The 57,671-nt window shown below is 43.6% G+C and carries 48 protein-coding genes, 1 tRNA gene and 1 pseudogene (2 of these 50 cut by a window edge); 16 read left to right on the top strand and 34 right to left on the bottom strand.

Annotation, left to right across the window (positions count from 1 at the left end; genetic code table 11):
- On the bottom strand, positions 1–1,186 hold the 5' portion of the coding sequence (locus H8S63_RS02580; protein ID WP_149923465.1) for an MATE family efflux transporter. Its footprint begins 167 nt before the window's first position; 1,186 of the gene's 1,353 nt are visible here — the first part of the coding sequence; its start codon is at positions 1,184–1,186; its stop codon lies beyond the left edge, outside the window.
- Positions 1,187–1,276: 90 nt separating this feature from the next.
- Between H8S63_RS02580 and H8S63_RS02575 the strand changes: the two genes are divergently transcribed.
- From H8S63_RS02575 to istB, 4 genes are all read left to right on the top strand, one after another.
- Positions 1,277–2,662: a GDSL-type esterase/lipase family protein gene (locus H8S63_RS02575; RefSeq protein ID WP_186925644.1), complete on the top strand. Its 1,386-nt coding sequence runs from the start codon at positions 1,277–1,279 to the stop codon at positions 2,660–2,662.
- Positions 2,663–2,861: 199 nt separating this feature from the next.
- On the top strand, positions 2,862–4,736 hold the full coding sequence (locus tag H8S63_RS02570) for a PAS domain-containing sensor histidine kinase (RefSeq protein WP_186925643.1): 1,875 nt from the start codon (positions 2,862–2,864) through the stop codon (positions 4,734–4,736).
- Between the two features lie 557 nt (positions 4,737–5,293).
- The gene (gene istA / locus H8S63_RS02565; RefSeq protein WP_186925642.1) at positions 5,294–6,859 is read left to right on the top strand and encodes an IS21 family transposase; all 1,566 of its coding nucleotides are present in this window, start codon (positions 5,294–5,296) and stop codon (positions 6,857–6,859) included.
- Entirely contained in the window at positions 6,849–7,622 is a 774-nt protein-coding gene (istB, locus tag H8S63_RS02560) for an IS21-like element helper ATPase IstB (protein ID WP_186925641.1), read from the top strand. Before istA ends, istB begins: the two co-directional genes overlap by 11 nt.
- A gap of 338 nt (positions 7,623–7,960) precedes the next feature.
- Here istB and H8S63_RS02555 read toward each other — a convergent pair.
- The 14 genes and pseudogenes from H8S63_RS02555 to H8S63_RS02490 form a co-directional block, all read right to left on the bottom strand.
- Positions 7,961–8,937: pseudogene (locus tag H8S63_RS02555) on the bottom strand (virulence RhuM family protein).
- 5 nt (positions 8,938–8,942) lie between these two features.
- Positions 8,943–11,132 (bottom strand): DUF262 domain-containing protein, encoded by a 2,190-nt coding sequence (locus H8S63_RS02550; RefSeq protein WP_186925640.1) that lies wholly within the window; start codon positions 11,130–11,132, stop codon positions 8,943–8,945.
- 10 nt (positions 11,133–11,142) lie between these two features.
- Positions 11,143–12,927 (bottom strand): DUF262 domain-containing protein, encoded by a 1,785-nt coding sequence (locus H8S63_RS02545; protein ID WP_186925639.1) that lies wholly within the window; start codon positions 12,925–12,927, stop codon positions 11,143–11,145.
- A gap of 17 nt (positions 12,928–12,944) precedes the next feature.
- Entirely contained in the window at positions 12,945–13,466 is a 522-nt protein-coding gene (locus tag H8S63_RS02540) for a 3'-5' exonuclease (RefSeq protein ID WP_186925687.1), read from the bottom strand.
- Positions 13,462–14,181 carry a hypothetical protein gene (locus H8S63_RS02535; RefSeq protein WP_186925638.1) on the bottom strand — a complete coding sequence of 240 codons (720 nt, stop codon included), beginning with the start codon at positions 14,179–14,181 and terminating at the stop codon, positions 13,462–13,464. Before H8S63_RS02535 ends, H8S63_RS02540 begins: the two co-directional genes overlap by 5 nt.
- Positions 14,182–14,185: 4 nt before the next feature.
- Positions 14,186–15,151, bottom strand: a complete 966-nt coding sequence (locus tag H8S63_RS02530; RefSeq protein WP_186925637.1) for a YafY family protein — start codon at positions 15,149–15,151, stop codon at positions 14,186–14,188.
- A gap of 458 nt (positions 15,152–15,609) precedes the next feature.
- A complete protein-coding gene (locus H8S63_RS02525) occupies positions 15,610–16,641 on the bottom strand; it encodes a hypothetical protein (RefSeq protein WP_186925636.1) in 1,032 nt (343 codons plus the stop codon).
- 178 nt (positions 16,642–16,819) lie between these two features.
- Positions 16,820–17,344: a phospholipase D-like domain-containing protein gene (locus H8S63_RS02520; protein ID WP_186925635.1), complete on the bottom strand. Its 525-nt coding sequence runs from the start codon at positions 17,342–17,344 to the stop codon at positions 16,820–16,822.
- A 168-nt stretch (positions 17,345–17,512) separates the two neighbouring features.
- On the bottom strand, positions 17,513–18,367 hold the full coding sequence (locus H8S63_RS02515; RefSeq protein WP_186925634.1) for a hypothetical protein: 855 nt from the start codon (positions 18,365–18,367) through the stop codon (positions 17,513–17,515).
- Between the two features lie 40 nt (positions 18,368–18,407).
- On the bottom strand, positions 18,408–19,244 hold the full coding sequence (locus H8S63_RS02510; RefSeq protein WP_186925633.1) for a hypothetical protein: 837 nt from the start codon (positions 19,242–19,244) through the stop codon (positions 18,408–18,410).
- Between the two features lie 106 nt (positions 19,245–19,350).
- Entirely contained in the window at positions 19,351–19,869 is a 519-nt protein-coding gene (locus H8S63_RS02505; RefSeq protein ID WP_186925632.1) for a hypothetical protein, read from the bottom strand.
- Positions 19,870–19,873: 4 nt separating this feature from the next.
- Positions 19,874–20,323 carry a hypothetical protein gene (locus H8S63_RS02500; RefSeq protein ID WP_186925631.1) on the bottom strand — a complete coding sequence of 150 codons (450 nt, stop codon included), beginning with the start codon at positions 20,321–20,323 and terminating at the stop codon, positions 19,874–19,876.
- Between the two features lie 53 nt (positions 20,324–20,376).
- Positions 20,377–20,613 carry a hypothetical protein gene (locus tag H8S63_RS02495; protein ID WP_186925630.1) on the bottom strand — a complete coding sequence of 79 codons (237 nt, stop codon included), beginning with the start codon at positions 20,611–20,613 and terminating at the stop codon, positions 20,377–20,379.
- A gap of 597 nt (positions 20,614–21,210) precedes the next feature.
- Entirely contained in the window at positions 21,211–21,564 is a 354-nt protein-coding gene (locus tag H8S63_RS02490; protein ID WP_149968164.1) for a helix-turn-helix domain-containing protein, read from the bottom strand.
- A 156-nt stretch (positions 21,565–21,720) separates the two neighbouring features.
- On the opposite strand from H8S63_RS02490, the gene H8S63_RS02485 reads away from it, so the two are divergent.
- Together H8S63_RS02485 and H8S63_RS02480 are read left to right on the top strand one after the other, a co-directional pair.
- Complete coding sequence (locus H8S63_RS02485; protein WP_186925629.1) at positions 21,721–22,608, top strand: radical SAM protein; 888 nt, start codon at positions 21,721–21,723, stop codon at positions 22,606–22,608.
- Between the two features lie 18 nt (positions 22,609–22,626).
- The gene (locus tag H8S63_RS02480; protein ID WP_149967981.1) at positions 22,627–23,469 is read left to right on the top strand and encodes an RteC domain-containing protein; all 843 of its coding nucleotides are present in this window, start codon (positions 22,627–22,629) and stop codon (positions 23,467–23,469) included.
- 276 nt (positions 23,470–23,745) lie between these two features.
- On the opposite strand, the gene H8S63_RS02475 is transcribed toward H8S63_RS02480, so the two are convergent.
- From H8S63_RS02475 to H8S63_RS02465, 3 genes are all read right to left on the bottom strand, one after another.
- Positions 23,746–24,795, bottom strand: coding sequence for a RelA/SpoT domain-containing protein (locus tag H8S63_RS02475; protein WP_149967982.1), 1,050 nt, complete (start codon positions 24,793–24,795; stop codon positions 23,746–23,748).
- A 329-nt stretch (positions 24,796–25,124) separates the two neighbouring features.
- On the bottom strand, positions 25,125–26,351 hold the full coding sequence (locus H8S63_RS02470; protein WP_149967984.1) for a site-specific integrase: 1,227 nt from the start codon (positions 26,349–26,351) through the stop codon (positions 25,125–25,127).
- Between the two features lie 270 nt (positions 26,352–26,621).
- Positions 26,622–26,694 (bottom strand) — tRNA-Lys (locus H8S63_RS02465).
- Positions 26,695–26,815: 121 nt separating this feature from the next.
- On the opposite strand from H8S63_RS02465, the gene ettA reads away from it, so the two are divergent.
- A complete protein-coding gene (gene ettA, locus H8S63_RS02460; RefSeq protein WP_007753297.1) occupies positions 26,816–28,507 on the top strand; it encodes an energy-dependent translational throttle protein EttA in 1,692 nt (563 codons plus the stop codon).
- A gap of 212 nt (positions 28,508–28,719) precedes the next feature.
- Positions 28,720–31,965, top strand: a complete 3,246-nt coding sequence (locus H8S63_RS02455) for a TonB-dependent receptor domain-containing protein (protein ID WP_186925628.1) — start codon at positions 28,720–28,722, stop codon at positions 31,963–31,965.
- Between the two features lie 67 nt (positions 31,966–32,032).
- On the opposite strand, the gene H8S63_RS02450 is transcribed toward H8S63_RS02455, so the two are convergent.
- The 10 genes from H8S63_RS02450 to H8S63_RS02405 form a co-directional block, all read right to left on the bottom strand.
- Positions 32,033–33,169 (bottom strand): endonuclease/exonuclease/phosphatase family protein, encoded by a 1,137-nt coding sequence (locus tag H8S63_RS02450; RefSeq protein ID WP_186925627.1) that lies wholly within the window; start codon positions 33,167–33,169, stop codon positions 32,033–32,035.
- Positions 33,170–33,273: 104 nt separating this feature from the next.
- On the bottom strand, positions 33,274–35,940 hold the full coding sequence (locus tag H8S63_RS02445; protein ID WP_186925626.1) for an ATP-binding protein: 2,667 nt from the start codon (positions 35,938–35,940) through the stop codon (positions 33,274–33,276).
- Positions 35,941–35,984: 44 nt separating this feature from the next.
- On the bottom strand, positions 35,985–37,202 hold the full coding sequence (locus H8S63_RS02440; protein ID WP_186925625.1) for a glycosyltransferase family 2 protein: 1,218 nt from the start codon (positions 37,200–37,202) through the stop codon (positions 35,985–35,987).
- Between the two features lie 9 nt (positions 37,203–37,211).
- Positions 37,212–38,921 carry an LTA synthase family protein gene (locus H8S63_RS02435; protein ID WP_186925624.1) on the bottom strand — a complete coding sequence of 570 codons (1,710 nt, stop codon included), beginning with the start codon at positions 38,919–38,921 and terminating at the stop codon, positions 37,212–37,214.
- A 41-nt stretch (positions 38,922–38,962) separates the two neighbouring features.
- The gene (locus H8S63_RS02430; protein WP_186925623.1) at positions 38,963–39,823 is read right to left on the bottom strand and encodes a glycosyltransferase family A protein; all 861 of its coding nucleotides are present in this window, start codon (positions 39,821–39,823) and stop codon (positions 38,963–38,965) included.
- A gap of 39 nt (positions 39,824–39,862) precedes the next feature.
- Positions 39,863–41,017: a glycosyltransferase family 4 protein gene (locus H8S63_RS02425; RefSeq protein ID WP_186925622.1), complete on the bottom strand. Its 1,155-nt coding sequence runs from the start codon at positions 41,015–41,017 to the stop codon at positions 39,863–39,865.
- Positions 41,010–42,146 (bottom strand): glycosyltransferase family 4 protein, encoded by a 1,137-nt coding sequence (locus H8S63_RS02420; RefSeq protein ID WP_186925621.1) that lies wholly within the window; start codon positions 42,144–42,146, stop codon positions 41,010–41,012. Before H8S63_RS02420 ends, H8S63_RS02425 begins: the two co-directional genes overlap by 8 nt.
- A 41-nt stretch (positions 42,147–42,187) precedes the next feature.
- Positions 42,188–43,642 (bottom strand): lipopolysaccharide biosynthesis protein, encoded by a 1,455-nt coding sequence (locus H8S63_RS02415; protein ID WP_186925620.1) that lies wholly within the window; start codon positions 43,640–43,642, stop codon positions 42,188–42,190.
- On the bottom strand, positions 43,632–44,750 hold the full coding sequence (locus H8S63_RS02410) for a glycosyltransferase family 1 protein (protein ID WP_186925686.1): 1,119 nt from the start codon (positions 44,748–44,750) through the stop codon (positions 43,632–43,634). The genes H8S63_RS02415 and H8S63_RS02410 overlap by 11 nt, the downstream gene beginning before the upstream one ends.
- 43 nt (positions 44,751–44,793) lie before the next feature.
- Positions 44,794–45,393 (bottom strand): hypothetical protein, encoded by a 600-nt coding sequence (locus tag H8S63_RS02405; RefSeq protein WP_229102183.1) that lies wholly within the window; start codon positions 45,391–45,393, stop codon positions 44,794–44,796.
- A gap of 180 nt (positions 45,394–45,573) precedes the next feature.
- On the opposite strand from H8S63_RS02405, the gene H8S63_RS02400 reads away from it, so the two are divergent.
- The gene (locus H8S63_RS02400; RefSeq protein WP_186925619.1) at positions 45,574–46,758 is read left to right on the top strand and encodes a Lin1244/Lin1753 domain-containing protein; all 1,185 of its coding nucleotides are present in this window, start codon (positions 45,574–45,576) and stop codon (positions 46,756–46,758) included.
- A 241-nt stretch (positions 46,759–46,999) separates the two neighbouring features.
- The gene (locus H8S63_RS02395; RefSeq protein WP_055279510.1) at positions 47,000–48,802 is read left to right on the top strand and encodes a bifunctional DNA primase/helicase; all 1,803 of its coding nucleotides are present in this window, start codon (positions 47,000–47,002) and stop codon (positions 48,800–48,802) included.
- Positions 48,803–48,886: 84 nt separating this feature from the next.
- Here the strand turns inward: H8S63_RS02395 and H8S63_RS02390 are convergent, their stop codons facing one another.
- Positions 48,887–49,144, bottom strand: a complete 258-nt coding sequence (locus H8S63_RS02390; protein WP_007753257.1) for a DUF4248 domain-containing protein — start codon at positions 49,142–49,144, stop codon at positions 48,887–48,889.
- A 168-nt stretch (positions 49,145–49,312) separates the two neighbouring features.
- Between H8S63_RS02390 and H8S63_RS02385 the strand changes: the two genes are divergently transcribed.
- The 6 genes from H8S63_RS02385 (at position 49,313) to H8S63_RS02360 (ending at position 52,428) form a co-directional block, all read left to right on the top strand.
- A complete protein-coding gene (locus H8S63_RS02385; protein ID WP_007753256.1) occupies positions 49,313–49,621 on the top strand; it encodes a nucleotidyltransferase domain-containing protein in 309 nt (102 codons plus the stop codon).
- On the top strand, positions 49,618–50,034 hold the full coding sequence (locus H8S63_RS02380) for a HEPN domain-containing protein (protein ID WP_186925618.1): 417 nt from the start codon (positions 49,618–49,620) through the stop codon (positions 50,032–50,034). Before H8S63_RS02385 ends, H8S63_RS02380 begins: the two co-directional genes overlap by 4 nt.
- Positions 50,035–50,195: 161 nt before the next feature.
- Positions 50,196–50,720 carry a DNA-binding protein gene (locus H8S63_RS02375; RefSeq protein WP_186925617.1) on the top strand — a complete coding sequence of 175 codons (525 nt, stop codon included), beginning with the start codon at positions 50,196–50,198 and terminating at the stop codon, positions 50,718–50,720.
- A 203-nt stretch (positions 50,721–50,923) separates the two neighbouring features.
- The gene (locus H8S63_RS02370; protein WP_186925616.1) at positions 50,924–51,382 is read left to right on the top strand and encodes an N-acetylmuramoyl-L-alanine amidase; all 459 of its coding nucleotides are present in this window, start codon (positions 50,924–50,926) and stop codon (positions 51,380–51,382) included.
- Between the two features lie 129 nt (positions 51,383–51,511).
- The gene (locus H8S63_RS02365; protein ID WP_032839590.1) at positions 51,512–51,835 is read left to right on the top strand and encodes a hypothetical protein; all 324 of its coding nucleotides are present in this window, start codon (positions 51,512–51,514) and stop codon (positions 51,833–51,835) included.
- Positions 51,790–52,428, top strand: a complete 639-nt coding sequence (locus H8S63_RS02360; protein ID WP_032839571.1) for a nucleotidyl transferase AbiEii/AbiGii toxin family protein — start codon at positions 51,790–51,792, stop codon at positions 52,426–52,428. Before H8S63_RS02365 ends, H8S63_RS02360 begins: the two co-directional genes overlap by 46 nt.
- A 25-nt stretch (positions 52,429–52,453) precedes the next feature.
- Here H8S63_RS02360 and H8S63_RS02355 read toward each other — a convergent pair whose 3' ends face one another.
- The 5 genes in view from H8S63_RS02355 to H8S63_RS02335 are tightly spaced (at most 24 nt apart) and all read right to left on the bottom strand, a layout consistent with a single transcriptional unit that may run on beyond the window.
- A complete protein-coding gene (locus H8S63_RS02355; protein ID WP_022275102.1) occupies positions 52,454–53,584 on the bottom strand; it encodes a glycosyltransferase family 1 protein in 1,131 nt (376 codons plus the stop codon).
- 24 nt (positions 53,585–53,608) lie between these two features.
- Entirely contained in the window at positions 53,609–54,808 is a 1,200-nt protein-coding gene (locus H8S63_RS02350; RefSeq protein ID WP_022275103.1) for a glycosyltransferase family 2 protein, read from the bottom strand.
- Positions 54,795–55,739, bottom strand: coding sequence for a glycosyltransferase family 2 protein (locus tag H8S63_RS02345; protein ID WP_186925615.1), 945 nt, complete (start codon positions 55,737–55,739; stop codon positions 54,795–54,797). The genes H8S63_RS02350 and H8S63_RS02345 overlap by 14 nt, the downstream gene beginning before the upstream one ends.
- Positions 55,740–55,744: 5 nt before the next feature.
- Positions 55,745–57,079, bottom strand: a complete 1,335-nt coding sequence (locus H8S63_RS02340) for an O-antigen ligase (RefSeq protein ID WP_186925614.1) — start codon at positions 57,077–57,079, stop codon at positions 55,745–55,747.
- On the bottom strand, positions 57,069–57,671 hold the 3' end of the coding sequence (locus tag H8S63_RS02335; RefSeq protein WP_186925613.1) for a hypothetical protein. Its footprint extends 1,623 nt past the window's final position; only the last 603 of its 2,226 coding nucleotides appear in the window; its start codon lies beyond the right edge, outside the window — the gene reads right to left on this strand; its stop codon occupies positions 57,069–57,071. The genes H8S63_RS02340 and H8S63_RS02335 overlap by 11 nt, the downstream gene beginning before the upstream one ends.

Genomic DNA, 57,671 nt, shown 5'->3' with positions numbered 1-57,671 from the left:
AGTTGCAGACAATGCTGATAATGGCAGGAGGTATCGTCCGGCCGATACCGTAGAATACTCCTTGCATGGTGATTTCGAGCATCATGAAGAGCTGTGAATATCCGTCGATGCGAAGGAAAACACCTCCGGCTTCATAAGCAGCCTGTTCGGGGACGAAAATAGAAAACACCTCATTTCCGAAGAAAACAAATAATAATGTGCAGAATGTTCCGAAGATACCAGTCATCCATAGTGTAGTATGCCAGGCCTTGAGTACCCGTTCGATCCGTCCTGCTGCATAGTTTTGGGCGATAAAAGCACTTAGTGCGGTAGAGAATCCCTGTGAGGTATTCCAGGTGATAGCTTCGATTTGTCCTCCGGTCGTAAAAGTCATCAATCCGATGTGCCCTCCTTGTTCGGAAGCGGTGCGGCAAAGGAACATATTGACAAAGGCGAAAAGAGTATTTAATGTTGCTACGGGTAATCCAAGTTTTAAGATTCTCCGTGTGTATTGTCTCTTCAGTCGTGTGAAAAAAGAGAACCCGCCGAGCAATGCATCTCTATGACGCAACTGATAGACGAAAATAAGAAAAACGCTTGCTTCTGCAATCCAGGTAGCGTAGGCTGCGCCGTTAATACCCAGCCCAAGACCAAATATCAGCAAAGGATCGAGAATGATATTCAATATCAATCCGGTGCCACTGATGAAAAAAGGAATCTTGCTACGTCCGGCTGCATTATAGATTCCGGTGAAAGCTGCCGACAGAAAGACGAAAGGCAGTCCGGTAGAGACAATCCGTAAATATTGGATAGCATTGGCGGTAATATGCTCTTCGAGTTCGTAGATGCGTATGATAGGATCGGCAAAAACAAAAAGCAATCCACCCCAGCAAAGAGAAACGATAAGTGCGATTGTGATGTTATGGGATGCAAAGTTCCGGGCGGCCTCCTGGTTCTGTGCACCGATAGATTGACCGACGCTGACTTCCGAGCCTACCTTATTTAATAAAGATATGGACCCCGACATCCATGTCAGAATTCCGACAGAGCCGATGGCGGCTACAGCTTCACTTCCCAGTCGTCCTACCCATGCCATATCCGTGAGGCTATACGCCATCTGTATAAATGACGTTGCCATGATAGGCATTGCCAGATTGAACAATTGGCGGTTGATAGGCCCTTGCGTCAGATTCTTTATTCCTTGCATATCTTTTTATAATCAAAATGAACTGCAAAGATATGGAAAATTACTATCTTCGCACATCTAATTATTCATTAATCAAAGTACATAGATACTATGAAACAGAAATTTTCTACTCTTTTTTTCCTGTTGCTTTTCCTGTTGGCAGGTCAGCAGACGGTAGCCCAGAAGGCTCCCAACCCTTTTGATATTGAACAACCTTCACTTCGTGTATTCCTTCCGGCACCGGAATTAGCTACGGGGCGAGCGGTGGTAGCCTGTCCCGGCGGAGGATATTCCCATCTGGCAGTTGACCACGAAGGTTACGATTGGGCTCCTTACTTTAACAAGCAAGGCATTGCTCTTATTGTGCTGAAATATCGAATGCCGAAAGGCGATCGCACGCTTCCTATTTCGGATGCCGAAGCAGCAATGAAGATTGTGCGTGACAGTGCTGATGTATGGAATCTGAATCCAAATGATATTGGTATTATGGGATCTTCTGCCGGTGGTCATTTGGCGTCGACGATTGCCACCCATGCCAAACCCGAACTTCGTCCTAACTTCCAAATCCTGTTTTATCCGGTGATTACGATGAATCAATCGTATACCCACATGGGTTCTCGCAATAACCTGTTAGGAAAAGAAGCTTCTGCCGAGCTGGAGAAAGAATATTCCAATGAAAAACAGGTGACAAAAGAGACACCGCGTGCCTTCATCGTATATAGTGATGATGATAATGCCGTTCCTCCTGCCAATGGCGTTAACTACTATCTGGCATTGAATAAGAATAAAGTTCCTGCAGTTCTTCATATTTATCCTTCCGGCGGGCATGGATGGGGAATCCGCGAAGGTTTCCTTTATAAAAATGAAATGCTGGATGAACTGACAGCTTGGTTACGTAGCTTCAAGGCTCCCCGTAAAGATGCGGTCCGTGTTGCTTGCATTGGCAACAGCATTACTTATGGAGCCCGGATTAAGAATCGTAATCGCGACAGCTATCCTTCCGTGTTGGGACGTATGTTGGGTGACGGTTATTGGGTTAAGAACTTCGGAGTCAGTGCCCGTACCTTATTAAATAAAGGAGATCATCCGTATATGAAAGAGAAAGCCTATCAGGATGCGTTGGCTTTCAATCCCAATATCGTAGTAATCAAGCTTGGAACAAACGATAGCAAATCATTCAATTGGAAGTATAAGGAGGATTTTACAAAAGATTTGCAAACAATGGTGGATGCATTCAAAGCTCTGCCTGCCCAACCGAAGATTTATCTCTGCTATCCTTCCAAATCCTATCGGACTGGTGACAATATCAATGATGATATAATTTCCAAAGAAATTATTCCGATGATAAAGAAAGTTGCCAAGAAAAATCATTTGCCGGTTATTGATCTTCATGCGGCAATGGATGGAATGCCCGAACTTTTCCCGGATAAAGTTCATCCGAATGAAGAAGGAGCGAAGGTAATGGCAAAAGCCGTTTATCAAGCTTTGAAAGAATGAAATAGAAGAAGTGGCCTTTGATATACATCCGGTTGAATTTACTTCAGAAGAAGATTTATTCAATCGGATGTTTTTAGTCTATCGATAAATAAACTTCTTATAATGTGTTAAAAAATATCTTTTAGAAAGTTATAGATTGCCTGCAATATTTAATTTTGCATCTTTAACTATCTTTAGAAAGGTGAGTTAGCATAGCATTATGAATAAACAGAAAGATTTTATATTTTTTTCAAAATTGATGAACGCTGCTGACATGGGTTGGTGGAAGGCTGATCTGACAACTTTAAATTATGAGTGTTCGGAGTATATCTCGAAATTGTTGGGTTTGGATGATTCGGGTATTATTAGTTTTGAAGATTTTAACAAACGCATATTGAAGGAGGAGCAACGCCCTACAACTGTTCATTCTTTTAGTGAGCAGCAGATGTCGGAAGTAGTGTATTTACTTGATACGGTAAAAGGGGCTGTTTGGGTGCGGAGTAAGGTCTGCTTTCAGGAAACGGATAAAGAAGGGCATACAAATGTCTATGGGATAGCCGAATTGCAGGAGGCTCCTAATATGACATCAGCTTATCAGGCCTTGCAGCACAGCGAACGCATCTTGCATAATATTTATAAGCACCTGCCGGTCGGTATCGAATTATACAATGAGGATGGGATATTGATAGATTTGAATGATAAAGAGCAGGAGATGTTCCATCTCGAGAAAAAGGAGGACCTTTTAGGACTTGATATCTTCAAGAATCCAATGTTCCCGGAAGAAATGAAAGAGCGGTTGAGAAGGAATGAAGATGCAGACTTTACATTTCGTTATGACTTCTCTAAGATCGGTTCATATTATAAAAATTCCAAAAGGGAAGGTACGATTGACCTGGTAACTAAGGTAACGACACTGTATGATGATGAGGGCAATCCGATTAATTACCTGTTGATCAATGCTGATAAGACAGAAACGACCATTGCTTATAATAAAATTCAGGAATTTGAAGAGTTTTTTGAGCTGGTGGGAGATTATGCCAAGGTAGGATATGCCCATCTTAATCTTCTGACCGGAGAAGGTTATGCCCAAAAGAGTTGGTATAGGAACATCGGTGAAGCGGATGGAACGCCGTTGTCCGATATCATTGGTATCTACAGACATCTCCATCCGGACGACCGTAATTGCATGGTTCAATTCTTTGAAGATGTACGAAACGGGTTGACGGCTAAATTAAGTAAGGAAGTGCGTGTCCTTAGAAGCAACGGTGAATATACATGGACGCATGTCAATTTGTTAGTTCGGAAATATATCCCGCAAGATAAAATTATTGAACTGATCAGTATAAATTACGATATAACGGAGTTGAAAAAGACAGAGGAAATGCTTGTCAAGGCGCGTGATAAAGCCGAAGCGTCCGATCGTCTTAAATCAGCTTTTCTGGCTAATATGAGCCATGAGATTCGTACGCCGTTGAATGCGATTGTCGGCTTTTCAGCCCTATTGGCAGCTACGGAGGATATGGCTGAAAAAGAACTCTACAACTCTCTCATCAGTCATAATAATGAGCTTCTGTTGGAGCTGATAAACGATGTTCTTGATTTGTCCAAGTTAGAATCCGGTTATCTGGAGCTGCATCCGAGTTGGTTTAACCTGGCAGAACTTTTAGATGAAAGTGTTGCGGAATATACTCGTCAGCTAGCTGCGGGAGTTGAACTTCGGACCCATTATCTTGATCAGGGTTTTCTAGTAGAATTGGATAGGTTGCGAATCAAGCAGATCTTAAATAATTTTCTTTCCAATGCTCTAAAGAATACGACTAGTGGATATGTGGAGGTTTTTTATGAGATAGATTCGTCCTATGTGCGGATCGGTGTTCGAGATACCGGTCGTGGTATTCCTCAGAATATGTTGGAAAAGATATTTGAAAGATTTGAGAAAGTCGACTCTTTCACTCAGGGAGCCGGGTTAGGTTTGCCTATTTGTAAATCTATTGTTGATAAGATGAACGGACGGATATGGGCTGATTCCCAATTGGGAATAGGTACTACTTTTATGGTTGAGTTGCCTTGTTCTGTCACTCCAATTGATGCATAAGCAAATCCCCCTTGATAATCTCTGGTTATCAAGAGGGATTTTGCTTTCAGTGATCCGCCTGGGATTTATCTTCTGAATTTGTCTGATTTTTACTGATTTTATATAATGCTATAAATCAAAGTGTTATCTCTTTATTCCTATCTTTTAATAGCACATAAAATCATGTATGCTCAAAAAAGGGGGGAGTAGAAATAGACGCTTACTCCCCACGATTTTTCTTTCTATATTTGCTCCAAAATAACAAATAAAGTAGTAAGATATGATGGAAATTAGTCACAGTTGTAGAGCTTTTCTACACAAGAACGGACAGGTTATGATTCGCGTCAGATGGAATAACAGGAAGTGTGAAGTTGGCTTTTCTGTAGGTTGCAATGGAAAATATAAAGTCACTTGACCCACTATTGTAAAAGTGACCTGACCCACCTTTATAACCGAAACTGAGCCACTAAGATTATAATAAAAATTGACCCTATAGAATTACCACATTTCAGTCTTGTTTTTTGTACTTTAAAAAGCATTTTAACCCGGTATTATTAACCGAATAAAAATTTTAAAGAATGAAAATAAGAATCAAACACATACTGCGGTGCTACCAGTCAGGAATGAGTATCCGTAGTATCAGTTCTTCTCTTCAGATTTCACGTAATACAGTAAAACGATATATCCATATATACGAAGATATGGGTATAGAGTTGGAACGCCTGTTGAAAATGGACGAGCATCATCTGCACGAGCTTTTCGGTACGGAGACTGACAACGAATCAACAGGATCTGCAGAGTATAAGTATCTTCAAGAACATATACCTGAGTACATTAAACGACTTAAATCCCGTGGAACAACAAGAAGGTCCTTGTATGAGGAATATCTGAGAAACCGTCCCCAAGGTTACAGCTATTGTTCATTCTGCCTGTATCTCAGACGTGAAAGGGAGGTAAAAGTACCGGTTGGACGCATAGATCATATAGCCGGAGATCAGATGTATGTGGATTTTGCCGGTGACAAACTCTATATTTCAGACAGGAATACAGGTGATAAGGTTCCCGTAGAAGTCTTTGCTGCAATACTTCCTTGCAGCCAGATTACTTATTACGAGGCTGTACCATCACAAAAGAAAGAATATCTTATCCAGGCGTGTGAAAATGCTTTCCATTATTTTGGAGGTGTACCAAATGCCATAGTTCCCGACAACCTCAAATCTGCCGTAACAAAGCCCGGTGGAATAGAGCCTGTAATAAATGATGATTTTGCAGCTTTTGCAGACCATTACGGATGCGTAGTCTTTCCAGCAAGGGTGCGCAAGCCCAAAGACAAGGCTTTGGTTGAAAATGCCGTAAGACTGCTTTACAGGGAGGTCTATTCAAAGATGACAGGATTGAAATTCAATGATCTTGAAGCCTTGAACATAGAAATAATGAAACATACGGATGCATTGAACAGCCGAAAGATGTACAACCGCAGCTACAGCCGTAAGGAGCGTTTCATAGAGGTAGAGAAAGACAGGCTGCATACATTACCGACTACAAGATTTATATCAAAAAGTCGGAAAACGGCAACTGTCATGAGAAACAGTTATGTGTCGCTTAACAATCACTATTACAGTGTCCCTAAAGAGTATATCGGCGATACTGTAGAATTACTGTATGATGGGGATACAGTGGAGATATATCATAAATTCAGGCACATTACGACACATCGCAGGGATGATACACCTTTCACATATTCAGAAAAACCTTCCCATAAACTTCCCGGAGTACTACATGAATACAGAATCAGAATGGATGATGTATACTGCAAGGCACGTAAAATCGATCCGATAGTAGAGGAGTACATAAAGCTTGTGGCCGTAGCCAAAAAATATCCGGCTCAAGCAGTACGTTCAGCTGATGGTATATTAAGTCTTGTGGAACGTTTCGGACACGACAGAATGGTTCTTGCATGCCAGATAGCAATGGAATCCTGCATGTTCGGATTCAACGAGCTTGAAAGTATTCTTGTAAACAGGGAAGATGAAAAGTATCATGTCCAAATGGAAGGACAGGCTCCGGAACTTACCCCTAAACACAGAAATCTCAGAGGTAAGGATTATTTTAACTCTAAAAACATAGATAAAAATGACAAGTAATAATAAAACAAATAGAACAGTCGAAAAAAATATGGACAGAATAATGGAATTACTCTCCAAATTACGTTTTTACGGTATGCTTGAAACATACAGAAATGACTGTAGGACAACATCCTCTGATGGTATGACAAATGATGAATTCCTTAAATGGCTTCTAGAAAGTGAGTATGATTACAGACGCAATGTAAGCATTGAGCGACTGATAAGGTCTGCCAACTTCAGATATAAGGCATATATGGAGAAAATAGACTATACCATAAAACGTAACCTTGATCGTAACCAGCTTGAGAGACTTGCATCTCTTGATTTTATAAAAGACGGACAGAATGTTTTTATCACGGGAAGTTCTGGTACAGGTAAAAGCTATATTGCTTCAGCAATAGGATATGAAGCATGCAAAAATGGAGTCAGAACTTTATACTCCAATGCGTCAAAGCTTATGGGACAGCTTAAAATGGCCAAAAACAAGGGAACTATAGAATCTGAAATGAAAAAAAATGAAAAGTGTTCACTGCTTATTCTAGACGATCTGTTTCTTATAGGACTGGATGCCAGGGAAAGGTCAATCCTTATGGAAATAATAGAAGACAGACACGGATTAAAATCAATCATAATAACATCACAACTTCCTGTCGAAAGTTGGTATGATGCAATTGGTGATCCTACGGTAGCAGATGCAATCCTGGACAGAATTGTACATACTGCACACAAAATTGAACTAACAGGAGATTCTGTAAGAAAGATTAATGCTAAAAAGAAGTAGTATCTGCTATAAAGAATTATAACTGAAACTGATCCGGGTTAAAATGCATTTTTCTCTACTTAAATCTCATATTTTTTTGATGGGTCAATCAGGAGTATAATAGTGGGTCAAGTGACTTTATATTTTCCAGGGGCCATGCTAGCTTTTGTAATGGATTTATCAGAACCTGTTTAGAACTGCATGGGTTTCACACTTGAACCGAAATACGATTTGTATCAACTTGATATACAGCTATTCTGTGCTAATTTTACTTATATTTGATACCGCTAAGTTCCCTTCTATTGTTGATTTTACCAAAAGTAAGCATAGTTGTTCCATAGGAAAATATTTCGTATAGACTAATCTTTATTCCTCAATTTCTTAATCTCTTTGTCAAAATCGCTCTCCAATAGCTCCATTTCACGTTTACGGTAGATTTCAAACTCTTTTTCTGCTTTTTCAATCGCTTGTTTGTGCGAAATGTTTCCCTTGCCAATCAAGACTTTTCGTTTATGGGCAATAATTTGATTATCCAAAGCCTCTATCCAATCTTTCATTGTCATAGGAATCATTTCCAATGCTTGGAACTCCGCAAAATCCAAGAAACCAGAAACAAGCAGATTCAGACGTTGAAGTTCAATCTCAGACAAATAGTTCTTGGCTATTTTAACATCGTCTTTGGTCACATAGTTACCCTAGTCATTCCGACAAAAGGTTTTTCATTATCCACACGATTGTAGATGATTTCAGCAGCCGTATTCTCGTGAATAGCATAATGCAGCTTGTTTTGCACGGTGGCGAAGAATATTTTGGTCATTTCACTGCGAGGGTCATAGTCTGTTGCAGTGGCATAAATATCCGTAACTTGTTGATAGAAGTTACGCTCGCTACTACGAATATCCCTGATGCGCTGCAAAAGCTCACGGAAATACCGGTTCCCACCCTGCTTCAATCGTTCGTCATCCATAGCAAACCCTTTTTGGATATATTCGTGAAGCCGTTGGGTCGCCCACCTACGAAATCGAGTAGCAACTTGCGACTGGACACGGTATCCCAAGGTTATAATCATATCAAGATTGTAGTGATCAATGTTGCGTTTTACCTGCCGATTACCTTCCTGGCGAACTAACAAGAATTTCTTGTTAGTTGCCTCTATGGTCAGTTCTCCATCTTTATATATATTATCCACATGCTGGCTGATATTCTGTTGCGTAGTACAATATATATCTGCCAACTGATTTTGTGTCAGCCACAAATCTTCATCTGCAAAGCGTACCGACACACGGGTTATTTCATTATCGTCTTGATAAAGTATTATGTTGTTTTCTTTGTTCATGTTCGTTAGTTGTCTATGTTTTTTTTCAATAATAAATCTATTTGTTCAACCAAATCTTCTTCTGTTTTTATTCCATCTAAAGGAATATAGAAGCCTTTAGAATCACTTGAATTTGGATATTTCTTTTCCCATTCATCAGTCATCAAGCATATTGTATTATTTCCGAACATTGTCAGGAAATATTGTTGTTTGTATTTAAAATGAAGATACAACCCTTGGATATGCTTTCCTGTCCTTCTGTTTTTCTGTTCTTTATAAATTTCGAATAAATTAGGATCTGATGAATCTATAATATTAGACACACTCGCGTATAATGCATTGTTAATTACATAAGATACCCACTGATAATATCCCCTTCGGGTTTCTCGTTCAGTCCATATAAATTGGCTATCATCCCTCCAATTTGTTTGAATATATCCACTGTTAAAAGTGTCTTCACATAGTTCTATTATGTCTTGATGTAACAAAGACTGATATTTTTTCTCATCTTGCAGCAAGAAATGATGTAGATAAGGAACTGATTTACTATCAAGTAAAATTTTACGTAAATCTTCATCGTTGTTAGACACCCAATTATAATAGATATCGCATAATGCTTTCTCTTTTGTAATATATGGTGTTAATAATTTGATGGTGTGACGTTCGTTTTTATCTATAGGAATAAGCAATTTTACGTTTTCAATTTTTGTTTTAAACGAATCCCAATCTACTTTATTATTAGAATCAGTGAATAAAAATCTGATTGCACCCTTGAAGAAAGCATACCCTTCCATTTCTAATATTTCATTACGAAATTCCGAGAAACGACGTGCTTTGCATTGTTCTTCTAACATCTGAGCCTTGTTCTGCTTGAAGTCAATATCTGTTTCCTGAGACAAATATGCCAATATTTCATGCGAATGGGGCGCAAGTTCATCTATAAGACGCATTGTGGGTAGAATGAGATTATTATCTGCTCTATTCTCACAAATATTCCACAACACACGACACCATTCCGCAAATGAATTCTCATCATACTCACCATGTATCAGATAGCGACAATAACCATAAAACAAGAGTTGTGTTTTGTCTGTCAATGTGGTAATATTCCTCTTATTCCCATTTTTATATTTAGGAACGAAATCAAAACAATCACCCCACAATGCTTTTGCTTTCAGTTTGTTTCCCCTTAGACGGTCCATTATCTTGATAAAGTCCATAACGGATACTTTGTCAAGCACTTGTTTATATGGCTGAAAACTTGTGAATACTGGAGTGAATTGTTCTTTGACGTTAGAATCTTCTCCCATTTTTCTAATACATTCAAGTCTTGCGAATCTTCGGATAAAGGCAAAATAGATTTCATCAATTGTAATGTCATTTGTTAGAGGGTCCTCCCATCTGTTTTCCCAAAATATGTCAGTCCATTCCACATCCAGTTTGGCAGCAAACTCCAAAACTTCGTTTTCGTCAAGTATGTTACCATCACTTACATGTTGAACCAATTCCGCCTTGAAATTTTCAAAGTCAGTCAACTGTCTGCCACGCGCATTCATTTTGACATAAAGCTCATCGCTGTCATTTTCACTGATTTGTAATTTATTAAACTGTATGCATTTAGTATTGATAAGTTTATTCCAAAGTTCGCAGTAGTCACATTCGGTATCAGTAAATATTTCTTCCAATCCGTCAGGTATATCCTCCTCTTTCTTATCATTGGTTTTTGTTCCTGCTATCATATTGAGCATACCCATAATCGTTGGATCTTGCTTGTAGTGATGGTAGAACCATGTCTGTCGTGTAATCCAGTCTCGAAGAGGCTTATTGTCTTTATTTACACTTAAACCGCACAGCGACTTACAAAAGTCTGATGAGGAAGTACGAGTTTCATACGAAAACTTTGCAAGTGTACATTTAATATCATCTTCTTGAAGTTTGCCGGATTTGTATGCCAAAAACCAATGAAGCACCCAAAGAGTGGTAAGACGTTGCTGACCATCCAAAGGGATGAACATCGTTTCGTTGTCAACTCCATATATAAAATCAAGTATAAGTTGCTTGCCAGTGCATAAAGCGTCTTTTAAGGCATTCAGGAAATTATGCCTTATATACACTTTGTTTCTCCTTCCCTGTGCATAATCGCGTTGGATGGTAGGAATACTAATTCTCTTTATCTCAGTCGATGAGATTAAATCCCAAAACGTTATTTCTTGCATATCATCCTTATTAGAACTTTACATTAAATTCTTTGTTCAAACACTCAAATATTTCTTTTTTATAAGCTTTTGCATCTGTTTTTGACCACTCTCTATTAGTGGTACTGTTGGCAGTGTAAGCCTTAACAAATACATCTTTTGTACATAAAGGGACATAAGCCACGACATTGGATTTAATGTCTTCCTCCAAATCATCATTAAGAATATATTCCTTTCCCATTTCTTTCCCCATGATTATTCTTCGCTTAACTGGAAATACTGAATTACCGTAACTTCTGTTGGTATGTTCGTCAAGCAGGCAGAAATTCCATATCTGATTCTTTTCTGCATCATTGAGATGTTCTTCCTTATGCAATACCTGTTGCTGTTCTTCTTCGAGTTTTTGTCTAATATCTTCAAAGTCGCCTGATTCTTCCAGGCCTAAAAAACATTTAATTCTATTTTTATTGTCATCAGAAATAGAGCTGTCCAGCAAAAATGTTTTAAGCCACTCTTTTTGTTCAGAAGGTTGAGTTAAATCATTATCAGTGTTGGACGCAATATGTTCCACATCCCAATTCTCCGATTTATAAAGATAGAATGGAAATTTATTGAAGAGTTGTGTATCTGTTCTTTGATTCATATTCCTATTGATAATAATGATTCGTTGGATATTGAACAATAATAATATTGGCTTGCATTTTGTTTTATCTGAGGCCCGCTCTTCATTATATTTATATTGTTTGGAAAGGTCATTGCATCCACTTTTTTCTATAACCTTATTAATTTCCGATTTCAAATGTTTTTTGAAATCGGGAATAGTCATATCAGACTTCATCCATTCATCAAGTAGATTCAGAATGCAATTACTATTGTCTATGATAAGGAATCCGATATAATGATACATCTCTATCTCATTATACCAATGCATAAAAATGTTATATAGTTGTCTTATCTCATTCCAAATGGAATCAAAGGCCGATGCTTTTTTCTCTTTGAAATAGTCATAGAAATATCTGAATGTCGAGAACCGGTCATTTCCTATTTCGTCCGTAGGAGTAAAATGAAGCATATTCTTGTCCTTGATAATTTCAAACAGAAAATCGATTCTCGTATCCCTGTTATCCTCAATTGGCCTTATGAAACACCAAAAGGCATCATCGTTTAATGTATTTTCTATCTTATTCCATTCTGTTGCAATGTTTTTTTGCATCAATACGCTGTCTTCGGTAAAGTTTCCTCTTTTAAGCAACATGGCTTTGGCAAGTTCGGCATTAGTTAAAGAAATTTTGTCTTTATTCAGTCGGATAAAAGTTGCCACTTCATTATCTGTGGTACAGTACCAGATAAAATTCACCTTTTTGTCCAACTTATCTTTTAATAGCTTGACAAATAAGTCTTTCTCTTCTGAACGTTGTTCGAACCAAGTTTGAATTGTTAGATATGCCTGATTAACAAGATGTTGATCAATATTGATATTCCCTTCTACATAGCGGTTTTGCTGTTCTTTTCGTGATTCATATTTGATATCTATTTGTTTTTCACCTAAATAACCCAATAAAATTGATATAGTAGTGAGCCGCTGTTGACCATCTACCACATGATATGTGTTATCTTTTTCTGAATGATATACTACAAGAGGCTGAAGTGAATAGGATTTTTTGTCGCTGTGAATAAAATCACTTATATCGTATAACAAGTCAAGCACATTTGCACGCTGCCAACGATAACCTCGCTGGTAATGCGGAACAAGAAAACACATTCCTTCTTCGTTTTGTTCATTAAGCAATTCTTGTACAGTTTTTTCGTTTTGCATGATATTACAGTGATTATTTACTGGTGGATACTAATATCTTCCATTTCTCTCAAATATAGTCTCGCACACATTTCGGCGTCGTCACCAGCGCGGTGATGTGTGCCTTCGGGTATTCCGAGCTGTTCGCAAAGATAACCAAGCGTATTACAGCCAAAGTCATACATCTGCCGTGCAATCTTCAATGTACATTGCCATTTCAGTTCTGGTAGATGCAGGCGATACAGTTGGGCTGAATGTTCCAAACAGCTTCGGTCAAATGGCACATTATGTGCCACAAGGGTATCGAACTCATCAAGATACAACCGTTCTATTTCCTCCCAAACTTCTGGAAAAGAGGGGCTGTTTTCAGTGTCTTCAGGTGTGATACCATGACATTGCATATTCCAATAGCTGTACAGATTGTCTTCTGGCTGCACAAGACAAGAACGAGTTTCTGTAATTTCGCCGTTACGTACTACACAGATACCGACTTCACAAATAGAGGCTCGTTTGCCAGTCGCTGTCTCGAAGTCTATTGCGATAAAATTCAATCCTTCAATCATTGCCGCTCTCCTTAAATGTATAATCTCCACATATTAAAGCCTCCGTTATAGGATGTTTGGTTTTTAACCCTTTCCAATAGTTGCGTGCATATTCAATTGCTTCTTGCATTGAAGAACTGACTGGCACATCCGTAATCCACTGCATATCATATAGCTGAACTTCTGCATCTTCAAGATTTATTTCAGCCAATTTGTAGCCAGGCTCACGCAATTCATCTGCAAATTGTATTGTATCGCCTTTATCGATAAAAGCAAAGCAACTATCCAATCGGCTGAACGTTTCAGGAAATTCTTTCCTTCTGACCATTTCCCATATAACTTCCCAAAAATATTGGCCGTGTCCTTTCTCATCATCCAAGAATATACCAGTCTCTTGATAATATGTATTATATTCCACAATAAAATCCACAAGCGGTTGTATAGGGATATACTCTTTTTGCTCATTATAGACCATAAACAAATCAAGAGGGATTTCACTTGCACTTTCCCTAACCATTTGTTGTACATCTTCAATTACCCATCCATATTGAGTGGCAATCCTTAAGGCTGATGATATTTTGATGTTACATTCTTGAGATAACTTGCATACTTTTTCTATCTGCTCATAAAATTCTATGACTCTGTTTTTTCTTGCACTTTGGTTTATATAACTAGTATAAAGAATGTCATAAGACTCTTCTTCATTGAGAATACGATATAATTTGTTGCTCATATTGTTATTCTTTATAGTACGACATCAGGTTCTTGGCAAAATTTCGCATCTGCTTGCGCACCGATTCCGGTTCAATGACCTCTATTTGGTCGGCCTGTGCCAGCAACGACTGATATAAATCGTATGTTGGGCATACGTTAAGTTCGAAATAGGATGCTTCATCGTCTTTGAGTTCCACTAATTCACGTTGAGATTCGTGCAAGGGAAGTGTACGGATATAGTCCGCCCCTCCGCCGTATGCCTTGAGGATAACCCTGACTGGTTCCTCGTCGGAATGGATGATACCACAACATCCACGATAGTATTCATTTATATCAAAATTTTCGTTCATACTGAATGTAGCTTTCGTAGGATAGCAATCCAAGATGCGGTCAAGCGCATACACCATATATACATTCTCAGGACGATTACCGCCATCGGTTTTGTTCTTTTGGCAGTTACGTTCCGAATAGTAAAGACTGCGGGCCAATACATACCAGCGGCGTTTTACTACTTTGAGATAATATGGCTCAATATCAAAATTCCAAGATTCAGGTTTCCCAAAACCATGGTGGGTAATATGCAGAACTTGGTTGTTACGCATGGCATCGGTAATAACATTGAGCCATTTGTGCCCTGACGGAACATTCTCGAAAATGATACGTCCTTTCAATTTTCTGTCAGCCTGTATCTGATTCATAGCGGTATAGGAATCTATCAGCCAAATACGGAGATTGTCGCTTTCTAATTCTTCTGGATTATTAATGAAGTATTTATATCCGCCTTTAGTATCGCATGCTATTTCAACCTCGAAAATATCAAAGATAGCTTTGCGATGATTGTGAAAAGTACGGAGGGCAAGATCATCCTCGTCCCCATAACTCAAACCGCTCTTGTGCCAATGGTCATTGACCTCCTCGTATGTCAGACGGTCATAACGTCTGAACTGCTCTATCAACCAAACATAGCGACCGAATATATTTGCTGCCATAAATCTTTAGTATTGTTGGATATGCAAAGGTATATAAAATCTATGAAAAAATATGGCATACGTTATTTTTTCAATTTGTTTTTCAACGAATTTGGTCTTTATAATAACTCTTTCTTCCGCATTTTGCACAGTGTTTTCCGCACCACACTTCATCAAATTGATTTATTGCAGCTCCACCAGCGATGACTCATTTGTCAAGATGCCAGTCTCAAAGTTTTTTCTTTGTCCGCTCTTCATACCTATTCCCGCTCACGTCAAATTTGCCGAACCGATGTATGCCGTTTCCATGTCGAATATCTCAGCTTAAAAATGCATACGTAAACACAGTAATATGATATATTTGTAATATAGAACAACTTTCAAAATTGAAATACTATTCTGATCAGCTATGAAATAGACTACTCTGTGATATAATCAACAAAAATTGGATTGCAAATAGTACCCCTACACAATAAAATTCAAACATGCAGTTGATTATATATATCCAGTAAATAGTCATCGACCTTTGTGTCATCATAGAAACAATCATTCGCCCCACACCAAACAGATGATCCGATGGCATCAGGGAATAGTTCTGCCGTCCGAATCGCAATAAACTGACCAAAACGCAAATGGGTGGGCCTATATTCCGCTTCAATCCGTAATTTCTTTGCAAACTCGTCGTACGAATAGTTTTCCCACCACCCCATACGAGCTCCATCCTGCGCAACAATGTGTTGATGAGTAATACCGACTTCACACCAAAAATCGTTCATACGCAACAGGTCGGGAATCGAATACTCCTTATGCGTGCAGAGATCGTGTACAGCATGGCAGATACAGATATGGTTCATCTCAGGACGACACAAACAACCCTCTGCCCATGTCATTCCATCGTTCAAACAATCCTTGAACCCCAACTCTTCATCAGTCATGTCGCCTCTTTTCGTAAGATCAAGGCTATTATGACAACATTCTATGTCCAAATCATCAAGATGGCTTAATACCGCAATCATCGACCGAAAATCCGAGCCGTAATAAGCATCGTTTTCCAGTTGCAAAACCGACTCAGGGCCATTGAAAACAAACCGCAATCGACCTTCGATTTCCACATCGTCATCAAATGCCGGAGCATACGTAGTCAGAACATGCCGATAGGACGCTGCACTCCGGCTGTACATTTTCTTGGTCAAATCAAACAGTATGTCATTGACTTGGCAGAAACGTTCTATCTCCGTTGGGGTCGCCGCAAAAAGAGCATTCAACAAGTAACACCGATCGCGAAGTAATTCTCTAACAGATTCATGTTCACCCTCTGATAACGGTTTCAAAAATCCCTCTTGATCGACTTTCGTTACTTCTGCAATTTTTCGCTCTATGCGCTGTATCTTTTTGCGCACATTGACTAACTGCTTGTCCTGAGACAATTGGAGGCAGTCATCCGGTCGCTCGAAACGTCTCTTGAACCGACGCATCTTCCATTTGATACGTAATTGTTTCATCCAATTCATAAGCATATTAATATTTCAGCCGCAAAACAAAAGAGCAATGCGGGCATTGCGACGGAATGATAAAAATATAGTGCAAGTTTTTACATGCTATATTTTAATACACACAAGTATCGTTTTAAATTCAAAACAGATACTTAAAAATACGGCACAGGTTATGCTTTACTTTCAATCTGTTTTTTTAACGAATTTGGTCATTGCAATAACTTTTTCTGCCGCATTTTGCACAAAATTTTCCTCGCCAGACTTCATCAAACTGATTTATCGCTGCTTCCACCAGCGTTGGTTCATTTGTCAGGATGCCTGTCTCAAAGTTTCTTCTTTGTCCGCTTTTCATGCCTATTCCTGCTCCGGTCAAGTTTGCCGAACCGATGTAGGCCGTTTCCATGTCGAATATCATCAGTTTGAAATGAACACGTGGACAAAGTGTCATTTCCATTGCCGACCACAGTGCAGGAAACTTCTCATGTTCTTCTCTGAATATAGGCCCCGGCTCTTTGGCATGAATCAGGCGGATTGCAACGTTCCTCTTTACTAACTTGTCAAATACTGCTAACAGAGGAACTACCGCCGTTCCCGATTTTATATATACATCCTTTATGTCGGCTGTACCTATCCACAGAGTCTTCTTTACCGACGCCACACGCGCCAACACATCGTCATAGTGCTGTGTGTTGGCTATGTATTTGATGAATGGGGTCTGCATATCAATAGATATCTATGTAGTTTATAATATCTGTTTTTTTCTTTAATAGACCGACAGCACCATTCATAATATTGATACGTCGATAATCATGATGTTCCCATATCGGGGTATGGGTAGCAAACTGAGTAAGTGCGTTGTATGTTTCCCAAATAGTTCCTTCGCCTTTTATCAAGTGTTTTTATGGCGGTCATAATATCCTGCATTTTCGTAAGCAGAACGAGTTTCCTCATACGGTATCAATGTTTCCGCTTGCTCTTTTTCAATTCCTTGAGCAATCAAAATCTTTTGTGCCTTCCCCATTTCTGATAAAGAGATTCTTGATGTTGACGCTACAGTAAACAGTTTTCCGAATTGCTCGACACCTTGTGCAATGAACCGTTTGTCTTTCACTTGTGCAATCATCTTGCGAATTTCATTAGAAGATAGCTTATACACGGTAGCGTCTTTGTGCTCTTCTCTGACAGTCTGGCCATTTGAACACACTAATCGCTCGTAATAATGTCCTAATTCTACATGTGATAGAGTCCAAGCAAGATAGAAGCCATCCATCATGAAATCTTCTCCCGGTCCAAACAGATGCGTGTGCTCTTGTGGATTGGTATAAGTAATGGTAACGTGCGGGGTTCCCAAATTATTGAACTTGATGTCCGATATCGTATATCCGGTTTCTTCTGCCATCATTTCAGCAAAATCAAAAAATAAAGTCGGAGAAATATACTCATCCACAATAGGCACTATTTCTGTGAGTTGTCGGTTTTGAGGTGAAGCAATCACTACCACAGATTTAGGCTTTTGCATATTCGAAGCCACATTGATGTAGTTGCGGTAATTTGTCAGCCTGGTTTCGCCTGATGCTTCTTTTACCATCTTTCTTTGTCGGCTGTCAATGCCGATAATGCGGTCGTATGCATCTGTAAAGACACAGCTGGCGGTAACTTCTTTCCCATCCATAGAATATACATTCTCTCCCACATATGCAAGTCCGCTCAAGGATATAGTCTTCTGCGGCCATAATCCCTGCATAAATTGTTGTTTTTTAAGTTGAAATTCTGAATCGGTCATATCAATCAGGTGTAAAAAGTTTATCAAATTGGTCAGCAAAGTCACGTATCTGCCCTGCCACGTCGCTCTGCATTTGCTTTATATTTCGGTCTTGGAAGAAACGTTGTTCATTAAACGAAACATCTCCGGTGTTGCTTAGACTGTAGAAAAGCTTTACTCCGACATCACCACGGCGGTGTTTTGAAAAAGTTATGAAACGGTCGGAATAAATATTCTTAGGGTTCTCTAAGCGGAGTTCCATCATTGCGGTAATAGAATGCTTCAATCTGTTTGAGCCTACAAAATTACCGGACTTCGTCACCTGTTGGATGGTTAGGAAGGTACGATTGAGGGAGCGGCTGTTCTGTCCTTTATTCTGCTTTTTGATAAGCTGTATAAGCCAGCTTTCCGCATCTTTCATGCGAATGTTTTCCTCATCCTTGATTATACCTTGCAATTCGTAAAATGAATCAATGGCTACTATGTCCCATCCTTGTTCAACAACGTTTTTGACCATATCCCAATTGTGAACTTCATTGTCGAAATCAGATTCTACAAAGAGGATGGGCAGCGTCCGGAATTTCGGATATCTCTCTACATATACAGTGAGGTCTATCTCATGCATTTCGGCACTCACAAAGAGAATCCGGGCTTTCAGATAGCGATTCTGCATGTTGGCCAACATATCAAGAATAATGGTAGTCTTACCCACACCGGGGTCGCCGATAATCATATAGTTCACACCACGGGGCAGCCCTTGGTGTGAACTCAAAAGTTCGTCCAAGGCTGTACCGCAATGGAAAGTCTCAAAGAGTTTCGGGTCGAAACTCAAATCACACATTCTTACTACATGATTCATGGCGTTTATTTTATTTGAATACCTATGGTGAAAGTTTGCGGAACGGTAAGTGTTCCACAAACTTTCATGCTCTATTTATGGTGGTTAAATAAGGCTCTTCTGCATATTAAGCTATTACTTCAAGTTTAAGCTCTTTAGCTCGCTCTTCTACAAGCTCCCTCCATAGGCGAGAATCTTGCAGTTGACTTGACGGAATCTTATCGGCATAACGTTCGAGAAAATCAGCATTGTACAGTTTTTCGTCATGCCAACGATCGATTAGTTCCGACCAATCCCAATAATCAATGAATTTGTCGATTAACAGATAATTTAATTCAAGTTCTCTATTTTCCGAAAGCTTTCCCCAATCCCAATAGTCTTCAAACTGCTCTAAGCACTCTTCTGTCAAGATTGTCTCGCAACCGGTACTTGACAGTTCTTGCCAGTCGATGAATTTCTTGAACTTATCCAGCATTGCAGGAGTCCATACAATGTTGTTGTTATTGGAAATCGCTTTCCAATCTACTTTGTTTTTGTGCTTTTCGAGCATCTGTTCTGTCCATGCAAAATTCTCTGAAAGTTCTGTCCATGCCGAATCATTGAGAATTTTCTCCATAAATTCATTGGTTAATTTTTTTGTTGCCATAATTCTAATAATTGATATTTTTTAATTTTAAGTTCGATGCTATAAGTCTTGCTATTACGGTGTCCCCCATAATGTTTTTGTCACATGAAAGTCCCCATATAATAGAAGTGTCCGCCTGAAACATATCAACAAATTGCGATAATTCTGACAAGTCTGCTGAAAGAATTGGCTCCTTTTCATTATAACTTAGATGAACTAATATTGCGGTTGCGGAGAACAAATCAAAACCCTTTGCAACAGTACATATTTTTACAATTGCATCTTCTATAGAATCGGATATACGACATGAGCCATTGGCATATCCTTCAAGCAAAACTACATTGCTTGCATCTTTTGTAATGGAGCTTATGTCGGCGATATCTAAACTAATCAGAGGTGAACCAGCACTAAAAATATCGGAGGTCTCTGTTACGACTGTCTCTATTGATGGTGCTATGAAAAATTGAGACTTCATTTCTATCTTTTTTAATGGAACTGCATCGTAACTGATACAGTTCCAAATCACAATTAACGTTTGCGGAGTACCCAGGTTCTTCCATCATTGGTAGAATAGAACAGTCCTTTGTCAGTTGTTCCGAGAATTTCCTTACCTGAGTCCATTAAGTCGCTAAAAGCTCCAGTGTTAGATGAGCCATTGTAGCGAACCACCCATGTACGGCCTTGATTGGTTGAATACTCAATTTTCTTGTTGTCTTTGGGTGAAATACGAAGCATTTCTTTCCCACGATTAATCATAATTGGCATAATGTTGAGATTTAAATGTTGCTTTGTCATTATTGACACTGCAAAAGTATTATGGCAGCTATGCCATATCGTGGCAGAGGTTTCAAAAAATATAGAGATTTTATTTTTTTATGCTATCTGTGAAAAAAGCAAGAGATACCTATCGTCTTTCCGCTCGAATCATTCATAGCGATGTATATTACATACTTGTAAAAGTGTAAAATATTTCTGTCTGCCAAATAATTTACCAATTATATTTTCCTCAATTACAAAAATATTATCCAGCGGGTAAGAAAAAAGCTCCTTAAACCACTGGTTTAAAGAGCTTTGTCTTAGTTTGTCGGAGTATTTTCATTTCTCCTAAGTGATCCGCCTGGGTTATGAACCAAACGTTATTTCTTCCTCAATATCAGTACTTTCAGAAATTTCGGCTTTGCATCCGTCACGCTTTAGTCCTTAAAAACTGTCTGCTGTTGTCCGGTGTCTGTCTGCCAACATCTTGGGTTCAAATGTACGCATTATTTTTGGATTATGCAAACCGTTGAAAATAAACATTCTAAGGTTAGTGCAAGGTGCAAGCTATATATATAGATATATACTTGCACCTTGCACTAAATTTCAATACTTATTTTTCCGTCTATTCTCCATTATCATTTCAAAATTTTCTTGCCCCCATTGTTTCAACTGCTCTAAATGAGGGATTAAAGTTTCTCCAAATTCAGATACATAATATTCCACTTTGGGTGGTACTGTGGGATATATTTTTCTACCTACTAATCCGTCCGTCACCAATGAACGTAAAACAGTAGAAAGCATCTTTTCCGATATAGAGGGAATTGTTTTGTATAGTTCATTGAAACGTATTACTCCATTCTCATGTAGCTTCAATAGGACAACTAAAGCCCATTTGTCACCCAGCCATTCCAGTATAGGGGAAGCAGAACAATAATCGTAATCTAACTTTTTTCGCATTTTTTCGTCCTTAAATACATTGATATTGAGAAAAACTAACTCAAACGTAAGTGGCTGACAGATAGTATAGTTCTTCTTTTCATGAAAAGAACATCCTAACTTTGCAGTACAAAAATATCAAAAATAACTAATTCCAAGTGTTTAATTTATAATTATATGGAACTATTACATTTTACGGGACAAGTATGGCGACCACCATACGAAGCAAGTTCTCAACTCTTACAGGTAACAGCCGGATGCACTCACAACAAGTGTAAATTTTGTAGTTTATATCACGGAACAAAGTTTCGTCTATCTCCCATTACGGAAGTCGAAGAAGATTTGAAAGTGATACAAAGTTACCAGCCCAAAGCCCGGCGAGTATTTTTAACGGGGGCTAATCCATTTGTGCTAAGTTATAACAGGCTGCTGGATTTAGGTCTTCTAATCAGGAAATATCTTCGTCATTGTGAAAGTATCGGTATGTTTGCCCGGATTTCAGATATTAAGCCAAAAACAGTAGAAGAATTGAAGAACCTGCGTCATTTAGGTTTTGACGGTATCAGTATCGGAACAGAATCGGGCGATGATAATACATTGGCAGCAATGAACAAGGGATATACGGCTAATGATATTATCGAGCAATGCAAGAAGCTGGAAGAAGCAAATATCAGATATAACCTCGTGTATCTGACAGGGCTTGCAGGAAAAGGCAAGGGAGAGCGGAACGCTATTAATACTGCCAATGTGTTTAATCAGTTACACCCCTTTACCATAAACTTTGTATCACTGACCGTATTTTCCGAATCAGAATTATACGAGGAAATACAACGTGGTTCTTTTGTAGAAGCTACCGAACACGAAAGGTTGCTGGAACTACGGACTTTTATTTCAAGACTTCATATAAAAACAACTTTATTAGGAAATACGGTATCAAACACTGTCCCGTTTGTCGGAATGATACCTAATGATAGAGTTAGAGTTCTTAATGAACTGGATTCGGCTATAAAAAATGCTGGAGAAAAAGAATTAAGGCGATATAGAGATAGTATTAGGTCTTTATAATCAGCTCAAAGATATTCTATGCAATTTGTAGATAAGATATTGTTCCAAATCAATACAGAGATAGAAAAGCTCGGTATAGATGATTGTATGGGCATTGACAGTGCTTTGCATATGATGCGTTTTATTCAGCCTTTATGTGATGAATTGAGAAAATATATATTAGCTTATCAGTTTGCTGATGAAACGGAAGAAATCTCTTTTTTTAAGGAGTATAAGCCGGAAGTATTGAGCAAGTATTTGTATTACAATAAAATATATGTCATTGAGAGTAAATATCCTACCGGTAGTGATATTGCACAAAGAGAGTATTTATATAAAGAATTGGATAGTTTGACGTTTTATTTCAGTAGGAACTTGGACTTTTATCAGTATTACCGTTCTAAATCTACTTATTTGGATAGGTATTATTTTACCCGAAACCAAAACGATTTACGAATATGTACAGACAGTTCCCATATTGATAAAGACCCTCTATATTCAACCGGATATGATTTTAAAGTGGCTAAAATTATTACCAACGAACTGTTGAAAATCTATTTGACTAACAGATTGCAAGAATTGGAGCGTATTGTACAGCGCAAAGCGGATAACGGACAGATTGTAGAAACTATTTTGCGTTGGACTGGCTCTAAAAGGGCGTTGGTAGAACTGATTTATGCTTTAGAAGCGAATGGGGATTTTAATAAAGGAACGGCTACTTTAAAAGAGATTGCAGGATATTTTGAAAATGTGTTCAGTATAGATATTGGTGATTTATATCATTCTTATTTGGAAATGCGAAGCCGTAAGATAAATAGAACTCGGTATTTGGAAACATTGCAAAAAAGTCTGCTCCGAAGAATGGATGAAAACGATACATGATGCGAGTTTTATTTTCTTTTCGCAAGTAATTATATTCTTGGAAATAAATAAACCATTCAGTATTTCAATCAATATTGAATGGTTTATTGTTTTCATTCAATCCTGCCATATTGAAATCTTGCTTTCAATCAATCAAGCTATCAATATTTCAATAAAACAAGATTGCAGGATTGCAAAATAAACTCATCGGTCGGGGAACGCCCAGCGGCAAGGGAGTGGGACCACCCGTCTCGATGAGTGAAAATCTTTAGCAAAGGATGAAAGTTTTTATATTGGTCAAGAAGGAATAAGTTTCATTTTTTTGCAATTTTCCATCATTGTGTCAATAGCTAAAAGAAATTCTGATGTGTTTAGGAAATAACTAGGATATGCATCTTGTAATTCTTTCATTTTAGGAACTGACACTAAAACAACGGCATTACATTTATCTGTTACTCCTTTTTCTAATTCTGAATATGCCATAGATGCTTCGTTCTCTTTTTCTTTTGAATAGGCGCTGATTTTTACGATTTTTGATTCAAAGTTAATATTTAATATATAATAGCCGTTTTTGAAATTCTCTTTCTTAGCCTGGATACCTGATACATTTAGTACTTTTAATGTGTCACTATGATTATGCTCGACATTGATTGCGTATAGTAGCTTCATCAAGCCATGTACGTCATATCCTTGTTCTCTGTGCACTTTCAGAATAGGCTGCTTTTCTTTAATCGAAAATAGAGAACTTACAATTTTGAAAAAAGTCAGCCAGTCATCTGAACCCATACTAGATTTTAGGGGTGTGCTTGTTATTAAACCAGCAGTTTCAACTGCCATAGCCCAGCTATGTTGCAATTTAGTCCTTATTTGTAATTCAACTTTTGCGCCGTCTGTATTATCGTCAGTGGATTTATACTTGTAAATAAAATGAATGCTACGATATCCGCTTTCTTTAGGTTCTTGAATATAGTCCATGATTTTAACTAAATCAAAGCTTGTAGGAATATTTTCAGATAAAACCTTTTTAGTATTTAGTAAAGCTTCAATATCATTAACCACAATTCTAAAACCACCAATATCTTGCATTCCTCCTAAACGCATTTCTGGATTAATATCGAGTTTGTATAAAATAGAGGTGATTCTTTTTAATCTTCTAGATGTTAAAAAAATATCAGTTTTGTTTGGATTTAACAAAGAGAGTAGTTCTTTTTGTAAAGTGTCTAAAGCAGGAAGATGCAATGTTCTCCATTCATTTATCTTTAACATTGCATTATCATAATCTTCATTGTTTTTTGAGGACATGATAATCTCTCCTGCTTTATCAATTTGATGTCTTCCGTATTTCATGGGTTTAAACTTATTTTAATAGAATCTACAATTATGACTTCAAATATAACTTATTTCATTGAGAAATTATATTGTATGTATGAAAATAAATAAACTGATATTGTGTATTTTATTGTTTCTGACTAGTTAACAACTCATCGGTCGGGGAACGCCCAGCGGCAAGGGGCGGGACCACCCGTCCCGACGAGCGAAAATCTTTAGTTAGGGAATGTCTTTTTTTAATTGGCAACACGACTTCGGAGTGAATTTGCCCAAGGTGTTTTGCGGCACGGAAAATAGATTTGTGTGCCACAAATCACACCTTGCTGTTATCTGACGATAACATGATTTCATCGGCTGGCAATCCTGTGTGCAGCGTCCAGCTTTTGAGCCAACATTTCCATGTCGTTACTTACCTTCAAATCGGTAATCCTCGCATAAATTTGAGTAGTCCGGATATTGGTATGACCTAAAATCTTAGATACCGTTTCAATGGGAACACCATTGGCAAGCAGTACCGAAGTCGCACAAGAATGCCTTGCGACATGATAGGTTAAGGTCTTTTCAATTCCGCAAATGGCTGCGATTTCTTTTAAGTAATCATTCATTTTCTGATTGCTGATAATGGGTAAAATCTTACCGTTTGGCAATTTATCTTTGTACTTTTCCAATATGGCTTTTGGTATATCCAGCAACCGGACGGTAGATGTAACATTCGTTTTGTGTCTTTTCCGTATAATCCACAAATTACCGTCAAATCCGGTGCGAATGTCCTCTTGTCTTAGTTCGCATACGTCAATGTAAGAAAGTGCCGTATAGCAGCTAAAAATAAACAAGTCACGCACTTGTTCCAGTCGCTTAGTGCTGAACTCGTGATTGTAAATAGCGGTAATTTCTTCCATAGTCAGATAATCCCTATCGGTACGCTCAAACCTTACCCGATAACTCCCGAAAGGGTCGGCAGTCACTAAACCTGTATTCTTGGCAAAGTTTACCACCGTGCGAAAGCGTTGTACAAACTTCATCGCCGTATTATGGCTGCACCCATAGTTATTCTTGATATACAACAGGAAATCTTCAATGAATACCACATTTATATCTTTAATGAGCATATCGGAAACGGAGTATTTAAACTTCATAAACTCCATAAGCCGTTTCTTTGTCAGTTCATAACGTGAGTAGGTTTTGTCTGTGGTATTCATTTTAACCTTTTGCAAATACTGTTCGTTGTGCTGTTTGAAGAACTCTATCAAAGTCCGTTCCCTTGCTATCTTGCCTAAAAAAGCGTTCTTTACCAGTTCTGCGGTTACATATCCGTCTTGCGCCATTAACGCATGGTAATGTTGATGAACTGTGCTACGAATACTTTCCAGCATGGAATTGATATGTACGGCTTCTGCGGTTCTGCCGGAAGCTTTGCCTAATTCCACGCTCCAGTGAGCCGGATTTATTTCCAGCTTGGTGTTAAACTGGGCTACAACTTGGTCAATAGTGATACGTGCGATAATCGGTGCGTTGCCGTTCTTCTTTACTGCATTTCGTTTGACGAAATAGAGTAGCTTAAAAGTACTTCTCATAATCTCTTTTTTTAGTTACAAACTTAAATTGATGAACTGAAAATGAGATATTTGCAGTACGGACAAATCAAGACAACAAACCGTCAATTTTGGACATTCCGTGACCTAAAATCTTAGAGGGTGGACAGGTCACGAATTGGTCACGAAAGTGTGTCTTTTTGTGACCTTTTCGTGTCTTAGGTCACAGACATTATACAAAGAAAAACTCCTACAATACCTTGATATTGTAGGAGTTGTACATTTACTGTTCATTTCTGTCCAGCGTTTCTGTGATCCGCCTGGGGCTCGAACCCAGGACCCCAACATTAAAAGTGTTGTGCTCTACCTGCTGAGCTAGCGAATCAATCCTTGTTTGCTTTCTTTCGAATGCGGGTGCAAAGGTAGAACATTTTTTTATAACTCCAAAAGATTTCAAACATTTTTCTTATCTTTGTGCCATTATCAACAATATACATTATTAATATATGGCTGCTGACGATAAAAAAATTATCTTCTCGATGGTTGGAGTAAGCAAAGCTTTCCAGCCCAATAAGAATGTGTTGAAGGACATCTACCTGTCATTCTTCTATGGAGCTAAGATCGGTATAATCGGTCTGAACGGCTCCGGTAAATCTACCTTGTTGAAGATTATTGCAGGTTTGGAGAAATCCTATCAGGGAGAAGTTGTATTCTCGCCGGGATATTCTGTGGGTTATCTGGCGCAGGAACCCTATTTGGACAACACAAAAACGGTAAAAGAAGTAGTAATGGAAGGCGTTCAACCCATTGTGGACGCACTTACGGAATACGAAGAAATCAACCAGAAATTCGCTCTGCCTGAATACTATGAGGATCAGGATAAGATGGATGCTCTTTTCACCCGTCAAGGAGAGTTGCAGGATATCATTGATGCGACAGACGCATGGAATCTGGATAGCAAACTGGAGCGTGCGATGGACGCCCTTCGCTGTCCGCCCGAAGATCAGCCGGTGGCAAATCTCTCCGGAGGAGAGCGTCGTCGTGTCGCCCTCTGCCGCTTGTTGTTGCAAAAACCTGATATTCTGTTGCTTGACGAGCCTACCAACCACTTGGACGCAGAGTCTATCGACTGGTTGGAACAACATCTCCAACAGTATGAGGGAACAGTTATTGCAGTGACGCACGACCGTTATTTCCTCGACCATGTTGCCGGATGGATTCTCGAACTGGATCGTGGTGAAGGCATTCCCTGGAAAGGTAACTACTCTTCCTGGTTGGAACAAAAGACCAAACGTATGGAAATGGAGGAGAAGACAGCCAGCAAACGCCGTAAGACCTTGGAGCGTGAGTTGGAATGGGTGCGTATGGCTCCTAAAGCCCGTCAGGCAAAGGGTAAGGCACGTCTTAACTCTTACGACAAACTCTTGAATGAGGATGTGAAAGAGAAGGAAGAAAAACTTGAAATCTTCATTCCTAACGGTCCTCGTTTGGGCAACAAAGTCATTGAAGCCAAGCACGTGGCAAAGGCATACGGAGACAAACTGTTGTTTGACGATTTGAACTTTATGCTGCCTCCTAACGGTATTGTCGGTGTGATTGGCCCTAACGGTGCAGGAAAAACAACGCTGTTCCGCCTGATCATGGGGCTGGAATCGGTAGACAAAGGCGAATTTGAAGTAGGAGAGACTGTAAAGGTGGCGTACGTCGACCAGCAACATAAGGATATTGATCCGAATAAGAGTGTCTATCAGGTTATTTCGGGTGGCAATGAATTGCTTCGTATGGGTGGACGTGATGTGAATGCGCGTGCATATCTTTCACGTTTCAATTTCTCCGGAGCCGATCAGGAAAAACTTTGCGGAGTATTGTCCGGTGGTGAAAGGAACCGTCTGCACTTGGCGATGGCACTGAAGGAAGAAGGGAACGTGCTGTTGCTCGACGAACCTACCAATGACATCGACGTGAATACATTGCGGGCATTAGAAGAGGGATTGGAAGATTTCGCCGGTTGTGCGGTTGTTATTTCCCACGACCGCTGGTTCCTCGACCGTATCTGTACGCACATCCTTGCTTTCGAAGGCGATTCCAATGTATTCTACTTTGAGGGTTCTTATTCCGAATACGAGGAAAATAAATTGAAACGTTTAGGCAATGAAGAACCCAAGCGTGTTCGTTACAGAAAGTTAATGACTGACTAGAGAAAGTAATAGACTGAAATAATTCTAATACTTTCAGTTTCAAAATAAAAGGCTCTACAATGCTTGTAGAGCCTTTATTGTTTTATAACGCAATAAAATGTTTATCTCTCTTAAAATTTTGTAGTATAATCGTAACGTAGTTCTAAATAATATTAATTATATTTGCCGCAGTTTTAAGATCAAACAATTAGTATTAACTAATCAATTACATTATGCAAAAGAGAATGCGATCTTTTTTAGTAGTAGCGATGCTGATGCTTATTGCTACAGTAAATGCACAAGTTACGACTTCCAGCATGAGTGGTAAAGTTACAGCGCAAGATGAGCCTATCATTGGAGCGACAGTGATTGCGATTCATGAACCATCGGGTACTCGTTACGGTACTGTGACTAACGTTAGTGGACAATTTAGTTTACAAGGTATGCGTACAGGTGGTCCTTATAAAGTAGAAGTATCTTATGTTGGTTATCAGACTGCTATTTATAAAGGTGTAAATCTATCATTAGGAGAAGTATACACTTTAAATGTTGTTTTAAAAGAAAGTTCTGAGTTACTGGATGAAGTTATTGTGACAGCACAGAAAACTGTGGAAAAGATGGGGACTGTGACGAATGTGAGTGAGCGTCAATTAACGACATTGCCTACTATTAATCGTAGTATTACCGACTTTACTAAACTTTCTCCTTATGCGGGTGGCAGTAATTCTTTTGCTGGACGTGATGGACGTTATAATACAATAACAGTGGATGGTGCAGCGTTGAATAACAATTTTGGTTTAAGTACTAATAACTTGCCAGGTGGGGATGCACAACCCATTTCACTTGATGCAATTGATGAAATTAGCGTCAATGTTTCTCCTTATAGTGTTACGTATTCTAATTTTACGGGAGCTTCTATTAATGCTGTAACCAAGAGTGGTACCAATGAATTGAAAGGAACAGTCTATACATATCAGAAACCAAAGAACTTTATAGGAAAATCTATTAACGATGTTGACGTTCCTAATGTAGAAAGTTATAGATCTAGTTTGTATGGATTTACTTTGGGAGCTCCGATAATAAAAAATAAATTGTTCTTTTTTGTAAATGGAGAATTGGAAAATAGCAATAGCCCTGGTATTTTGTGGACTCCCAGTCAAGAGGAAGGTGGAAATGGGGATAATCAAAATCATATTTCTAGAACTTGGATAAAGGATTTGGAGACAATAAGTAATTTTGTAAAGGATAAATATGGATATGATCCTGGAAGTTATGATAAATTTGATGATTTCGAGAGCAAGAACTGGAAAATTATGGCTCGTTTGGATTGGAATATCAATAAAAAACATAAATTGTCCTTACGTTTTAATACGGTAAAATCAGAGAATGATGCTAGTATTAGTTCGACTTCTTCTGTGTTGACTAAGACGAATTCCAATCGTTACGGGGTAGATGCTTTTGCATTTGGAAATTCTAATTATGGTTTTAGAAATATTGTAACGTCTCTTTCTGGTGAATTGAATAGTAATTTTTCCTCTTCAGTGCAAAATAAATTATTGGTAACTTATACCCATATTCGTGATTCTCGTACAGCTAAGGGGGATGCATTTCCAATGGTTGATATTTATAAAGATGGTAAACAATATATGACATTAGGTACAGAATTGTTTACTCCTTTTAATGATGTCGAGAATAATGTATTTAGTGTTACTAACAATGTAACTATTAATAAAGGAAACCATTTGATAACTGCCGGTGCTACATTTGAAAGACAGTATTTCATGAATTCATATTTACGTGCTCCTTATGGGTATTACCGTTATGCCTCTATGGATGATTTTATGACAGGAAAGGCACCATCATTATATGGTATTACGTATGGGTATAATGGAAAAGATGCTCCAGGAGCTGAATTGACATTTGGTATGTTAGGAGCCTATGCACAAGATGAATATTCTATTACACCTAATTTTAAATTGACGTATGGATTGCGTTTTGATTTGCCGTTATATTTTGATGATTTGTCGGGAAATGCTGCTATCAAGAAACAGTCATTTAATGGGATAAATGTGGATGTTTCTAAATGGCCGAAAAGCAAATTGTTACTTTCTCCTCGTTTAGGCTTTAATTGGGATGTTAAGGGTGATCGTTCTATTGTATTAACTGGAGGTACAGGTCTATTTACGGGTCTATTGCCATTTGTCTGGTTCACTAATCAGCCAACTAATGCAGGACAGATGCAAAATATGGTTGAATTCTCAACTTTGGAATTGCCGGCAAACTTTGCTTTTAATCCAAATTATAAAGAAACTCTTAGCCAAAATCCTGATATGTTTCCATCGACTCCAGGAAATGATGTTCCGGGAACCATTGCTTATGTAGATCCAGATTTTAAAATGCCTCAGGTTTGGCGTAGTAATGTGAATGCGGAGTTCCAATTACCTTATGGATTTATGGCCTCTGTAGGTATTATGTATACGCGTGATGTTTATAATGTTGTTCAGAAGAATATAAATGAAAAGGCTCCTTCTGGAACCTATAATGAACAACCAGGACGTGTATATTGGACTAAAGACAATTATTATGACAATCCTACAACTAAAACAGTCATACAATTGACCAATGGAGATGAAAAAGGTTATCAGTATTCTTTTAATGCAGTACTAACGAAGAAATTTGATTTTGGTTTTACAGGTTCATTTGGGTACACTTATACAATGGCTAAAGATATGACAGCAAATCCAGGTTCATCGGCGGCTTCAGTATGGCAGAATAATGTTGCAGTTAATTCATTGAATGATCCAGGTGTTTCTTATTCCTTATTTTCTACTCCACATCGTTTGATTGCTAATGCGTCTTATGAAATTGCTTATGCAAATATGAAAACGACCGTATCTTTATTCTATACCGGTTACCAACAAGGACGTTTTTCTTATACGTATTATAATGATATAAATGGTGATGGAAACTATTCTGATTTGATGTATGTACCTGCTTCTAAGGATGAAATGACATTTGTGGATATTAAAGATAAGCAAAATAATGTAACTTATACAGCAGAGGAGCAACAAGAGGACTTTTGGAATTATGTAAATAGTGACTCTTATTTGTCAGAACGTAAAGGGCAGTATGTAGAACGTGCCTCTTCTTTAGAACCGTGGATCCATCGTTTTGACATGAAGATCGCTCAAGATTTTTATGCAAAGATTGGTAATCGCAAATATGGTATTCAAGTAAGTCTTGATATGTTAAATATTGGCAATTTGTTAAATTCAAAATGGGGTGCTTATCGTTCTTGTGGTTTACAAAGTTACGATAATGTAAGATTACTGAAAACAGCAAGTAAAGTAGGAGAACCTCTAACATATCAGATGAATGCATCTTCTCGTGAAGCGTTCCAAAAAAATTCTAAATGGGATTATACAGCTTCTACAGGTAGTGCATGGCAGATGCAATTAGGAGTCAAATTTACATTCTAGAATAAACAGAAGAATTTCTATATAAAAGTAAGCCGGACAATTTTGCAGTTGTTCGGCTTTCTTTTTTTTATAGCTTCATCCTCATCACCACCGGATTATGATCGCTATAACTCCAGTCCGGTGAAAAGTAATCCGTACTTTTCAGTTCCGGAGAGTGGAGGACATAGTCGATTCTTAGTAAATGCTTGAAAAATTTGAAAGTATACATATAGCCATGTCCGCTTGTCTGGAAGCCATCTTGCAGTTTGTTACCTTTTTTGTCACCTTTCTTATCACCTTTCTTGTCACCTTTTATGGTGTGATAGACATAAGAAGACGGTAGAGAGTTGAAGTCACCGCAAACGAGGGTAGGATGAGGGGAGTCGGCTATCAGTTGTTTGAGGACATCAGCTTGTCCGGCACGTTTCCGGAAGTTCTCGTGCAGACCGTCTATCAGAGTCAGAGCGGCACGTTCCGCTTTTTGGGTATCCTCCTTGTAAAGCTCTTTTTCCAGTTCTCTTTTGTTACGGGTCACTTCCGTTGTTTGCAGATGATTATTAAACAGGCGGATCGTGCGACCGGGTATTTCGATGTCACACCACAGGCTGCAATTCTTAGAGTCAGGATAGGTGATAAGACTCTGTTCCCTGATAGGATAACGGCTGAAAACAGCCAGTTGCAAAAGCTCCTTTCCTTCGGGAGCGGAAGGAACATACTGATACGGCCAGTTAGAAAAAGCGGCACATACACTGTCAATGTTAAATGAGGAATTGATACCGACCTCCTGCAAGCAGAGGATATCCGCTTGCAGATTCTGCATTTGAGTAGCAATACCTTTGCAGGAATACCCCATGTGTTCGTGGTTGAAAGCATCCACATTGTAAGTCGCTACGGTCAATATTCCGGGTGTATAGGTTCCCAGCTTGGCTATCGGCTCCGAAGCCGGGCTGAAAAGAGGAAACTGAAGGACGCAACTTATATACCCCCAATTACCGAATAAAGCAATGAGAGAAAGGAAAACCCAACACCGCCAGCGGACCGTCCAATAAATGGCAAAAGCCAGATTAGCCAATAAAAGTACAGGCAACCCTAGACCGATAAAAGGGATAAGTTTGAAACTCTCCGGTGCAGTGTTTCCGGCAAAAGCACCCACTAGGGTAACGCCTGCCAAAACACCTGTCAGCAGGATAGAAAAATAGTAGAACAGTCTATAAAAGGCTTTCATAATAATCTTAATAATCTTACTTTATCCTCACACAATATTCTGATTCGGGCACAGCCGCTCTGTCGTCAGCCATTCGTAGCCATTCCGTCGTCAACCATTTACAGTCATTCCGTCGTCAGCCACTTATTGATTACCTCTTTCAGTTTCGACTGAGCTATCGGTTTCGCTATGAAGTCATTGCAACCCGCTTCCATCGCGGCTTTCACATCATGCTCATAGGCAAAAGCACTCTGAGCGATAATAGGGACCGTAGCAGACAGTTCGCGAATAATCTTGGTAGCCTCCAGTCCATCCAGATTCGGCATTTTGATATCCATCAAGACCAGATCCGGCTTCACCTCATCGTACAAGAGAACCGCTTCCATACCATCGTTAGCACGGACGAGACGATACTGCTTGCCTAGAATAGCGTTCAGTAAATCATAGTTACTGTCCGTATCTTCGGCAATCAGGATACAGATCTGTTTCGTCATATGTATCTTTTCCTTTCCCGTTCCTTCATTCGCGGATATGCCGTTTCCACTCTGCGGCACCTCCTCTTTGTAGAGCACTGTCTTCATCTCCGAATCGACCTCTTTGGGCGTTTCCTGTGTGCTGTACGGCAAAGTAAACGTAAACGTTGTGCCCACGCCCACTATTGAACTGACGGAAATCTGTCCGCCGAGCCGTTCCACGATAGACTTGCAGATAGACAATCCCAGTCCCGTCCCTTGAGCATGATTATTCAATTTGGCAAAACGCTCGAACACACGTCCCACCTTTTCCGGTTCGATTCCCGTGCCCGTATCCGTTACATGAAATACGATCTGACCATCCACCAACTCATAACCGTACTTGATACTACCTTCCTTCGTAAACTTTACCGCATTCCCGATCAGGTTCGAAATCACCTGGAACACACGGTTCTTGTCCGTCTCTATCCGCAGGCTTTCGTCCGAAGGCTCATAGACAAGTTGCACACCCTCCGGTGTGCGGAATATATGCGCATCATGTATCTCCTGACACAAATTATGCAGACTCGTAAGTCCAAATGAAAACTCAATCGTTCCCGACTCAATCTTCGAAAGATCGAGAATCTCGTTAATCAGTTGCAACAGACGCTCGTTGTTGGCTTCCACAATCTGATAATACGTTTTCCGTTCTTCCGCGTCATCACTTTCAGTTATCAGATGTGAAAAACCGACAATCGCGTTCAGCGGTGTGCGGATCTCATGACTCATATTGGCGAGGAAAGCCGATTTCAGATTGTCGGACATCTCCGCTTTCTCCTTCGACAGCTGGAGTTCCCGCTTTATCATCTCCAGCTCCGTGATATCCCACTCAATGCTGACGATGATAGGAGAGGACAACTCGTCACCATCCACCTTAATCTTCCGTTTGTCAAGAATAATCAGATTCCCGTTCCTGTCCTTTCCCTCAGCGATCCAATGCAGTCCTTTTCCGGTAGCAGCTACCTCAATATCCTCCTGCCTCTTCTTTTCCGCTACAATCGGCGGATAGAAGTCATAGTCATTCTTACCCACCGGATTATCACTGAAATGATCGCGGTTGTACGATTCTCGGTTTCGATATACATATTTGAAATCATTGTTAATCTCTTTCACCACAATCCCTGCGGGGAGATTATTGATCGTCGTATCCATAATCCGGTTGAGCCGTTTGATCTGCGCCTCATACCTCATTCTTTCCGAAATGTCATGAGCGAACGACCAGAAGCTCTCTTCACCGGAATCACTGATAACGTTGTACATCGTACATTCGTAAGCCAGAATATCCTTATGAATTCTGGAGGGATGATGCGCGATAAACGTATTGCTGCCGTTCTGCACCGCATTCCTGCACCGTTTCTGCCAAGCCTCTTCGGTCGGCATATCTGCAACGATATTATAGATTTTCAGTCGGCTGATGTCCGTATTATCCACCAGACCGTGATTGTACAGAAAACGTCGGTTGGCAAAGATCACCGTACCGTCGGGTTTGGCGGCAAAGATACTCTCTTTCGCATTATTAATGGCATGAGTCAGTGTATTGATATCATTCCTCCGGTGTTGGAGAACAGTGATATTCTGGATATACCCTTCTATATTGCAACTGCCGTCGGGCAATTCCTCCCGCAGATAAGTCTGGATACGCACATAGAAAATATCCCCGTCCAGCCGGATCCGGTAACTGATACTTTCCTGATTGAATTCCGACACATTCTTTTCGCACCAATTCTCGAAAGCCGGGTGATCCTCCTCCATTATTAACTGCTTGTACATATCGAAAGAGATATGCTGCACATCCTCCTTGCACAATACTCCCGTGTATCCTGTATAATGGAACACATTTTCCGTCGTATTATACGTCCAATGTCCGATTTGTGCCACCTTCTGAATCTCGCGCAACGTGCGGTTTGCCTGCTCCAACTGGCGTTTCACGTTACTTCTTTGCGTGATATCCCGATATTGGCAAAGCACCATGTCGTTATACGGATACATGAGACACTTGAAATAGAATGTCTCATCCTTCAGCTCCAGCTTGAAGTTTTTGCTGACACTCCGCTGTTCCCCGATCACCGTCTCGAACACCGGCATTACCTTATCCCTTGTCCGCTCTGGCAAAAGTTCGAAGATATCCTTCCCTAAAAGAACTTCTTCCTGCAGAAACCATAAATCGCAATGAGAATCGATATCCACGCAGATACCATTCCTGTCTATCAGCAACATTGTGTCTGCCGTCAGTTCTAGAATTCTTTGTGCATTGTTTGCATTGTGTAATGTTCTGTCCATGTATGATTTTTTTATAAGATAACAAAAGATATCTCAAATTGTTTTTACTTCTCCGACCGTTTCGCTTTTTCCCACGCTCCGTTTCCTTTTTTCTTCTTCAGATAACGGATCCCTTTCAACACATTGATATTCATAAAAAGAAAATAATAAGGGATGAAGAGTATCTTGTTCTTAATCTGCCTGGCAGACAGATAATAGCCCCAATATCCCAACCCGTAGAAGAGGAGCTGCATCCCAAGCAGCACCCCGTAGAATACCGTCGGACCGCCCGACAGCAGAATCGCCACGTTCAGCGGCAGGAGTGCGAACAGCAGGAACGGAGTGACCGACCACCTCAACACCCGGTGCGACGTATATTGAAAGCTGAGCACCCCGTAGCGGAACGGGTTCAGCAATGGGCGCAGCCGCCAGATAGACTGCAATCCTCCCGCAGCGATGCGCACCTTTCTTTTTTCCTCCTCCCTCATATCCGCCGAACCGCTTTCGATGGCGTAGGCATTGGTGCGGTAAGCAATCGTGTACCCCTTCATCGTGATGCGCAGCGATAGGATGAAGTCGTCGAGCAATGTGTCCGGTTCCATCGCCTCGAACAGTTCGCGGCGTACGGCAAACAGTTCACCCGCAGCCCCCACCGCCGAATATAGCCGTGCGTCCAACGCTTTCAGCGTCGACTCATACTTCCAGTAAATCCCTTCGCCACCGGCGGCAGCCCCGTCCTTCGTCTGCACGGCAATCCGTTTTTCTCCCGCCACGCATCCCACTTTCGGATCCTGAAAAGCGAGTACAATCTCCCGTATCGCTTCCCGGTTCACCATCGTATTGGCGTCCGTGAAGACAACGAGCGGTGTGTCTACAAGCGTCATTCCGCGTGTCATCGCAGCCGTCTTGCCTTGCCGGAGCGGTTGGAAATGCACCGTCGCCTTTCCCTGCCAGCGTGTCTGCAAGCGTTCGTTCGTCCCGTCATTGCTGCCGTCCGTCACCCAGACGATGTGCAGCTTATCCGCAGGATAGTCCAGTTCAAGGCAGTTCTCCATCTTCTCGTCCACCACCTCCTCTTCGTTGAAAGCCGTGATAAACAGCGTCACCTCCGGCAGTTCCCCCTCCGTTGCCGGGAGCGGGTGTCTCACCGGTTTCACGAAAAACTCTTTCAGCTTGACAAGGATGTAAAGCAGGATTCCGTAGCCCAGATACGTGTAGAACACAACGAACAGGGCAAACCAGAAAAGAATTTCGAGACAAAGAGCAGGTGTGTCGTCGTTCATAGTTATGCGTTATTTTATTTTAAAATAGTCACTATCCAATATAATATCAGAGATCTCCTCCCTATGCAGGACCCTCAGTTTTTCTCTTTCGCTATCCATCACCGAGTCGGGACGAAGCAGGCTGTTGCCTACACCCCTCCATTGCGAGTCAATGCCCGCCAAATCCAGAATCGTGGGAAACAGGTCGGCTTGTGAGATAGCCAGATCGCTTCTTTGGTTGATTTTCTGCGGAGCGTTCACAATATACAACGGAATTTTTGAATAAGCACTATCTTCCTCCTTCAATTTTAGCCAGTCGTTGGAAATTGAATGGTCGCTGGCAATTATAATCAGCGAATTGTCATAGAGATGGTTTGCCTTCAAGAAATCAATGTACTTGCCCAAATACTTATCCATATAATGTATATCAGACAAATACACTTTCAATTCATCGGAGTACGATTCCGGAAAAGGAATGGCATATTCCTCGAACATCTTCTTGTAAGGCGAGTGCGTAGACGAAGTGAGGATCATCGAGAAGAAAGGCTGCTTGCCCGTTTTGTCGATGCTTGCCGCATACTCGAAGAGCAGCTTGTCATTCAGCCAACTGTCATCACATTCCTTCAGCGCATATTCCTTTCTCGAATAGAGTCTGTCAAATCCATACCGTATACATATCCCGTCCTGCCTCCACATTTTCGACGACGTAGGAATCACCATCCGGCACTCTGTTTCCGGACTCTTTCTTTTCAGTAATTTGGGGATAGACTCAAACGTATTATCAAAATAATCATAAACAGTTACCCCTCTCTTTTTGGGTAAGAGTCCGTTCAAATAGGTGAACTGCCCGTCACTGGATTCGCCCAGCTGGATCAGTGAGGTCATATTCTTATTGTAATATGCCCCCTCTCTCACCAGTCTGTTGAGGGTAGGGGTGATCTCCACACCGCCTATGCTCATGCTTGTGGGAAATGCCAGAAACGACTCCACCAGGATGAAGATGATATTTTTCTTCGGTTGTCCGGTGCAGTATCCGGCTGCATTAAAAAGAGGCTCGAGTCTGGCAAAGTCTTTCGGATCATAATCCTGCTTGTTGTTGGAGATAAACTGCATAGCGGTTCCATACAGAATGCCGAACTTGAAGATACACTCTGTCGGGCTGTTCTTGAATGGGTGTATATACTTATATTTCAATGACGACCAATGTATAGTGGCAATACTCACCAGCACCCCGATGATGAGGACGGCAGTTCCCAGTATGCAGGCGGAGACGATTCTCCGTACCTTGTCTGCAATGCCGTAGTAGCCGACATGATAAGCCTTGTAAAACAATATGCCCGCTACGGCCGTTATCACTATCGTAATGTCGCTCCACCTGAACATAGACAGCACGCTGGCAGAAATCCCTCCCAGATTATTGACCTCGCCATACAATACAGGTGGCATATACGTATAGAAGAATCTGCTGTACAGCACGTTGACAATAGTAAGAAGCGTGATGAGGGCATAGGGAATAAAGAAAAGATATGTCTTCTTTTTGATCAGGAAAAGTGGGAGGAAGAAAAACAGGCATACGTCGGCAAGCGTATGGAAAATATTCTCCACGTATGAGAACGTGGTAAGGGAATACTTGTCCATAAGAACCGTGTAGTGCATATATTGAAGATTGATATAGCACAACAGCATCAGCAGCATGGGGAATGCCAGTTGCCTCAATAAAGTTCCGGTTTTCTTGTTCATATTATATACTCCATACAGGCTTCTTTAATTAATACGTGCTTTCAGTTCTTCTTTTTCACGAGATTGCTCTCCTCATCCTTATATTCCTTCTTCTTGGTGAACAGTCCTCCGAGCCCCCTCAGCCCGTTGGCCACACGAACCTTGAAACTGTTGAACAGCGATCCGTCGGCTCCCACCGTGCCATACCCCGTGACGGCACGCGCGCGGCGTTTTCTCACAAAAGCGATTTTCCCGAACTGTTTCAGTTGCAGCGCCAGATACCCGTCCTCGCCCCGGATGATGTCTGTGCGGATGCCCGTTTTCCGTGCCAAATCCGTGCGGTAAGCGAACACCAGCCCCCGCACACTTAGCTCCGGACGCTTGAACGATTGCAGCCACAGATGCAAATCTCGGGTAGCCTCATACAGCTTCAGTCCCCACCGGGAATGCTCCTCGTCCGGAATATAGCTCCATAGCGAGCTTACCCCGACAACGCCCGGACGCTCCAGCGCATCCACCATCGTCTCCACATACTTGGGCGGGTACATCGTGTCCGAATCAATGTTGATGTGATACTTCCCCCGTGCGTGGTTCAGCCCGCAAAGGCGGGCAAAACCGCAACTATGCTGCGTCTCCGTATAATAAGGTACGCCGCACGCCTGAAAAATCTCCGCCGTGCGGTCCTTCGATTCATTATCCACCCCGATGATCTCTACGGGATACTTGCACTGCATCTCGCTCAGCGACCACAGACAAGCCAGCAGATGTTTTTCCTCGTTGTAGCCTATCAGCGAGACGGTAACCACCGGATTCTCGCTCTGAAGCCCGGCGATCTTCTGCCTCACTTCCTCCACCACTGCTTGGGGAGCTTCCGCAAACGGTCTCTCGTACACCTGCAAATATTTCTTATACCAAACTCCCATAACTCACTTCCTGATTTATTTATCGTACCGCTTATCTGTTTATTTTTCCAAAGCCTCCTCGAACAACTCTTTCCATTGCTCCGCGATATGCTCGATCCTGAAACGTTCCACATCCACCCGTGCCTGCCGTCCCATCTTCCTGCGCAGGTCCTCATGCTCAATCAGATAACAGATCTTCTCCGCCAGTCCCTCGATGTCACCGTTCTCCACCAGCAACCCGTCGCGGCCGTCTGCGATAATGTCTCTCGGTCCGCACGGGCACGTGAACGAAACGGGGGGCACCCCGCACGCCATAGCCTCGATGATGACCATTCCGAACCCCTCATAGCGCGAGGACAGGACAAAGACAGAACTCTCACAATACTTATCCACGATATTCTGCACCGTGTGTTTGAGCAGGCAACTCGAAGCCACCCCTTCCTCATCCACCTGCCGTTGGAGTTGCTCGCGCATACCGTCCCCGTAGATCGACAGCGTCCAGTCCGGATGTTTCCGGCTGACGATGCGCCAGGCACTCACGAGGCGGTCGAATCCTTTCTGCGGCATATACCTTCCTACGGCAATCACCTGTTTTTGCGTGCCGTCCGACTGTTGGTCGGGGAGGAAAGGAAGCGGGTTGTGAATCACCTTCACGTTGTCCAGTTCCGTCCATTCGGCTGCGTCCTCGTTGCTCAGCACGACGAAATAGCGCACTTTCCGCAGTTGCCGGATCAGTTGCCGCATCCAATACTGCTTCACCATCCGCTGCACGAATCCGGGAAGGCGGTTGTCGGTGAACTCGCGGTAGTTGGACTTGTTGAAATGGATTTCTCCCAGCTTGACACTGCCGTCCTTCATATCGCAGATGAAGTTGATCTCACGCCGCAGCAGAGACACCGTGATATCCGGACGGATTTCGCAAAGGCACTCGTTCAGCCGCTTCTTGTAAAGCCGCTGTTTCTTCGAATATCCCGAAATACGTTTCAGCAATGAACGCCCGTACATTTCGTCGTAATTGATACTGAGTTGATGAAGCGTGATGGACGGATGCAGCGGATAGTAAGGCTCTTTCCCTTTTCCGTCCGTCAGGATAATATGTATGTCATAGCCGAAATGCTCTGCAAAGTAATTCGCTTTCAGAGTCAGTGCCCGTTCCATACCGCTGGGATAATAAAGCGAAGGAATGCAGTAGGCTATTCTTAATTGTTTATTCATCAGTTGTTTTTTTAAGTCCTACCTCCTCAATCACCTTTTGCATCTGTGCTTTCCATGACAGCGGGCGGACCGACTCCCGGATCTCAACCGGCGAAGCCTTCAACGACCGTTGAAACGCAATCAGCTTCGGGACGTCCACCGCCGACTCGTCCGCAGGCACCTTCCACACATACGGCATAGCGTCAAAATCCGCATCCGTCTCCGAGTAAGTGAAGGCAAACCCGCGTGCCGCGTACTCCCGGTTTTTCAGTGTCTTGATTTCCGTGATACCGCTCCGGTGGCGTCCCAGACTGCCGATGGCAAAGTCCGCGCGTTCAAACTGCTCATCGAGTTCCTCTCCGTGCAGGGGTCCGTGCAGAATCACGTACTCCTCCAGATGATGGTCGCGTATCACGGGAAGAATCTCCTCCCGTTCCCGTTCGCCCGACAGCGGACCTACGATATGGAAATAAACCTTATATTCCGGATTCGTCCGGTAATACTCCGCGAGGCCCCGTACCAGGCGGTCGAACCCGTGCCAATAGTGCACCTCCGCCACACCGATCAGGTGCAGCTCGTGCGAAGTGTCGTTCTGTCCGCTCCGCATCGGGGTAGCGTCGAAATCGATCCCGTTGGAAATCCGGATCGTCCTGCCTCCGAAAATCGTTTCCGCGTTGGAGAAAGTCACGATGCCGTCCAGCAGCTTCGCCATCCGGTGGCGGAAACAGCGGTCCACAGCGAGCGAAGCCCTCATAGACCATGAGATGTACTCCTGATCGTAAGGATATGTCGGTATCTCCACCGCCACTTTCGCCCCCGTCTTTTTCAGGCGTTCCACCAGCCGCAGCGTGAAAGGGTTGGCGTTGTGATAGGAACGGATGTACACAAAGTCGATCTTCTCCCGCTGCGCATACTTCACGATAGGCGAGTAGTAGACACGTTTCAGCAACTTCGCCATCGTCCCTTTGCCGAAATCGGCCATCACCTCGTCGCCGATCATCAGCCTCCGGTTGCCGAAGGGCGTGGTGTCGTAGTAACACAAGCGAACATCCGCGCCGCACTTCTTGAGGGCCTTTACTTGGTAATGTATCTTCTTGCTGATTCCGTTTGCTTTGTCGAAACCGTGAAATATCAGAAATAAGGCTTTCATGCGTGCTCTTTGTCTTGATGTATGTTGTCTATTCCGTTCATTTATTTTCTTTTTCCCGCCATGCTTCGTATTTTCCCAAAGAGGTCGTACTCCCGCGTAACTTGTATATATCCCCCAAAGATAGTAAAACTTACTATACTTTTTACAATTATTGTAAGAAAAATATTAATTCCTTCCGTTGCGTACTGTATCGGCAGGAGAATGACCGCCATCAGCAGGCTTACCGCCAGCGGAGAAAGGAGCTGACGGACGAACGGCAGGACGCTTCGCCGGAAAGTCACCCGGTACATCTGCCAGTAGCATTGCGCGAAGTTGACGGTGAACGTGACGGCGATGCAGCTTGCCACTGCCGTCAGCGTGCCGAAATAGAAGATTCCGAGCAGCATGCCCGCCACGTTGAGCGCGGACGAGAACAGTCCGCACACGAACAGGCTCTTCGTGTCGCCCGCCGCCTGGAAGATGGAGCCGGAAGAAGACAGTATGATCTGAATCCCTACGGACAGTGACAGAATCCGGAAAACGGGTACGGACGGCAGCCATTGGTCGCCGAAGATGATCAGCGTCACTTCCTCCGCCGTGAAAAAGAGCAGCACGCTGAGCGGCAGTCCGATGAAGGCGAGAAAGCGCAGGATCCGTTCGTAGGAGGTGGCGAGCTTCCTTTTGTCGTCTTGAAAATCGCTGAATATCGGGTGCATCACGGGGGTGATCACTTGTGTGATGTTCTGCAGGGGAAGCATCATCAGACGGTAAGATTTTTCGTAGTATCCCAAGTCGGACATTCCCATGTATTTGCCGATCAGCAGCTTGTCAAGGTTGCGGCTGAAATAGTTGATGACATTGAACAGGAACTGGTAGGCGGAATAGGAGAATATCTTGCGCAGCACCGTCAGCCCCAGCGTGAGGCGCAGGCGTTGCGGATAGCGTTGGTAGGAGATGGCGAATATCAGTATGCCGGATACGATCGGGTTGATAATCAGCGCATACAGTCCCGCTCCGCAGAGTGCTGCGGTGACGGCTGCCGCCCCTGCCGAAATCTGAATGACGAAGCTCCGCACGGCAATGAACTTGAACTCCTTGTTGCGGTAGAACAAAGCCCCCGGCACGATGGTGGCGGAAGCGAAAAACAGGTTGACGGACAGCAGCTGGCACAGTGTCCGCAGGATGTCGCTGTTGTAATAACCGGCTATCAGCCATGACGCGGCGAAGAAGAGGGCGCTTATGCCTATGCCGGTCCACACGGTGAACGAGAAAATATCCGACAATTCCTCCCGTGTCAGCGTCTTGTGCTGCACGATGGCGGGGGATACACCCATGTCCGTGAACAGGTTGAAGAAGGCGATGATTACGGTGGCTATCGCCACAATGCCGAAGTCGTCCGGCGAGAGCAGGCGTGCCAGTACACCCGCCACCACAAGCGAGATGACTACACCGCTGTATTTGGCGAGCGCCGTGTAGAATACTCCGGAGAACAGCTGACTTTTGAGATTACCTGCCATTTATCGCGTCTTTATAGACTTGTGCATACTCGCGTCCCGTTTTTTTGATATTCATGTTGTCGATGGCGTAGTCGTAGTTTGCCTCCCCGTGTTCGTAAGCGGCATACCGTGCGCCGGTTTCGAGCGCGTGGACGATATCTTCCCGGTCGTCGGGGTCGAACGAGGGGTTTCCGGTGATGGCCAGCAGCTCGCCGTTATTCCCCGTGTCCGGACCCACCACCACTTTGTGGTAGAGGAAGGCGAGGGGGATGTTGCCGGAATTCAGGATATCTTTGCGTGGAATCATTACCAGGTCCGAAGCTGCTATATAATAAGGTAGGTCGCAACTGTCCACCAGGTCGTCGTTGCCTCCGGCTCTCAGATGCAGCCAGCGGTTGAGCAGGGGCCTGACCACGTAGTAGCCGAAGCGCGAGAGCCATCTCTTGAGGAAGTTCTTGCCGTACCTGTTGCGTCTGGAGAAAGGGTAGAGACGGGGAGCGAGCAGCAGTTTATGCGGCCGTTTCCATGCATGGAATGCTCCGAGCACCATGCGTATCTCTTCCCGGTTGCGGAATTTGCCGAAGGCGGTGACGATGAACGCGTTCTGCGGCAGATTGAGATATTGGCGTGCGCGCGCCTCGCTGATGTCCTCCTGATAGGTATATTCATAGATATGGTGGAGAATGACGACATTCCGGCTTTGGGGGTATCTGGCGGCAAAGTCATCCGCGCTGAAATGTCCCATGTGTACCACGATGTCGCTTTGCGTCTCGATGATGTCGTAGGCGCGGCTGATGATGTCGTTTGCGTAGTGCGGGCGCACATTGTGCCGCGTGTAGACGAAATGCGCCCCGCGCGAACGGAAGAAACGGATGCGCTCTTCGAGCCGGCGTATCACGTCGGGGTCGTCGCAGTTCCAGCCTACTACTTCTTCCGGCCATTGGAAGTGTATGATGTCATACGCCGTGTCTGATTCCCAAAATGCTTCTTTGGAACATCGTACGTCAATACCCGTCATGCGGATAGCATCGCATAGAATAGGAGCGAACAGATTGTCCGTATCACTTATTTCTCTGAATACTATGAGCGCTTTTATTGCCTTGCCATTCGTCTCTTCACAATCGTTCATGTCCTTGCTTTTGTATCCTTCTTGTGCTACAAAGGTAGTAAACTTATGATAACTTTCTCTGTTTTTCCGATTTCTTTTTTCCCTTATTTCCTTTATCTTTCTCTTTTTTCTTCTTTTCCTGTTCTTTTTTCTTTCCTTTTCCCTTTTTCTTCTTTTCATTTTCCTTTTCCTGTTCTTGACTTTTGCTTATCCGCAGGTGCATGGATTTGCTCAGTAACGCCTCTCTCGCCTTTGTCCTCCGCTCCAGTTCTTCCGCGTCGGGGTGCTGTTCGAGGAGGATTTCGCCGGGAAGGTAATCGTCCAGTTCGTCGGGATCTACGGTTTTGATGATGACGCACTGCCCGTTTTGAATCGCTTTGATCATCGCCTTTGAGAGATGCAGGACGTAGAAATTGCACTTCAAGGCTATGAAATGCGTGTAGATCACTTGCGCGTACGATAATATGCTGTAATTCCGGACTTGTTCCATGTTCCATGTCGTGCTGGAATTGATGGTGGTCTGTCCCGCCACTTTCTCGTGCGACAGGGGCGATACGGTGCGCTGGATGTTCAGAAAACGTCCTAACGTGATGTGGACACAATATTTCAATCTCTCTTTGATTACTTTGTCGTCATTCAGGATGACATTTGACTTCATTTTCATTTAAAAAACATTTTTATTTATGGTTATTATATTGCTGCAAAGGTTGTTAAAAGAATCGTAATAGCCCTCTGTTTTTTTCAACAAGTGTAACCGAAACATTTAAAATACCTTTGCGCTCACTGAGTTAGCTCGTCCGAAAAGGATGATTTTCGTGAATAATTTATTAAAATAGAAAGAATAATGAAGAAGGATCAGTATTTTAATCTGGAAGTAAATTTGCTGAATGACGATAATATCGCCGGTATGATGTCGGAACTGGATGCGGCGGAAGCGCTCGGCATTTATGTGATGTTGCTGTTGCACCTGCGCACGAAAGATAATTATGAGGCGTCGTGCACTCCGCTTCTGTTGAGGGCGTTCGCGCGGCGGCATGACCTTGAGTTGGATATGCTGGAAAAGGTGCTCCATGATTATAATCTTTTTGAGGTGGACGAGGAGCGGCAGACGTTCCGGGCTCCGTATCTCGACCGGGTGATGCAAAGGCTTGAGGAAAAGTGGAGAATGGATACCGAAAACGGTAAAAAAGGAGGGCGCCCGAAGAAGCGTGCGAAATGCGCTGAAACGCCCGCCACCAAAGGGCGAAAACCCAACGAAACCCAAGAGAGGAGAGAAGAGGAGAAGATAGGTATTACTCCTGTTGTAAACAACAGCAGCAATACCCTCGCGGGAGGAGCTGCTGACGCTGTTACGGTTGTGGCGGAGATTCCTGCTGCGGCTGCTACGGGGAATTCGGGGAGTTCGAGGGCTTCGGAGAGTTCGAGAACTTCGGGGAGTTCGGAGAGTTCGAGAACTTCGAGGACTTCGGAGATGACGGTTATTCCGGAAACGGAGGAGAAGATTTCTGCTACGGGGACTTCGGAAACTTCGGAAGTCCGAACTGCTTCTTCCGTTCCTGTTGGAAGGGGAATGAGGATTCGGGCGGTGGATGAGGAGGGGCAGCAACCGTTGCAGCCGGTGCTGTCTTGGGAAACGCTGGTAGACCGGCTTGCCGACTCACGCTTGTATATGGAGCTGGCGGGGCAGCGTTCCGGTCTGGGACGGCTTTTTATCGACCATCAGCAGCAGATTATCGGTCTGTTCAAAAAGCATATCCTTCTCTACGGAAAAGAGAGCGGCTTGCTCTTCTTTGAGGACGTGAAACGCTATTTTTCCAATTATATCGCTGCCGGATCGCCTACTTGCCGTATGCTGCGCGAAGAGTTGATGCGGGAAATCAAGGAGCGGGAGAGCAGGGATGTGAGCCGTTTTGAAAGTGTTGTGGATGGAAAACGGATGTATCTGGGACGTCTTATTCCCGACAGCGCACCGCCAAGACCCGACAACTCGGCGGTGTGGGATGATGCGCACAAAAGATGGGGGCATTAGTTCATCCTACGTCTGGACACCATTCATCCCACGTCTGAACACCATTCATCCCACGTCTGAGTGCCGTTCATCCCACGCTTGAATGTCATTCATCCCACGCTTGAGCGTCATTCATCCCACGTCCGAAAGCGGTTCATCCCGTATTTGAAAGTATCAATCTCTCCGTGTTCTACACGAAGCGTTTGTCTTCCTTTCCCTGTGTGTGGGAAATATAATTATTCATTTAAAAATAAAGCAAGTTATGAGAAATTTTGCCAGTTACGATGTCGATGTCCGTCGGAGGACAAGCGGCGTAGTGAAAACTGTTTGTAATAAATGTCAGGCCACGCGCCACAACAAACGCGACCGTTCGCTGCGTGTCAACGTTGATACGGGGCATTGTCACTGTTATCATTGCGGGGCGGACTTTTACGTCCCCGACGAAGCGGAAGAGCGTGAGAAAGCCGAACAGCGTGCTGCCCGCCAGCGTCGTGCGGCAGCCGTTCCCCGTCATTTCCAGCGTCCGGTGTTCGATCCGGCACGGACTACGCTTTCCGAATCTGTAGAACGTTGGCTGGTGGAGACACGTTGCATCCCGCAGGGCGTCATCGCCGGACTGCGCATCACGGAACAGGAGGAATTCATGCCGCAATCCGGTCAGAAGGAGCGTTGCGTCTGCTTCAACTATTTCGAGGACGGACAACTGGTCAACACGAAATTCCGTAGTGTGGACGCGAAGCATTTCAAGATGGTTCAGGGTGCCGAACTGATTCCCTACAACATCGACTCCGTGCTCGGACAGACTTCCTGCATCATCCACGAAGGCGAACTGGATGCCGCCTCTTCCCTTGCCGCCGGATTCAAGAGCGTGATTTCCGTCCCTGCCGGAGCCAACTCGAACTTGTCCTGGCTCGACCGTTTCATGGAGACGCATTTCGAGGATTTGACGGAGGTTATCATTGCCGTCGATACCGATTCAGCCGGACTGCAACTGCGTGACGAATTGATCAACCGTTTGGGTGCCGAGCGTTGCCGTGTGGTGGCGTACGGGCCCGGCTGCAAGGATGCGAACGAGCATCTGTGCAAATACGGGGTTGCCAGTCTGCGGGTAGCCATCGAGCAGGCAGCGGAGGTTCCGCTCGAAGGGGTGTTTACGGCCACCGACCTGCACAGCGACCTGCTTGCTCTTTTTGAGAATGGTTTCGGACCGGGCGCGGAAACCGGCTGGGAGGAAATGGACAAGATCTGCACTTACGAACGGGGGAGGCTTATCATCCTCACGGGAGTGCCGGGTGCGGGAAAATCGGAGTGGCTCGATGAGCTGGTGTTGCGGCTTTGTCTGCGCCATCAGTGGAAGATCGCTTTTTTCAGTCCGGAGAATACGCCGATTGTCTATCACATCCGAAAGTTGGTGGAGAAGCTGACCGGACACCGTTTCCAGAAGGGGTGCGGCATTTCGGAAGGGCTGCTGATGCGGTCGGAGGAGTTTCTTACCGATAACGTGTCGCATATCTCTCTGAAGGGGAACGCCACGCCGGAGCGGGTGCTTGCGAAGGCGCACGAGCTGGTGGTGCGGCGGGGGTGCCGTATTCTGGTGATCGACCCGCTCAACCGGCTTGACCACACTCCGCAGCCGGGACAGACGGAGACGCAGTATCTTTCCAATTTCCTGAATATGATTACGGAATTTGCGGTGCAGCATAATTGCCTGGTGGTGCTTGTCGCCCATCCGCGCAAGATGAACCGTAACCCGGTGACGAACACTACTCCGCGCGTGGAGATGTATGATATCAACGGCTCTGCCGATTTCTTCAATAAGGCGGATTATGGTATTGTGGTGGAACGTGACAAGGGGGTGGGGGTGACCCGTGTGTATGTGGATAAGGTGAAGTTCAAACATCTCGGAATGGGTGGGATGGTGACTTTCGCGTATGATCCCGTGAGCGGGCGGTACCTGCCGTGCGTGGAATCGCATGATCCGGCTGTTCCCGTAGAACAGCGCGTCGGAGGTGTGACGTTCGACTCCAGTTGCTGGCTGCCGGATAAGGAGCTGTTTGAGTCGTAAGCGCACTCGTACTCAGGGTTCTTGCAGTAGTCGTACTCAAGGTTCTTGCAGTAGTCGTACTCAGGGTTCTTGCGGTACTCGTACTCAAGGTTCTTGCAGTACTTCTACGATTAGCCGTACTTGTGCGGGGGTATAGCTTCTGCTTCGGGGATTCATGCCGGTGGCGATGAGTCGTTCTTTCAGTCCCGGAGCGGCGGCTATCCATTTGTTGAAACGGTCTACCGCACTCTGTTGTTGTATGTCGGGGAGGTACAACATGGCAAGCTCCCCTTTTCCGTAGCTTCGGTATTCAAATGTTTTCTCTTTCTTTTCGTCATCGGTCGGCTCTGCATCTGTCTTCATTTTCTGATTGTTTTTAGTCCGTATTTATAGAGTGTAAAGTTACGCTTTTTTACCGGATTTGCCAAGCTGTTCAGGCTGTTTTTGGGGATGAGATAAAAAGAAAATGAAAGAAAATATAGGTTTTAGCTATTCTTTTCTTAACTTTGTGGGAGAGGAGGAAAATAGCTTATGAAACGTACAGATATTGTTCATCGTATTGCAGAGACAATGCATCGCATAGCGCCTACGGCACGTACCATACTTTATGGCTCGGAAGCTCGTGGGGAAGCCCGGCATGATTCTGATATAGACTTGCTTATCGTAGTGGATGAGAAGGAACTGACACCGGAAACCGAGCTTACTTTGCGCCGTCCTTTAAGCGAACTGGAAGCGCAAACGGGGGTAGCTATTAATACATTGGTCGTGTTGAAACGTGTATGGGAAAATATTACTACACCACTGACACTTAACATTAATCGGGAAGGCATTGTGTTATGAAAGAACAATTGGATGATGAAACCCGCACCGCTATGGTGGATTATCGTTTGGAACGGGCTAGGCAGACGTTAGGAGAAGCGGATTTATTACGTACGGGAGACTATTTTAACGCAACGGTCAATCGGCTGTATTATGCTTGTTATTATGCCGCGTCTGCTCTGTTGTTGAACCGTCATATTGAGGCTAATACCCATAATGGAGTAAAAACACAACTTTCAATGCATTTTGTCCGGACGGGTTTGCTTGATTTGGAACATAGTACAACTTTCGGTTTGCTTTTTGATAAACGCCATAGTAGCGACTATGGTGACTTTGCCTATTGTGACGCTGCTCTGGTGGATGTGCTTCGTCCGCGTGCGGAAGCATTCATTAATGCTGTGGAGCAATTGGTAAGAAGTGAGCGCACAGCTTAAAAAAAACTGTTTTTTTGCTCTTATTCCTTGTTATCCTTTTTTAATCCTTTCTAATCCCTCCTAGTCCGGTGTAATCCGTTAATCCGTCTTTCGGTTGTCGTACTTTTGTTGTACCAACAGAAAGGAAGAATGTCCTTCTTTTCGTAGAAACAACAATTTTTATGGCAACAGTTACAGTGGTGCGCTATAAGCGCAGAAAACGAATCAGCGATGCGGATTCGCCGATGGTATTTGCCCTCAAACCTAAGTCGGGGGAGTCAAAAATCTATTCAATAGAGGCGCTGGCGCGCGAAATCGAAACGATCGGTTCGCTTTCGGTGGAGGATGTGTCGCACGTCATGAAATCCTTTGTCCGCGCGATGAAGAAAGTCCTTGTGGCAGGCAATAAAGTGAAAGTGGAGGGGTTGGGAATCTTCTATACCACGCTGACCTGTCCCGGTGTGGAATTGGAGAAAGACTGCACCGTGAAAAGCATTACCCGTGTCAATCTTCGTTTCAAAGTCGACAATTCCCTCAGACTGGCAAACGACAGTACGGCCACTACTCGTGGCGGAGATAATAATATGGTGTTTGAGTTGCTCTCGGATAAGAAGAACGCTGCGGGAGGTGATGGCAGCAGTCCGGACGGTTCTGGCGGAGGAGAGGACGGAGATAACAATGGGGAAGCTCCGGATCCGGCGGAGTAATCCGGCGGGGATGTTCTACAGATATATTCCGCAGAACTGTCTTACGGAGCAATCCTGCAGGATCTCCGATGTTTCAGTATTCAGTGAATAAATAATCAATTAAAAATGCAAAGCTATGGTTGACAAAATCTTGGAAGTTGTATTGGAAGTGTTGTTTTTCTTTCGCAGAAAGAGAAAAGCTAAAAGAATGAAAGGACAGGTTGATGAGGAAGATTGACCTGATTGTGATCCACTGTTCCGCCACTAGGGCGGACAGGGATTTCACGGAAGACGACCTGGACGTGTGCCATCGCCGTCGTGGTTTCAACGGTGTGGGGTATCATTTTTATATCCGAAAAAATGGCGACATCAAGTCTACCCGTGAAATAGAACGTATCGGAGCTCACGTGCGTGGCTATAACGCCCGTTCGATTGGCATCTGTTATGAGGGTGGGCTGGATTGTCACGGTCGTCCCGCCGATACCCGTACCGAGTGGCAGATTCATTCCATGCGTGTGCTCGTTCTCGCGTTGCTGCGTGATTATCCCGGTTGCCGTGTCTGCGGTCATCGTGACTTGAGCCCCGACCTGAACGGAAACGGAGAGATAGAGCCGGAAGAGTGGATTAAGGCGTGTCCGTGCTTTGAGGTGAAAGAATCCGACTTCTTCTCCGGTCAAGAGTAGAATGGAAAACAAGACTTGCAACACTGGTAGCTGAATACCGGTGTTGCAAGTCTTTTTATATATTTTCTTTTTCAAATGAGGAAAAGTGGAATTTTATTTGTTACTTTGTTGATAGGAAATCTAATTTTGATGAGGATGTTTTTCGACAATTATAAGCAACATACAGATGCGCAGATACGTCAGTCCCTATTTTGGGAGTATGATATGTCACGTTTTGATTGGGAGAAGATGCGTACGCTGGTCGTTCAGCGGGTGATTGAACGGGGGCGGAAAGATGATTTCTTTGCCATCTTAAATAGGTATGGAGTGGAAGGAGTAAAGGAAAGTATCAAGGAAATTCCGACAATGAACGCGAAAGACATTTCTTTTGTCTGTGCCGTGTTTGACTTAAAAAAGGAGGATTTAAAATGTTACACAAGGAAACTGTCTCACCCTCAACATTGGAACTCTTGACAACGTTAATGAAAGACTGCCGACTCAAACACTTTGTATTGGTGGGTGGAACTTCATTATCCTTGCAGTTGGGGCATCGTATAAGTGTTGATTTGGATTTGTTCTCAGATTTGTCGTTCGATGAATCCGAACTGTCTTCCTATTTGGTGGAAAATTATGATTTAGAGTTGGATTTTATTTCCAGAAGTACGCTGAAAGGGGAAATTAGAGGGGTCCAGATAGACTGTATTTCGCACCAATATCCTTGGTTGTCTCCGTGTGTTGAGGAAGATGTTATCCGTTTGGCTTCTCCTGTCGATATTGCTGCTATGAAACTGAATGCTATTGCGGGCAACGGCACTCGTATAAAGGACTTTATCGATTTGGCCTATCTCTCCACTTTGCTTTCATTGGGAGAAATGCTGGAGGCCTATGAACATAAATATAAAGCAAATGTAATCATGCCTCTGAAGGCCCTTACATATTGGGAAGATATTAATTTTGACGAACCTATAAGAATGCTGGGCTCTGCACCTTTCAAATGGAAAAAGATAGAAAAGAGATTGTTGCAAATGCAGAAATATCCACAAAAGAGATTCGATCTTTTTCCATAAATCAGAGCTTTGCCCAGCGATACGGTTATACGTGCTTTTCTAACGCCATATTCCTATAAATATCGAGCAATGCTTTCGCACTGTTCTTCCATGAGAACAGTTTGCTGCGCTCCACTCCGCAGTCCGCTTGTTGCCGGTAAAATTCCGCATCTCCTTCCAGCTGAAGAATCTTCGCCGTGATGTCCTCCGAACTGAACGGATCAGCCAGCAAAGCCCCTTCACCCGCTATTTCGGGCATTGCCGAAGTGTTTCCGGCAATGACAGGCGTACCGCAGGCCATTGCTTCGAGCATAGGGATACCGAAACTCTCGCGAAGAGAAGGATAAAGGAATGCGAATGCACCGCTATACAGTGCCGGAAGGTCGGTGTTCGCAATGTATCCGGGAAAACGGAGGTAGCCTTTGATGTCCGTAATCTTCTCTTCCCCCAGTATCCGGTCGATAGCGTCTTCCTTGAGATCGGCTATGAGCAGCGGGAGCTTCTTCTGCGAACGTTTCAGATAGTCACTGTACGCTTTCAGCACTCGCGGCGTATTCTTTTTCGGATCAGTATTTCCCAAGAAAAAGAGATATTCGTCCGCATCTATATACTTCCGGGTGATTTCCGGAGCTTTGGGCTGAAGATGGAAATGGCTGTTGAATCCGTTGTATACGGCAACCAACTGTTCGTCGGACAGGTGCAGAGCATCGAGGATACGCTGACGTTCAAACTGGGAAACTGTAATGATTTTCTTGCATTTGGGGAGTATGCGGGGCACTACCAGGCGGCGGTAATGCCATCCCATCTCCTGATATAGCGACAGGCTGGACGATTGGCGTTTCTCCAGATAAATGATGTCGTGCAGCGTCAGCACCAACGGCACGGGGCAGTTCAACGGAGCCGTATTGCTGGTACAATGCAACAAGTCGGGGCGGATGCGCTTCACCGCTCGCGGAAGAGCCACCTGTTCCCACAGCGGATAGGTAGGGCATTTCAGTTCGATGACGTGCATATTCTCCGAACTCTTCAGGCATTTGTCTTCACCGGGACTGACGAAAATGAAATACTCGTTTTCGTGATCCATCTTCTGTAACTCACGGATTGTTTCAAGAGCGACGAAATCCATTCCATGTTTGTTGGGGCGGAAGATGCGCTGTGCTTCAATGGCTATTTTCATTGCTTCTTGTTTGGGATAATGTGTTTATGAATGAGAGTGATGTTCACCGTGCTCTGTATGGATGAACTTCTTATTTGCTCCTTTAAGTTTGAATAAATTGCCTGTCATGGTGACAGCCAGCATGGGTACCTTCATGATGGCTTTCCCTACCTCTTTGGTAAACAGTTGCCCTCCCGGTACGGGTAGAATCATGGCGGAGACCTGTGCTACCGACAGAATCCACCATTTGATGGCCATCGTCCATTCATTTCCTCCATTGCGCAGGCTCATGACAAGACCGATAACGGTGAAAACGAAAGTCAGTCCGAACACTCCTGCCAGCTGTATCAGGCGGGGAGGCAGCATCCATTGGAATATCTTGTCGCAATAGTCTATATTGCCTTGCAGCAGGGCTTTCGGCAGGTGGGGCAACGAAGCGCGGAGTGCTCCGAACTGCGCCGCTATCCAACGTTTGCGCTGGTTGCTGATCGCTTCTTTTTTCTGTGTCTTCTCATCGAACACAGGGAGGTCGTTCAGATAGACTGTATGGATCCGCTGCTGCAACAGCATGGATTCCAGTTCTTTGTCTTCGCCTGCCGTTTGCAGGTATTGCACATTCTGTTGAAACCATTTTGCATCAAAGGCCATTCCCGAGCCGGATAACCCGGCGGAAAGTCCGAGCGCGTTGTGCCCGCTGCGGAAGAAGCCGTTGTTGATCTCTTCGCTCGCGCTGTCCAGAATGGAAATATCGGTGTTCAGATTCTTACCTGTCCGGTGAGCCTGTATGGATCTTACGCCACTGTCGAACGCACGGTTGATGCAGGACAGGAATTCGGGGACGGTCACGTTGTCGGCGTCCATGATAACCACTATGTCATAGAGATCGGTGTCGATGTTGTTCATGGCCATAGCCAGCGCTTTGGCTTTGGAGCTTTCCGTGTAATCCGCCATCAGTAGCCGGATGGGGAGCGTGCGTAAGGCTTCGTTCGTTTCCGGTTGCATCTGGTCGGAAATGACGACAAGGTCGAACAACTCCTTCGGATAGTCCTGCTCGAGAAAACTGCGGACCGAAGAGAGTATCACACGGTCTTCCTTGTAGGCGGGGAATAGCACGGCAATGTGCCGGAGCGTACGGGCTTCGGGATATTGGGGAGCCCGGTAGAACTTGGAAGCGATGGCGTAAAGCAGCAAGTAGCATACGCATAGCGTGAGGGGGATGTAGAGAACCCAGTCAATGATGTTCATAGTATTCGTTTTTTTGTTCTTTTGTTTCTTTGGTGGCCGACGGAAGGATCAGTCCTGAATTGACGCCTCTGCAGACGGCCAGGAAGAGATCGAAGCGTCCTTTTAAAGCATAGAGCAGACCGTTCTTCAAGGCTGCGACAGTGCTTTGATAGAGCACGGAGCCTAGACGTGCGGCTCCCCTCAGGTTGCGGCGGGCGTAGAGCAGGCGGTTACGGGTCAGATAATAGGTACGCAGCTGGCTGAGTTGTCCGGTACTCTGGCTTTCTTTGTGGAAGACCGTGCAGCGGGGCTCGTACCATAGCTCGTAGCCGGCACGTGTCATGCTTGTGCTCCAGTCCAGCTCTTCGTAGTACAGGAAAAAGATCTCAGGCATCATCCCCGCTTTCTCGACTACCTCACGTTTGATCATCATGGCTGCGCCATGCAGGTAGGGAGTGGGGTGGGGAGTGTCGTATTTCCCGTCATCGGGACAGCCGAACCCCAACATATGGTTACGTAACGTGATTCGCGACAAGGGGGTGAAGCCTGCGAACTGTATGTGCTGCGGCGGGAAAGCGAAACGTATTTTCGGCGATACGCCTCCGATTTCGGGACGGCTTTCCAGCCGTTCTACCAGGCAGGAGATTGCGTCTGACTCGATATAGGTGTCGTTGTTAATGAAGAAGAGGTATTTTCCTCTTGCCGCACGGATTCCGATGTTATTGCCGCCGGAGAATCCTCTGTTTACCTCGCTGCGGATGGCGATGACTGAGGGGTATAGTCTGGATATCTTGGCAGCCTCGTCTTCGCGCGAGGCGTTGTCTACCACAATGATCTCGTAGGTTACGGAATGCAGTTTCTCCTGTAACGATTCTATCAGCTCGCAAGTGTCTTTGAAACCATTGTAGCAGATCGTGATAAATGATATGTCCGTCCGGTGGTTGTCTGTCATTTTTTTTATTCGTTTGGTTCTTTAATCAGGTGCGGTTCTTGTTTCTCACTTTCCTCCGGATCTTCATTTTCCTCCGGCTCCTCACCGATGTGTTTGTCTATATAAGGTGCGGCGAGGCAGAGGGCGAAGCCTGTGTATACAGTCAGTTGGTTGGGATATTGCATCACGTCGTTGACGTAGGCGGCAATGAAGAGTCCGGCATTCATGCAAAGCCATGCCGCCGCCAGTCCTCGTAGATTCTTATTGCGTACTTTGAACATCAGGAGCCATGAACACCAGGCGAAGAGAGTGCCGTGTATGGCAAGATAAAGTATCAGCCCCACAATTCCGGTTTCCACCCAGACGGTAATCAGCCATGAGTCGGGTGGATAAGGCATTTGTTCTTTCGAATCGAAGTTTCCCGCTTTGGCCAGCCCGATTCCGTAGCCTATCGGTTTCCTTGCCATCAGCTCCTTCATCCGCTGGCGGTTTTCGACACGCACGAGGTAGGAGGCGTCTTCGGTGGGATGGAAGGAGGAACGCATCTTATGGATATACTGGTTGCCGCTCCCGATATTGGTGTAATAGAAAAATACGAAAATGCCGATAGATATGAATATTCCCCCTAGCAACGCTTTCCAGTTCTTGGCTATGATAGTAATCATCAGCATGCCGCCCATGAGCACTCCCATAGCGGAACGGGTTCCGGAAATACCCATGCCGTAGATACCGCACAAGGCTATAAAAAGGAAATAGAGGCGCTTCCATCTGGAGTCGACAAAGAATGCGGAGATGGAGAAGGTGACGGCTGCCATCGCTGAGTGCACACCGTAGTTTGCCGCGTCCGAAAAACAGGAAAAGTATCGTATGCCCGACCAGATGATGTGGGTTCGCGCACCGCCGAGAACGTGCAGGAAGTAAAGGTCTTTGGTGCTGAAACCGTGATTTTTCTGCCAGTATCCTTTGAGGGTGAAGATGATGACGAACACGGACCATACGAGCAATAGCAGTTCTATGTCTTTCTTGGTACGTATGACGACCGGAACGACAAATGCGCATATCAGGGGAATGAGCGCGTAGGGCGTGATGTTGATGTTCCATGCCTCCAACACGCAGTTGGGGTTCATGATCTCCATGATATAGTACAACAGCCAGACGATGAACAGCCAGGTCATGATGTTTTGCCCGCGCTTCCATTCGGTGGACTTGCCGTTACTGAGCTGTATCAGGCAAACGGTAGTGAGCAACAAGATAAGAACCATTGAGAACAGCCCTGTCTTGACGTTTACAAGCATACTTACCGCTATTAGCGCGAATTGTGCGGCAAGCAGGATATGGAAAGTAGTGTTCCTATTCGTCATCGTCCTCGTCTTCTGCTTCCTTTGCTTTTCTTCTGAGGTTGAATATGATTTTTTCTGTCAATGACAACTGGCTGAAGTGATAACTGAACCTGCGCAACAGGGTGTATGGCGGCAACTGTCCGGTGAAGTCTTCGGCGGCTTCACGGCTGGCGTTGGTCAGGCAGATGCGGAAAGGCACATTGCTCTTGCCCAGCTGCAACATGAGCTGCTCGCATAGTTGCTTGTCTATCGTTTTCCATCCGCGATTGGCCGGAGTCACCAGTATATTGGCGTTGGCGTCATGCAACAGGGCACTCGATATGCTGCTCTTTGACAGAGGAGGATAGGCGACGATCAGTACGTCTTCTCCTTGCGGCGTATAGAAATCCGTGACGTTCCTTGCAAGCAGGTATTGGGTGGATGCGATGTCAAAATCTTTATTGTAGCAGATGAACTTCGTGTTCAGTTTGCGGCTTTGCATGAATCCGCAGATCAGTGTCCCGATTATGTCTTCTCCGGAATCCTCGCTGGTGCCGAACAGGTTGATGATAAACACACCGGGGGATTTCCGCTTGGTCAGGAAGCGGAGCAGGGAGTTGGTCAGCTCTCTTAC

Origin of the sequence: Bacteroides sp. NSJ-39, from assembly GCF_014287315.1 — a bacterium.
Classification (GTDB): Bacteria; Bacteroidota; Bacteroidia; order Bacteroidales; family Bacteroidaceae; genus Bacteroides; species Bacteroides finegoldii.
This window is presented reverse-complemented; position numbering and strand designations above follow the sequence as displayed.

Bases quoted from the DNA above. Each gene is read 5' to 3' on its own strand.
- H8S63_RS02575 (WP_186925644.1), top strand. From the start codon at position 1,277: ATGAAACAGAAATTTTCTACTCTTTTTTTCCTGTTGCTTTTCCTGTTG.
- H8S63_RS02570 (WP_186925643.1), top strand. From the start codon at position 2,862: ATGAATAAACAGAAAGATTTTATATTTTTTTCAAAATTGATGAACGCT.
- istA (WP_186925642.1), top strand. From the start codon at position 5,294: ATGAAAATAAGAATCAAACACATACTGCGGTGCTACCAGTCAGGAATG.
- istB (WP_186925641.1), top strand. From the start codon at position 6,849: ATGACAAGTAATAATAAAACAAATAGAACAGTCGAAAAAAATATGGAC.
- H8S63_RS02550 (WP_186925640.1), bottom strand. From the start codon at position 11,132: ATGCAAGAAATAACGTTTTGGGATTTAATCTCATCGACTGAGATAAAG.
- H8S63_RS02545 (WP_186925639.1), bottom strand. From the start codon at position 12,927: ATGCAAAACGAAAAAACTGTACAAGAATTGCTTAATGAACAAAACGAA.
- H8S63_RS02535 (WP_186925638.1), bottom strand. From the start codon at position 14,181: ATGAGCAACAAATTATATCGTATTCTCAATGAAGAAGAGTCTTATGAC.
- H8S63_RS02530 (WP_186925637.1), bottom strand. From the start codon at position 15,151: ATGGCAGCAAATATATTCGGTCGCTATGTTTGGTTGATAGAGCAGTTC.
- H8S63_RS02525 (WP_186925636.1), bottom strand. From the start codon at position 16,641: ATGAATTGGATGAAACAATTACGTATCAAATGGAAGATGCGTCGGTTC.
- H8S63_RS02520 (WP_186925635.1), bottom strand. From the start codon at position 17,344: ATGCAGACCCCATTCATCAAATACATAGCCAACACACAGCACTATGAC.
- H8S63_RS02515 (WP_186925634.1), bottom strand. From the start codon at position 18,367: ATGCAGGGATTATGGCCGCAGAAGACTATATCCTTGAGCGGACTTGCA.
- H8S63_RS02510 (WP_186925633.1), bottom strand. From the start codon at position 19,244: ATGAATCATGTAGTAAGAATGTGTGATTTGAGTTTCGACCCGAAACTC.
- H8S63_RS02505 (WP_186925632.1), bottom strand. From the start codon at position 19,869: ATGGCAACAAAAAAATTAACCAATGAATTTATGGAGAAAATTCTCAAT.
- H8S63_RS02500 (WP_186925631.1), bottom strand. From the start codon at position 20,323: ATGAAGTCTCAATTTTTCATAGCACCATCAATAGAGACAGTCGTAACA.
- H8S63_RS02495 (WP_186925630.1), bottom strand. From the start codon at position 20,613: ATGCCAATTATGATTAATCGTGGGAAAGAAATGCTTCGTATTTCACCC.
- H8S63_RS02490 (WP_149968164.1), bottom strand. From the start codon at position 21,564: ATGCGAAAAAAGTTAGATTACGATTATTGTTCTGCTTCCCCTATACTG.
- H8S63_RS02485 (WP_186925629.1), top strand. From the start codon at position 21,721: ATGGAACTATTACATTTTACGGGACAAGTATGGCGACCACCATACGAA.
- H8S63_RS02480 (WP_149967981.1), top strand. From the start codon at position 22,627: ATGCAATTTGTAGATAAGATATTGTTCCAAATCAATACAGAGATAGAA.
- H8S63_RS02475 (WP_149967982.1), bottom strand. From the start codon at position 24,795: ATGAAATACGGAAGACATCAAATTGATAAAGCAGGAGAGATTATCATG.
- H8S63_RS02470 (WP_149967984.1), bottom strand. From the start codon at position 26,351: ATGAGAAGTACTTTTAAGCTACTCTATTTCGTCAAACGAAATGCAGTA.
- ettA (WP_007753297.1), top strand. From the start codon at position 26,816: ATGGCTGCTGACGATAAAAAAATTATCTTCTCGATGGTTGGAGTAAGC.
- H8S63_RS02455 (WP_186925628.1), top strand. From the start codon at position 28,720: ATGCAAAAGAGAATGCGATCTTTTTTAGTAGTAGCGATGCTGATGCTT.
- H8S63_RS02450 (WP_186925627.1), bottom strand. From the start codon at position 33,169: ATGAAAGCCTTTTATAGACTGTTCTACTATTTTTCTATCCTGCTGACA.
- H8S63_RS02445 (WP_186925626.1), bottom strand. From the start codon at position 35,940: ATGGACAGAACATTACACAATGCAAACAATGCACAAAGAATTCTAGAA.
- H8S63_RS02440 (WP_186925625.1), bottom strand. From the start codon at position 37,202: ATGAACGACGACACACCTGCTCTTTGTCTCGAAATTCTTTTCTGGTTT.
- H8S63_RS02435 (WP_186925624.1), bottom strand. From the start codon at position 38,921: ATGAACAAGAAAACCGGAACTTTATTGAGGCAACTGGCATTCCCCATG.
- H8S63_RS02430 (WP_186925623.1), bottom strand. From the start codon at position 39,823: ATGGGAGTTTGGTATAAGAAATATTTGCAGGTGTACGAGAGACCGTTT.
- H8S63_RS02425 (WP_186925622.1), bottom strand. From the start codon at position 41,017: ATGAATAAACAATTAAGAATAGCCTACTGCATTCCTTCGCTTTATTAT.
- H8S63_RS02420 (WP_186925621.1), bottom strand. From the start codon at position 42,146: ATGAAAGCCTTATTTCTGATATTTCACGGTTTCGACAAAGCAAACGGA.
- H8S63_RS02415 (WP_186925620.1), bottom strand. From the start codon at position 43,642: ATGGCAGGTAATCTCAAAAGTCAGCTGTTCTCCGGAGTATTCTACACG.
- H8S63_RS02410 (WP_186925686.1), bottom strand. From the start codon at position 44,750: ATGAACGATTGTGAAGAGACGAATGGCAAGGCAATAAAAGCGCTCATA.
- H8S63_RS02405 (WP_229102183.1), bottom strand. From the start codon at position 45,393: ATGAAAATGAAGTCAAATGTCATCCTGAATGACGACAAAGTAATCAAA.
- H8S63_RS02400 (WP_186925619.1), top strand. From the start codon at position 45,574: ATGAAGAAGGATCAGTATTTTAATCTGGAAGTAAATTTGCTGAATGAC.
- H8S63_RS02395 (WP_055279510.1), top strand. From the start codon at position 47,000: ATGAGAAATTTTGCCAGTTACGATGTCGATGTCCGTCGGAGGACAAGC.
- H8S63_RS02390 (WP_007753257.1), bottom strand. From the start codon at position 49,144: ATGAAGACAGATGCAGAGCCGACCGATGACGAAAAGAAAGAGAAAACA.
- H8S63_RS02385 (WP_007753256.1), top strand. From the start codon at position 49,313: ATGAAACGTACAGATATTGTTCATCGTATTGCAGAGACAATGCATCGC.
- H8S63_RS02380 (WP_186925618.1), top strand. From the start codon at position 49,618: ATGAAAGAACAATTGGATGATGAAACCCGCACCGCTATGGTGGATTAT.
- H8S63_RS02375 (WP_186925617.1), top strand. From the start codon at position 50,196: ATGGCAACAGTTACAGTGGTGCGCTATAAGCGCAGAAAACGAATCAGC.
- H8S63_RS02370 (WP_186925616.1), top strand. From the start codon at position 50,924: ATGAGGAAGATTGACCTGATTGTGATCCACTGTTCCGCCACTAGGGCG.
- H8S63_RS02365 (WP_032839590.1), top strand. From the start codon at position 51,512: ATGAGGATGTTTTTCGACAATTATAAGCAACATACAGATGCGCAGATA.
- H8S63_RS02360 (WP_032839571.1), top strand. From the start codon at position 51,790: ATGTTACACAAGGAAACTGTCTCACCCTCAACATTGGAACTCTTGACA.
- H8S63_RS02355 (WP_022275102.1), bottom strand. From the start codon at position 53,584: ATGAAAATAGCCATTGAAGCACAGCGCATCTTCCGCCCCAACAAACAT.
- H8S63_RS02350 (WP_022275103.1), bottom strand. From the start codon at position 54,808: ATGAACATCATTGACTGGGTTCTCTACATCCCCCTCACGCTATGCGTA.
- H8S63_RS02345 (WP_186925615.1), bottom strand. From the start codon at position 55,739: ATGACAGACAACCACCGGACGGACATATCATTTATCACGATCTGCTAC.
- H8S63_RS02340 (WP_186925614.1), bottom strand. From the start codon at position 57,079: ATGACGAATAGGAACACTACTTTCCATATCCTGCTTGCCGCACAATTC.